The sequence below is a fragment of the Lacticaseibacillus boliensis genome (assembly GCF_054784775.1).
Map to the genome: position 1 here is coordinate 1 of NZ_BAAIHN010000003.1, position 57671 is coordinate 57671.

Here is a 57671-nt window from a genome sequence, read left to right on the forward strand (position 1 = left end):
AAGAGCAACCCGGACTCTTGATCAAATACAACCTGAGGGTGATATCCATAGGCCATATAGTGAGCGTTGAAGGCGGACCGTTCTTGATTACCGAAAGTATCACAATGCGTTGAGTCTATATCCAGCACGAAGCGGGATTGACCACTAAGACGGAAAGCCAAGGCGGCTACTTGCCAGATAAGCTTCCGAAAGTCATCTAGGTCGGCGTCTTCAAGGCGCTTGAAAAACCGTGAAAGTGAGGGCTGTGAGACTAGCCGAGAGCTACCCAAGGTGGCCGCCAGTACGGGATCACGTTGCCAGTCATTGGCACTACTGTCATGTAAATACCCGGCAACGTCGAGCAACAATTTTTCCAAGAAGATGTCGATCATCGAGGCCTTCCAGAATCGTCGTTGGTCTGGTAACTTGAGGCACTGATTGGCAAGTTGCCTAAAGTTGATACGATGAAGAAACTCTTGGAACAAAACGAGTCCGGCGTCATTTGAAAGTTGACCGCCGTCGGCGGTCACAGTCACATTGGTATTGCATTGCAGGGATAAGCTGGTTAAAGTTGAGATGGTGTGAAGCCTCGCTTTCGTGATGGTTTTCGTCGACTCAACCTTAGCATATAGGCGCACCCAATGGGTGAAACACCAAAGCAGCGCAGTCCCGTGTGAATCATGGGATTGCGCTGCTTTTTTGAAATTCTATGAATAATCCAGGGTGAAAAGGGGGAAGCAGACAATGAAATATCGGACTTTTGGTAAAACCGGTTTTCAGATCAGCGAGGTCAGCCTTGGCACTTGGCAATTAGGTGGCAAGTGGGGCGCGCCATTTTCGCTCGACGATGCCCAAGCAACGCTTGAGACGGCTTACGAACACGGGGTGAATTTCTTTGACACCGCGGATAGTTATAAAGGCGGCGAAAGTGAAAGGGCAGTCGGTGTCTTCGCCAAGCAGCATGCTGATGTGCATTACACCACCAAGATTGGTCGCAAAGAGAGTCCTTTAAGTCTGGAACATTTTGACCCGAAACACCTGCGTCGCTATGTTGACGAATCGCTGAAAAACATGGGTACAGAAGCGCTGGATTGCGTTTTGCTACATTGCCCGCCGATGAAAGGCTATTACGATCCAGAGATTTTTGCTACGCTTGATGCGCTGAAGCAAGAAGGCAAGATCTTGAACTACGGCGTTTCTGTCGAACGTGTTGAAGAAGCGTTGCGGGCGTTGGATTATGATATTTCTGCCGTTGAGATCATCTACAATATGTTCCGCCTGCGTCCGGCAGAACACTTTTTTGCTCAGGCCAAGGTCCACAACGTCGGGATCCTGGCACGGGTACCATTGGCCAGTGGGCTGTTGTCTGGTAAGTTGACGGCAACGACGACCTTCGCGCCGGAAGACCAGCGCAGCAACAATCGCAACGGCGAGTTATTCGATAAAGGCGAGACGTTCTCCGGTGTGGATTACCTCACTGGTGTGGCCGCGGCAGATGAACTTAAGCAACGGCTAGGCACGGAAAACCTCGCGGCGACTGCCTTGCGGTACATCTTGATGAGCCCAGAAGTGTCCGCAGTGATTCCTGGTGCCAGCAAGCCAAGCCAAATCGCACGCAATACAGTGGCTTCTGATTTGCCAGCGCTGAGTGATGCCCAGATGGCGATCGTTCAAGATGTTTACGACCGCAAGATCAAGAATCCTGTCCATTATCTCTGGTAATATCAAAAAGCACCTCTCATCGAGAAGTGCTTTTTTGGTGTGTTCATAAACTGAAGTTAGCTGTCTAGGTTTGCTTTAGGACATGTTGGAGATGGTGTTATAGGTCGCGAGGGCGCGACAACGGGCACCGGTTTGGAAAAGGTCTTCCTCTAGATGCTGACATGCAACTAAAGTAGGTCTTTGCGTTATTTGATTTCGTTCACAACGTAAATTGGACGATTCTTCACTTCTAATAAGATTTTGCCAATGTAACGGCCTAAGATACCGGTGGCAAATAGCTGCAGGCCGCCAATCATCAGGAAGATTGAGACCAAACTTGGCCAGCCTGGCGTCGGGTCACCGTAGATCATGGCGCGCACAACAATGAAGATCAAAGCAAGGGTGGAAATTACAAAGCTGAAGATTCCCAACCATGAAACGAAAGTCAACGGCGCATCGGAGAAATCGATGATGCCATCGAGCGAATATTTGAACAAGCTAGAGAAGCTCCAAGCAGTTTTACCATATTTGCGCTCGACGTTTTGATAAGGCAGGTACTTGGATTTGAAGCCGATCCAGCCGAAGATCCCTTTTGAAAACCGATTATGCTCGCTCAGCGACAACACAGCGTTCACGTACTTCGGCGTCATGACGCGGAAATCGCGCGCGCCGGGGACGATGTCGGCTTGGGAGATCCGCCTCATCAATTTATAGAAAAGTCTAGAAAACATGCTCCGCAAGGCCGGTTCACCGGAGCGATCGGTGCGCGCGGCGCCAACCATTTCGTAGCCTTCATCGATCCCGGCAATCATCTCCGGTAACATTTGAGGCGGATCCTGCAAATCAGCGTCCATGATGGTGTACAAGTCAGCGTGCGCGTGCTGGAGGCCAGCATACATACCAGCTTCTTTACCGAAGCCACGGGAAAAGTCGATGTAATGGACATCTGGGTCAGTCAGCTGCAGTTGCTTGATCTCGGCCAAGGTGCGATCAGTCGAGCCATCGTTAATGTACCAAAAAATCGGCCGGTAAGCCGGTAAGTCAGCGAAAGTGCGCGTCACTGCCTGATAGAAAACGGCAACGTTTTCTTCCTCGTTATGGCAAGGAATGATAATTGCGAGTGTTTGCATCAAATTGGAGCCTCCCAAGCTGAACTGATGCCTCAATTATAGCATAGTGGATCGTCTGCTTAGCCGGGTACCGGCAATAATCCGAACTTGTTAGCCACACCGAAATCAGTTATAGCGCAACCGGCACTTCGGTAAATCTTGGGTCGCCTACGGTTAACGTGACCTGGCCACTGAGCAGGTCGATCAAACCAGCTCGGAGCTTGTCGAGTTCATCATCTGCGACATTTGTCTCGATGCTGACATCAACCGCGTAATTAGTAGATTGGATGGTCTGATGATGCGCTTCAAGATAGTGTTGCACTGTCCCGAGTTGTGCGTAGCTGATCTCGATAGTGAGGGCTTTTTGCCAAACACGCTCGACGACGCCGATAGCTTCGACCGCGTCTTGCACGCCGTTGGCATAAGCACGGATCAAGCCGCCAGCACCGAGTTTGATGCCACCAAAATATCGGGTGGTGACAGCACAGACGTCGTGTAGCCCCATCTGTTGCAAAGTTTGAAGCATAGGGACGCCTGCGGTACCAGAGGGTTCACCGTCGTCGTTGGCACGTTGGATGTGGTCGTCGTCACCGAGCAAGTACACTGGGACGTTGTGGTTGGCTTTATAATGTTGCTTCTTGATTTTGGCGATGAAAGCTTGTGCATCTTCTTCGCTTTGGATGCGGGCGAGGTGGGTGATAAAACGCGATTTTTTGATGATCAATTCGTGTTCGCCGTCAGCGGCGATGGTGCGGTATGCCATAGGAGGGACTCCTTTTGCAGTATGCGGGGATGCAGTTGTTACGAAGCGAAATCATTGACTCCAGTTTAGCACAGGAGGTCGCAGGATTGCGGGCTGATGGCACGTGCAATCGTTGCGGACAAAAACAGCCAGTACGTCTGCCAAGCGGAACCCGCTATTGTGCGGCTTGCATTAATCTCGGTCGAGTCAGTGATCAAGAGACGTTGTGTCGCTTCCCAGCAACAACACTCACGCCGGGGCATTATCTGACCTGGCAAGGGGAGTTGACGCCAGCCCAGGCCGCCGCTTCTGCGGCCGTGCAAGCATCTGTGACGGCCGGCCGGGATCACTTGCTGTGGGCGGTGACCGGTGCCGGAAAAACGGAGATGTTGTTTGAAACCATTGCGGCGGTGTTAGACGCTGGCGGTCGGGTAGGGGTTGCGGCACCCAGAATCGATGTGGTACGAGAGCTCGCCCCGCGTTTGCAGGCGGCGTTTGCCCACACCTCGATGGCAATCCGCTATGGTGGCGCGCCTTGGCCGCAACATGACGTGGCGTTGACAGTGCTGACGACGCATCAGCTGTTGCGCTACTATCAAGCTTTCGATCTTTTGATCATCGATGAAGTCGATGCTTTTCCATTCGTCCATAACCAAGCCTTGGCATATGCAGCCGAACATGCGACGCGTGGCGCGAAGGTCTGGCTGAGTGCCACGCCGCCCGCAAAATTATTGCAAGCGGCCAAGCGCGGACGGCTGGGGCTAAGCGTGTTGCCAAGACGGTTTCACAATGCGCCGTTGCCGGTACCAAAAGTCGCCTGGCTTGGCCGTAGACGACTACCAGAGCAGATCGATGCGAAGTTGATCAGACAGCTTGCAACAATTGTATCTACGCACCGCTGTTTGCTTTTTGTCCCAGAGATTGCCTGGGTGCCAATTTTGCAGACGCAATTGCAGGCTAAGTTGGCTGTGCCGGTTGCTGGTGTGCATGCCAGCGATCCAGAACGTGCAGACAAGGTCGCAGCCTTTCGCCGCGGCGACATACAGTTATTGATAACGACCACGATTTTGGAGCGCGGGGTCACAATCCCGAAATGTGCCGTTATGGTGCTTGCGGCTGACGCGCGGCAATTCGATGCTGCTTCGCTGATCCAAATGGCCGGCCGTGCTGGCCGTTCTGCAGATTCCGTAGACGATCCGGTCTGGTTCTATGCCCGCCACTACACTCGCGCCATGCAACTCGCCCTGCGGACTATTCGTCATATCAACCATCAAGCTGGCTTCTAGCCGTCTCTAGATTATCACTGTCCGACAACGTAAGTCTTCTTTGGGATGTCTTTTGGATGGTGGTACAGGTCGGGTTTGGTGTGTTCCGGCCCTAGAGATGGCTGGAACGGTGCGAGGCGCTCGGAAGCTAACTCTCCGCTGCGCTACGAGTGGATCTTCCTCGACGCCTTTGTTGTAAGCGGCAAGCCGCTAACAACAATGCCGCGCCTGAGCCATCTCGGGCCTCCACACACCAAACCCTGACGTTAGCGTCATGTGTCACCAGAAGTGGCAAATTTCACGAGAATAGAAATAGACCAGTGGCTGACAATATGTCTAGTTAAGAATAGATTAGTTAGACCGTGTTGTCCGTTACACGATACTATCCTGATATGCAGAACCTAGGGTGTGGGTGAAAGTGACGGAAGCAGGTCAATCTGACGTGGTGAGATTGCTGTTAGCGACTTGTCGCTTACAGCAAGGCGCAGGTGGAGATCCACTTCGTCGCAGACGAAGTTAGCTCCGCCGAGCACCCTCTCCACGACAGATTGAAGCCTGCTGGAGTCACTTTCACCCGCACCCGACCGCGATTGGTCTACAGCCAACGACACACTTACGCTGCCGGACAACGACAGTTAGGGGGTATCATCATGGAATGTTTGTTGTGCCGTCAACCGTTGCGTTGGGAATTGCGGCTAGCGGAGTTGGTCACGTTGAAGGCGCTGGTGGCACCGCGGTTGTGTGCAAGCTGTCTGCGCACCTTTGAGCGGATCGACCAAGAGCTGGCCTGTCCAGGATGTGGGCGCGCAAATTCACCACAATTGTGCCTGGATTGTCAACGTTGGCAGGCGCAAGGAGAGGCGTTGTTGCACCACCGCGCGGTTTTTACGTATAACCAAGCGATGAAGGCCTTCATCCAGCAGTACAAAGGCTTGGGCGACTGGCGGCTCCACGTTGCTTTCCAGACGGAACTGCAGCCACCTCAGCACGGTGTGTTGGTACCAATCCCCAGCGAAGCCGGGCATTATGCGCGGCGGGGATTCGATCCGGTACTTGGGTTGTTCGGTCACCTACCGTTGCGTCAATGGCTGACCAAGGCCGATACCGCCCAGCCACAGGCCCAGAAGAATCGGGCGGGGCGGCTGGCGACGCCGCAAAGCTTTAGCTTGAAACCGGAAGCGGATTTTCGGCGCGTGTCGCGGGTGATTTTGGTTGATGATCTGTATACGACAGGACGCACGCTTTATCACGCCGCCCACGCGCTTAAAGCTGGCGGCTTTTGCGGAAAAATCACAAGTTTTTCGTTAATTAGGTAAATAATTCACAGGGAATCGTTTGTGTCTAGAGACGCAGTCGGCTATAATAAAGGCAGAGAGATGGAAGGGCTAACAACGCCCGCCACCTCATGCGTCACCGCATCTTGTGACGCTGATGAAAGGGGAGAAGTGTCATGCTAACATACAACGTTCGTGGCGAAAACATCGAGGTCACTGAAGCGATTCGGGCTTATGTCGAGAAGCGCATCAGCAAACTCAACAAGTTCTTTGATAACTCGGTTCAAGCGATCGCGCATGTGAATTTGAAAGTTTACCCCGACAAGACGGCTAAAGTGGAAGTGACCATCCCGTTGTCTTATCTCACATTGCGTGCTGAAGAAACCAGCCCTGATCTGTATGCCAGCGTTGATTTGGTTACCGACAAGTTGGAGCGGCAGGTTCGCAAATACAAGACCAAGATCAACCGCAAGTCCCGTGAGAAAGGCTTGAATCCAATTCAAGTGGCACCGGCAGACGAAGAAGAGGTCCCTGAAGACGACTTGGCAGTTGTTCGCACCAAGCGCGTGTCCTTGAAACCAATGGATTCTCAAGAAGCTATCTTGCAGATGGACATGCTGGGGCACAACTTCTTCATCTTTGAAGACGCAGAAACCAGCGGCACCAGTATCGTTTACAAGCGTCGTGATGGCCGTTATGGCTTGATCGAAACTGACGAATAAACTAAATAAACTAGTATAGGGGCCGTGCATGATGTGCGGCCCCTTTTGAATGGCAGAGAATCTCGACAGTATCGACTGAGATAATGCATCGTGTGGTTTTCAATCTGCGGAATCAATGCTAGAATAATGAAGATACTGTCAGTTAGTGTACACATTTTGACAGAAGGGAATTCAATTAATGGCTAATCCACTTAGAAAATGGGTCGAAAACGACAAGCGCGAAGTTAACCGTATCGGTAAGATCGCCGATAAGGTCATCGCGCATGAAGATGAATATGCCGCATTAAGCGACGAAGAATTACAAGCAAAGACGCCCGCTTTTAAAGAGCGCTTGCAAAACGGGGAAACCCTCGATGATATTTTGCCTGAGGCTTTCGCGGCTGTCCGTGAAGGTGCCAAGCGGGTGTTGGGGTTGTTCCCGTTCAGAGTGCAGATCATCGGTGGGATCACCTTGCATGAAGGTAATATCGCTGAAATGAAAACCGGTGAAGGGAAAACCTTGACCGCTACCATGCCAGTTTACCTGAATGCTTTGGCAGGCCACGGGGTACACGTTGTCACCGTCAACGAATACTTGAGTGCGCGTGATGCCACAGAAATGGGCGAACTTTATAACTGGATGGGTCTATCTGTAGGGTTGAACACCCATGAAAAGTCTAGCGATGAAAAGCGCGAAGCCTATAATGCAGACATCACCTATTCGACCAACGCGGAGCTTGGGTTTGATTACCTGCGTGACAATATGGTCGTCTATAAGCAACAGATGGTCCAGCGCGAACTGAACTATGCCATTGTCGATGAAGTTGACTCCATCTTGATCGATGAGGCGCGGACACCTTTGATTATTTCTGGCGGCGCTGAAAAGTCTAACGGGTTATATATCCGGGCCGACCGCTTCGTCAAGACGCTCAAAGAAGAAGACGACTATAAGATCGACTGGCCGACCAAGACCATCAGTCTGACAGAACAAGGGATCCGCAAGGCCGAGAAGGCTTTTGGTCTGAAGAACTTGTATGACACCGAAAACACCGCCTTGACCCACCATATGGATCAGGCGCTGCGTGCAAACTATATCATGCTCAAGGATATCGACTACATGGTCAAAGACGGAGAAGTCTTGATCGTTGATTCTTTCACCGGGCGGGCGATGGAAGGTCGGCGCTTCTCTGACGGGTTGCACCAAGCCATCGAAGCCAAGGAAGGCGTCGAGATCCAAGATGAAAACCAGACCATGGCGACCATCACGTATCAGAACTTCTTCCGGATGTACAACAAACTGTCCGGGATGACCGGGACCGCGAAGACCGAAGAAGAAGAGTTCCGTGAAATCTACAACATGAACGTGTTGTCGATCCCGACCAACCGGCCGATCGCCCGTGTCGATGCGCCAGACATTTTGTATCCGACCTTGGATGCGAAGTTTAACGCCGTTGTTAAAGATATCAAGGAACGTCACGCCAAGGGGCAACCGATCTTAGTCGGGACCGTAGCGATCGAATCTTCCGAGCGCTTGTCCAAGATGCTCGACGAAGAAGGTATTCCGCATTCTGTATTGAACGCGAAAAACCACGCACGTGAAGCTGAAATCGTTATGAATGCCGGCCAACGCGGTGCCGTTACCATCGCGACCAACATGGCTGGGCGGGGGACCGATATCAAGCTCGGCCCTGGCGTCACAGAAGTTGGTGGCCTGGCCGTTATCGGTACCGAGCGTCATGAATCTCGTCGTATCGACAACCAGTTGCGTGGCCGTTCCGGTCGGCAAGGGGATCCTGGTTCCACCCAGTTCTATCTGTCGCTGGAAGACGACTTGATGAAGCGTTTTGGTTCCGAGCGGATCAAGGCGATGCTCGATCGCTTCAAGCTGGAAGACGACGAGCAGGTCATCCGTAGCCGGATGATTTCGCGTTCCGTCGAATCCGCACAGAAGCGAGTCGAAGGGAACAACTATGATACCCGTAAAAACACGTTGCAATACGATGACGTCATGCGTGAACAGCGGGAAGTCATCTACAAGCAACGTCAACAGGTCATCAACGAAGAAGAATCGCTGAAGCCGGTACTGATGGCGATGATCAATCGTTGCATCACGCGGATCGTACAGTTGCACACCCAAGGCGAATCTTCCAAGTGGGAGCTCGACAAGATCTACGACTACGTGACTTCCAATATGGTCAACCCTGATGTGATCAAGGTCGACGACCTCGCCGGCCTTGGCCAAGAAGAGCTAATCAAGAAGATCGAGGACTTGGCAGAAGCTAACTACCAACAAAAATTGAAACAACTTGGCGATCAAGCCCAGATGCTTGAATTTGAAAAGGTGGTTATCCTCCGCGTGGTCGATAGTCTGTGGACTGATCACATCGACGTTTTGGATCAATTGCGTCAGTCCGTTGGCCTACGTGGTTACGGGCAGATGAACCCCTTGGTCGAATATCAAGAAGAAGCTTACCGCATGTTTGAAGAAATGATCGCGCACATGGATGAAGACGTGACCCGTCTGTTCATGAAGGCTGAGATCCGTCAAAACATCCGGCGCTAAAATCCAGAGCGGCGCAAGGCGGGTTCAGCGATGTAGGTAAGACAACTTGGACTCGTGCCGGCAGCGCCGGTGCGTGACCGAGACAACGTTGACACGCACCGTTGCGCCATGTAGCTCGACGAAGAGCAAAGCAGGACGGGCCTAGACCGCCTGGCGTTACCTCGCAAACTTGACGACAAGCAAAAGGCCGGACAATGCCCGGCTTTTTGCTTGTCTGCTAACAATAATCAAAGGAGAATGTGCCATGGAAATCGCAGAAGCGCGCAACACGCTTGCACAATTACGCACCAAAATAAATCAGTTCAGGGGGTCTCTTTGACCTCGATGCCTTGAACGAACGCATCTCAGAAAACGAAGGCCGCATGGCAGAACCAAATTTCTGGAACGACCAGCAAGCCGCCCAGAAGGTGATTGATGCCAACAACGCGTTGAAGACCAAACACGATAACTTTTACGCGTTGGCCAATCAGCTCGACGACCTCGATGTTTCTTTAGAACTATTACAAGAAGAGCCTGACGCTGGTATGCAACAGGAACTCGAGTCGGGCATCCACACGCTGGAAGCGCAGATGAACAACTACGAAATGGCGCTACTACTCAACGGCAAGTACGATGCTAACAATGCCATCTTGGAAATCCATCCTGGCGCCGGGGGGACTGAGTCGCAAGACTGGGGCAGTATGTTGTTGCGGATGTATCAGCGTTGGGCTGATCAAAACGGCTACAAGGTAGAAGTCGCTGACTATCTCGCCGGCGATGAAGCGGGCATTAAATCCGTCACATTGTTGATCCAAGGTGAAAACGCCTATGGCATGTTACGCAGTGAAAAAGGGGTCCACCGGCTGGTGCGGATCTCCCCGTTTGATTCTGCTGGTCGTCGGCACACGTCTTTTGCCAGTGTCGACGTCATGCCCGAGCTGGATAACTCGATCGATATCGATATCCGCCCAGAAGACATCAAGATGGAAGTGTTCCGCTCCAGTGGTGCCGGCGGACAGCACATCAACAAGACCAGTTCCGCGGTCCGCTTGATCCATATCCCGACTGGTATCGTAGTGTCCAGCCAAGCCCAGCGTTCGCAGTTTCAGAACAAAGCTACGGCCATGGGCATGCTGAAGGCGAAGTTATATACTCGCGAACAAGAGAAGAAAGCTCAAGAAGCCGCAGCCATCAAAGGCCAACAGCTTGATGTGGCGTTTGGTTCGCAGATCCGCTCTTACGTGTTCCATCCGTACACGATGGTCAAAGACCACCGTTCCAACTATGAAACCGGTAATGGTCAAGCTGTCATGGATGGTGATTTGAATCCGTTCATCTATGCTTATCTGCAATGGCAACTCGCTTCTGAGAATCCTGACTAAACCAAGCGGCGGTATGGCAGTCGACAAGAGAAGCGGATAATTTGATTTCAAATTGTGTCGCGAATGTTTTGTAATGTATCTGCAATGCTCCTGTTGTATCCGCCTGCTATACTAGTCCTGTTTGTAACAATGCCTATAAGGAGACGCACGCATGATTCAAATGAAGAACGTGATGATGAAGTATGATAACGGCGTCGTCGCGATGAAGGATCTCAACATCACCATTGATGACGGTGAGTTCGTTTACGTGATCGGGCCTAGTGGTGCCGGTAAGTCAACGTTTATTAAGATGCTTTACCATGAATTGACCCCGACCGAAGGGGATATCAAGATCAACGAGTTCGATTTTGCCACGTTGCGCCCCGCTGAGGTACCATATCTGCGGCGGAAAATCGGGATCGTGTTCCAGGATTTCAAGCTGTTACCGCGCTTGACGGTTTTTGAAAACGTCGCGTATGCGATGCAAGTTATCGAAACGCCTGACAAAGACATTCGTCCGCGGGTGCAAGAAGTCTTGAAACTTGTGGGGCTGGAACAAAAAATCCGGCGTTTCCCATCTGAATTGTCAGGTGGGGAACAGCAACGAGTATCGATCGCGCGAGCCATCGTCAATAAGCCACAAGTTGTAATTGCTGACGAACCAACCGGGAACTTGGATCCAGAAACCGCTGAAGGAATCATGGATATCTTGGAACGCGTCCACGCAACTGGGACAACGGTGATCATGGCGACGCATAACCAGCAAATGGTCGATGAGCACACCCACCGCGTGTTGGAAATCGCTGGCGGGCGCTTGATCCGCGATGACAAGGAAGGGAGTTACGCCAGTGAAGCCTAATGTTATGAAACGCCATCTCAAAGACTCCTGGAAATCCCTTCGCCGTAACGGTTGGATGTCCGTTGCCGCCGTGTCGGCGGTGACCGTGACCCTTTTGCTGGTCGGCATCTTCATGGCGTTGCTGTTGAACGTCAACCGGATTTCCACTCAAGTCGAAAATGATGTGCGCGTGCGCGTGTATGTTGACCGCGGCACCACCAAGAAGCAAGAAGCTAAGCTCGAAACGCAACTGAAGGCAATGAAGCAGGTCAAAACGGTGCATTATCGCTCCGCTAAGACTGAGCTGGACACCATCGTCGGCAGCTATGGTAGCCAGTGGAAGATGTTTTCTGGCGACAAGAACCCGTTGAACAATGTGTTCATGGTGGATACTAAGAGCCCAAAAGCGACGATCACGGTCGCCAAAAAGGCTGAAAAGCTCCGCCATGTTTCCGAAGCTTCCTATGGTGGGTCGACTGCTAAGAAATTGTTTAAGACTGTCGACACGATTCAACGTTGGGGGATCGGGTTCACCATCTTACTCCTATTCGTTGCCGTCTTCTTGATCTCCAACACTATCCGGATCACGATCTTGTCACGTGCTGATGAAATCGGGGTGATGCGCTTGGTCGGGGCAACCAATGGCTACATTCGCTGGCCGTTCCTTCTCGAAGGTGCATGGACAGGCTTACTTGGGTCGATCATTCCGATGATCGTCGTCGACGTCGGTTACCCGCTGGTTTATTCCAACGCCGGGCTAACCACCGCTACTAACGGCTACTCGTTGTTCCCGTCGATGCCGTTCCTGTTGTGGCTGGACATTGCACTCGCTGCAGTTGGGGTCATCATCGGGGCGTTGGGTTCTGTCGTTTCGATGCGGCGTTTCTTGAAGATTTAATTTAACAGCGAATACTCAGAGTACGATATTCAGTAATCGTAATCTTGAAGCTTAAAAATGTGAGACCTCAGGGGCTCACATTTTTTTTTGCTATCGTTGTCCGGTAGCGTAAGTCCTCTTTGGGATGTGTTTGGGATAGTGGTATAGGTCGGGTTTGGTGTGTTCCGGCCCTAGAGATGGCTGGAACGGTGCGAGGCGCTCGGAAGCTAACTCTCCGCTGCGCTACGAGTGGATCTTCCTCGACGCCTTTGTTGTAAGCGGCAAGCCGCTAACAACAATGCCGCGCCTGAGCCATCTCGGGCCTCCACACACCAAACCCTGACGTTAACGAAGCTCGTCACCAGAAGTGGCAATTTCCAAGAGAATGTAAATGGACTAGCGGCTGACAGTTCATTTAATTACGAACGGATCAGTTATAATCAACGAGTTGACCCGATTGGCCATGACATCAAACTATCCTGATACGCAGGATCTAGGGTGCGGGCGAAAGTGACGGAAGCAGGTCAATCTGACGTGGTGAGATTGCTGTTAGCGACTTGTCGCTTACAGCAAGGCGCAGGTGAAGATCCACTTGGCCGGAACGGCCAAGTTAGCTTCGCCGAGCACCCTCTCCACGACAGATTGAAACCTGCTGGAGTCGCTTTCGCCCGCACCCGACCGCGATTGGTCTACTACCAACGATACGCTTACGCTGCCGGACAGCTTCAGTCCAAAATGTGAATTTGGGAATGAAATCGGCATCACCAACTTTTTACCAAATTTTTACGGGCGAAACGGTAATGTATCCGCTGTCATTGCTGGCCGATACATTTGCTACGTTCGGTAAATGCGCTTGACATGATATACTAAAGGCGAATAGGAAGGTGAACCTTGTGCGCTTGTTATTGACACTGCTTGGCCCGGTCACTTGGGTAGGCATTTTGATCGCGATATTTTGGCACTGGCGCCGGTTGACTCACGAGCGCAAGGTGTTTTTGACGGCGATCGATCGCCACGCCACGAGCTTGTGGGCGGGGTTGATCGGTGGCGTCGCTGTAGCTTTGGTCGTATCGGCGCTGGCATTTGGCGGTGGAGTATTATTGCCATCGCAGGTGTTGGTGACGATTACGGTACTGAGTTTGGTCGCGTTGTTGTTGTCGGGACTCGGGTTTGCGCCTTGGTGGCTGAGCCTGGCTGGGGCTGTGACATTGTTTGTGCCTTGGCCGCAGCAGCTACCTCAGGCAACGAGTTGGGGCTGGCGGTTGGCATTGCTGATCGCCGGCTTGTGGCTGGCGGAGGCGTTATTGTTGGCGGTGATCGATCCACCTATCGACGTACCAACGCTGACGATGGGCAAGCGCGGGGCCAAGATCGCCGTATACGCACACCGGCAGTTCTACTGGGTGCCACTGATTTTGCCGCTTAGTGGCAGTCAGTTTACGGCGTTTGCTTGGTGGCCGACGCTGACGATTGCCAACACCCATTTTGCTTTGATCGGGTTGCCGCTAATTTTAGGGGCGGCATTGAAAACCAAAAAGCAACTCCCTAAGGCCGCCTTGCACCGGTGGGCGTGGCAGTATCTGATCGCCGGCGGTATCGCGCTCGTCATCGCGGTGGCGGCGTGGTTGCTACCAATGACTGTATGGCTGTGGGTATTGGCGGCATTGGGCATCGGGTTGGCCTTGGCCAACGCTTTGGCGACCCGTGGTGGCATCAATTACATTTCTCAAACTCAGACTGGGGTACGTTTGGTTGCGGTGCAACCAGAGACTCCGGCCGCAAAAATGGGATTAGAGGCTGGCGACGTGGTGCTGTTGTGCAATTCGTTGCCGGTCCATAACGACGCTGAACTCTACGCCGCGATTCAAGCCCATCCCACATATTGTCGCCTGCGGGTGGCAGGGCTTGACGGCGAGATTCGATTGTGTGAAACAGCGATATACGAAGGGGCCCCACATGAACTGGGGATGATTACTTTTGCGGAGGAAGCCGAATGAAGAAGATCCTTGTGGTCGATGACGAACCAGCGATCGTAACGTTGTTGCAGTATAACTTGGAGAAAGAACATTTTGCCGTGACCACTGCCGGTGACGGTGAATCGGCGCTGACTCTGGCGCTACAGGAAGCATTTGATTTTATCATCTTAGATTTGATGTTGCCTGGCCTAGACGGACTTGAGGTCACCAAAAAAATCCGCGGTGCCGGTATCGCGACGCCAATCATGATCTTGACGGCTAAGGATTCTGAAACCGATAAGATCGTTGGATTGGAACTCGGCGCCGATGATTATGTCACCAAACCTTTCTCGCCACGAGAAATCGTCGCGCGGATCAAGGCAATTGAGCGGCGGGTTAACGGTGACTCTGGTCAAAAGCATCCGGCCGCCAATGCCAACGATATGATTGCCGTTGGTAATCTGCGGATCGATCCAGATAACTACCAGGCGACCAAAAATGGCGATAAGCTGACTTTAACGCCTAAGGAATTTGAACTGCTCGCCTTTTTTGCCAAACGCGTCGATAAAATTTTGTCTCGAGATGCTTTGCTGAACGGTGTCTGGGGTTTCGAATACCCTGCTGAAACGCGGATGGTTGATATTCAGGTGTCTCACCTGCGAGATAAAATCGAAGACGATCCAAAGCATCCCGCCTACATCAAAACCGTGCGTGGTTTCGGGTATAAGATGGAGGTTCCTAATGACTAGATTCACGCGCCAGCTCGTCTGGTCAAGCCTGCTTGCAATAGCAGGCTTTTTCAGCATTATCAGCGCCTGTAACCACCTGCTGTATTCGCAGCAAACGACCCATCTCAAACAGGTCTATCAGATCTATCGGCATGGGGATAATCAACAGACGACGCTGGCCAAAGACACCGGTGTCGTCATTACCCCGTTGGTGGGCCAGCCGCATTCCGCGCGTCAACAAATGATGCAGGATCTGATCGACCAAAAGCGCACCATCGTCGGCACCGAGCCTCAGGTGGTGCGGATTGCTGGGGACACGGAGCAGTTGTATATCTTCGAGCCGCAACACAATCATTTTGTTGGCGTCTGGCAGACCAAAGCGACGTTGGCGACTCTATCGCCGCGAGGGCTGGCGGCTTTTGCTTGCGCCTATTGGTTGGTCATGCTCGGCCTGTTGGGCTGGGGATTGCGGCGGCATCATTACTGGGAGAGCCACATCGCCACGATGACGCACAACATTGCCCGGATCCGTAGCGAACATAACGTCACGCCAATCTTACTGACGCCAGGTTCTGCTTTTGCCAAAATGGGTACCGAAATCAACAACCTTGAGCAAACTGTTGCCCACTTGCGGCAAAAAGTTGCCTTACGCCAAGCGAGTTTCGATCGCTTGATCGATCATTTGCCACAAGGGGTCATGTTGATCGATATGGATCGCAATGTTGTGTTGAGCAACCAGGCGATGGCAGCGTTTGTCGGGCATCCGATTTCGCCTGATGTGCATAATTATCTCGACGATGTGAAGACTTATTCACTGGCGCGGATGATCGAGCATACCTTCCGCAATCGCAAGAGTCATCACAAAGAAATGACCATGCTGATCACCCACAAGTCCGTCGATGCGAACGTGATCGCCTTGAAGGCGCGCGCTGACCGCGAACAGGTGCTGGTGATCTTGTATGATGTCACTTATCTGCGCCAGGTTGAGCAGATGCAACTGGATTTTGTTGGCAACGTGTCGCATGAGTTGAAGACGCCGGTCACGGCGATTTCTGGTTTTGCAGAGACGCTTTTGGCAGGAGCCAAAGACGATCCGGCGACGCTCGATCAATTCTTGACGATCATTCACGACGAAAGTACGCGCCTGACCAGCCTGATCACCGATATCTTGACGCTGTCACGGCCTTCAGATGCGCCGGCTAAGCACACCACCGTTGATTTGCGCGGACTTCTCGATCAGGCAGTCACCAGCCTGGCCAAGCCAATCGCTGACAAGCAATTGAAGGTCGACATCGAATTGCCAGACAACTTGACGATTCAAAGTGATGACGTCAAGCTGTCGCAGGTCGTCCGCAATCTGCTGAACAACGCCGTGTATTACAACCGGCAACACGGTAGCGTTACCGTTTCTGCTGAGGAACAAGAACATGCCTTGAAGCTGGTGTTCAAAGACACTGGTATCGGGATCGCTGATTCCGATCAGCAGCGGATTTTCGAACGCTTCTACCGAGTCGACAAGGCCCGTAGCCGCCACAATGGCGGCACCGGGCTTGGGTTGGCGATTGTTGCCGAGATGTTGCAGCAGCTCGGAGGCGACATCGCGCTTGATTCGCAAGTTGGTGTTGGGACCACCTTTACCGTAACGCTCCCGTTATAGTGCAGTTCTTCCATTACCGGACGATTGGGGCATTTACTACATTTTTACACATGCAGAGGCGAACATTTACAGTGGCTTGATACACTAGTTTCTGACATCAAATACGGAGGAACGACGTGAAAAAACTGCTAGGCTTAATCGCCGCCTTGAGCTTAACGCTCCTTGCGGCTTGTGGCGCCCAAAAAAGCGGCGGCGAATCGATCACCGCAGTTGGCTCTAGTGCCTTGCAACCACTCGTTGAAGCGGCTGCAGAACAATACCAAAGCGACCATCTGGGCGTGTTTATCAACGTCCAAGGCGGCGGGAGTGGTACGGGCTTAAGCCAGATCCAACAAGGCGCGGTAGAAATTGGTAACTCTGACTTATTCGCCGAAGAAAAGTCGGGGATCGACGCCAAACACCTGGTCGACCATCGCGTAGCGGTAGTCGGCATCACGCCGATCGTAAATAAAAAAGTCGGGGTAAAGAACCTGACGATCGCTCAGTTAAGGCAGCTGTTCACCGGTGAGATCACCAACTGGAAACAAGTTGGGGGCAAGGACATGCCGGTCGTCATCGTCAACCGCGCCCAGGGTTCTGGAACGCGCGCAACGTTTGAAAAGTGGGTGATGAACGGGCGTCAGCCTAAAGCCGCTCAGGAACAAGATTCGACCGGGATGGTTCGCTCGATCGTCGCGTCGACGCCAGGGGCGGTATCTTATGTCGCCTTTTCGTATGTCGACAAAACCGTGCAGGCGCTGGCGCTTGACAAGGTGGCGCCAACAGACGCTAATGTTGCGACGAATGCATGGCCGATCTGGTCGTACGAGCATATGTACACCCGCGGCAAGCCGACTGGGTTGACCAAGAAGTTCTTGGCTTACGTTCAAGCGCCGGCGACGCAAAAACGCCTGGTGGGGAAGATGGGATATATCCCAATCACCAAGATGCAAGTGCAGCGCGATGCCAATGGCAACGTGATCAAGAAGTAGGAGGCGCTCATGGATCCGATCAAAGAAGCGATGTTACACCCTTCGCATTCAGCGAAGCTTGAACGACGGGGACGATTGATCAGTTTAGCGTGTATCACGTTGATCGTCGCTGTTGTCGTGGCGATTTTCCTGTTCGTGGCGACGCGGGGGTTGGCAACATTTTTTGACAACAAAGTGAGTTTGTGGAGTTTCTTAACCAAGAGCACCTGGGCACCTGGCGTCAACGATGCCCACGGGATGCCTCAAGTTGGTGCCTTGCCGATGATTGTCGGTAGTTTCGGGGTGACCTTCTTGTCCGCCGTGGTTGCGACGCCGTTTGCCGTCGGGGCAGCGATCTTCATGACCGAGATTTCATCGAATCTCGGTAAGAAAATCTTACAGCCGGTGATCGAATTACTTGTGGGAATCCCATCAGTAGTTTATGGGTTCATCGGGCTGTCGGTGGTCGTGCCATTTATCCGTAACGTATTTGGCGGGACTGGGTTTGGGATCTTGGCTGGGACGTTTGTCTTGTTCGTCATGATCTTACCGACTGTGACGTCGATGAGTGCTGATGCCTTGCGTGCCGTGCCGCGACACTATCGCGAAGCGAGCTTGGCGCTAGGCGGCACGCGCTGGCAGACGATCAGCCGCGTTGTTTTGCGCGCGGCGATGCCTGGGATCTTGACCGGGGTCGTTTTCGGGATGGCGCGAGCCTTCGGGGAAGCGCTGGCGGTACAGATGGTGATTGGGAATGCGGCACTATTACCGCAAGACTTGATCAGTCCAGCCTCGACGCTGACATCGGTGCTGACCTCTGGCATCGGGAACACTGTTATGGGCTCACTTGAGAACAATGCACTGTGGTCGCTGGCACTGTTGCTGTTGCTCATGTCATTGGCCTTCAACCTGCTGATCCGCTGGATCGGTAAAAAAGGAGAGATGAAATGATGTCTGCAAAATCGATCGACAAGATGATGACTGCGGCGCTGTACGCGATTGCCGGCATCATCGTTTTGCTCCTGGCGAGTCTGCTCGGGTATATCTTGGTTCAAGGCTTGCCACACATCTCCTGGAAGTTTCTGACCTCCCCTGCCAAGAGCTTTGAAGCTGGTGGGGGGATTGGGATCCAGTTGTTCAACTCGCTTTACCTTTTGCTATTATCGATGGTGATCTCCGTGCCGTTGTCTTTGGGTGCTGGGATCTATCTGGCTGAATACGCCAAGAGTAACTGGCTGACCGACGTGGTTCGTACCGCCATCGAAATCCTCAGCTCTCTGCCTTCAGTGGTCGTCGGGCTGTTTGGGTTCTTGATTTTCGTGTTGCAGTTTCACTTTGGCTTTTCGATCCTGTCGGGGGCACTTGCGCTGACTATGTTCAACCTGCCGCTGTTGACGCGTAACGTTGAAGATTCGTTGCGTCAGGTCAGCTTCGCGCAACGTGAAGCCGGCTTAGCTTTGGGCCTGTCACGCTGGGAAACCGTTGTGCACGTTGTGATTCCTGAAGCCCTTCCTGGAATCTTGACGGGGATGATCTTAGGCGCCGGGCGGGTGTTTGGTGAAGCCGCGGCCTTGATCTATACCGCCGGGCAAAGCGCACCAGCGTTGAACTTTGGCGATTGGAATCCGCTAGATATCGCCAGCCCTTTGAACCCGATGCGGCCGGCCGAGACACTGGCGGTCCACATCTGGAAGATCAATTCTGAAGGTATCCAGCCAGATGCCGCCGCAGTGTCTGCCGGCGCCAGTGCGGTGCTGATCATCGCCGTCTTGGCTTTCAACTTGTTGGCGCGTTGGGGTGGCAATCATCTGTATAAGCGGATGACGGCGAGCTAAAGGCATTATAAGGAGAACAGCATGCAAAACTACTCATTAGAAGACCGCTATATTAAAGATTTGGATCCGGCGACGCACGAGTTTGCGATCACGACCAACGACCTGCGCGTCTTCTATGGCGACCACGAAGCCATTCACGGGGTTTCGTTGCCGTTCGAGCGGTATAAGATCACAGCATTGATCGGTGCGTCTGGTTCCGGGAAATCGACCTTTTTGCGCTCGCTCAACCGGATGAACGATAACATTGAAGGTAGCCGTGTGACCGGCGAGATCATGTATCGCGGTGTCGATATCAATTCTTCTGCCATCGATGTCTACGAGATGCGCAAGCACATCGGGATGGTGTTCCAGCGCCCGAATCCGTTTGCCAAATCAATCTATGATAATATCACCTTTGCGCCGCGACGCTTCGGCGAAAAACGCAAGCCGGTGCTCGACGAGCTCGTCGAAACCAGCCTCAAGCAGGCGGCGCTATGGGATCAGGTCAAGGATAACTTGTATCAAAGCGGGTTGTCACTGTCTGGTGGGCAGCAGCAGCGGTTGTGTATTGCTCGTGCGATCGCGATGAAGCCAGATGTGTTGTTGATGGATGAACCCGCGTCCGCGCTGGATCCGATTTCGACGTCGACGGTTGAAGACACGCTGATGGCGTTGAAAGATCAATACACGATCATCATCGTTACCCACAACATGCAACAAGCTGCACGGATCAGCGATTACACCGCCTTTTTCTATTCCGGCCAAGCAATCGAATTCGATGAAACCCGCAAGATCTTCACGCGGCCAAAAATCCAAGCTACAGACGACTACGTCTCGGGACACTTCGGTTAACCAGAGCGAGATTTAGATGAGTAAACGAGGAGGACAACATGTCTAACGACAAAGTAATCACCAGCAAAGACGTTCACTTGTGGTATGGTGACTTCGAGGCGTTGCACGGGATCGACCTGGATTTTCAGCAGAATCGGATCACGGCTTTGATTGGCCCTTCCGGTTGTGGCAAATCGACTTATCTGCGCACCCTCAACCGCATGAACGACCTGATCCCTGGCGTGAAGGTCGAAGGTGATATCCGTTTACGCGGCAAGGATATCTATTCGCCGCAAGAAGACGTCGTGCAGTTGCGCAAGCAAGTGGGCATGGTGTTCCAGCAACCGAATCCTTTTCCTTTCAGCATCTACGATAACGTTGTTTATGGCTTGCGCCTGCAAGGCATCAAGGATCGCGAAGTGCTCGATCAAGCGGTGGAAACCAGCTTGAAGCAGGCCGCAATCTGGGATGAGGTCAAAGACAAGTTGCACACCTCAGCTTTATCGTTGTCTGGTGGGCAGCAACAGCGGGTCGTAATCGGCCGGGTGTTGGCGGTACAACCAGAAGTGATCTTGATGGATGAGCCTACCAGCGCGCTCGATCCGATTTCGAGTACCCAAATTGAAAATATGTTGTTGGAATTGCGCGAGCAATACACCATAATACTAGTAACGCATAATATGCATCAGGCTTCGCGTATCTCTGACAAAACGGCGTTCTTCTTGCAAGGACGGTTGGTCGAGTTTGCTGATACGAAGACGATTTTCTTGAACCCTAAGGAACAAGAAACTTCAGATTATATCAGTGGACGCTTTGGCTAGAGCGCACAGGCCGTAACCTAAATAAGAAGGGGGTAATCACATGCGGCGATTATTCGAAGACGAACTCAATGATCTACACGTCCGTTTTTCCGAGATGGGAATGATGGTCAATGAATCGATTTATAAATCAGTGTCTGCATTCGTTAATCACGACAAGGCGTTGGCACGTACCGTCATCGCAGAAGATCAGCATATCAACAAACGCGAGGTCGATCTGGAAAAACGCAGCTTCGAAATGATTGCCTTGCAGCAACCCGTGACGACGGATCTGCGGATGATCGTCACGGTGCTGAAGGCCTCTTCTGATCTCGAACGCATGGGCGATCACGCCGTGTCGATCGCCAAGTCGACGATTCGAGTTAAAGGCACAACGCGGGTCCCGGCGATTGAGCAACAGATCGCCGGCATGGCTGCCGCAGTGAAGAAGATGGTGGCTGAGGTCTTAGACGCCTATGTTAAAGAAGACGACGTGCGCGCGCGGGAGATTGCGACGGAAGATCACGGTATCAACGATTTTTCCAAGAACATCTATGAAGCCTGCATTGAAGAGATGCGTCGCGATTCTGAGACGATCGTAGGGGCGATGGATTACATGCTGGTGTCGAGTTATTTGGAACGAATCGGGGATTACGTCACCAACATCTGTGAATGGATCTTGTATCTGCGCACCGGTAAGTTGCTGGAACTTAATTCCAATGCTACCGAAGATGGTTTTTGACAGCTAAAATTTCAATGTCCTAAGAGCGTCGCCATCGTGACGCTCTTTTTTTTCGCGTGAATCGTATGTTAGCGGTAATAGATGGTTTTTATGTAATCGAATTCACAATTCATTTATACCAGCTTGGTGGCACCTACTATCGGGATCTCCTGGTGTGATTGGTGCGAACATCCCGAAGTGATAGGACTTGATTAACAAGCTGCGATCAAAGAACGGTAAAGCTGGGGTTAAATTGCAATTTGTGTAGATTAATTTTTCCATAAGGCTTGTGCTCGGCTGAATTTAATGATTAATTAATGAAGTAGCACTTGGAGGCGATACACAATTATGAGACATCAGCGCAAATCGCGGTATTGGATGGTCGCATTGATTCTCGTTATCTTAATCGGTGGCGGGCTTTTTTATCAAATGACCAAACATCAATCCGACGCGAGCACTAAACCGGCGATTTCATCGTCGAGTAAGTCGCACGCAGTGGCATCTACCACTAGCAAGTCGACAAGTAAAAAAGTTTCGACGACCTCGGTCAGTCGGAGCGGTCGTGCCCAGCAGGCAACGGCACCAGATAAAGTGTATGGTCATGCACTCGCCTTGGATCCTAGCAGCAATGAGGGTTTGAAGACGGTGATCGCGCAGACGATGGCAAGCGTGGCACCATCAACCCACGGCCCAGCGCGCTGGACTGTGGCGGTGAAGGCACTAGATGGCACTAACGCGCATGCGTATGTGTCAGATTGGACGCCGGCCAATCAGCAGTTTTCAGCATCAACCATCAAGCTTTTCATTCTGATCCGCTATTATCAGTGTCTAGCATCAGGCCAGCTGCACCGCAGCGATACCTACACATTGCGCAAGCAAGATGTCGTTGAAGGCTCAGGCGTCATGTTACGGGCACCGTTGGGAACGACTTACACCTTACAACAGCTGGTGACGCTCATGATCGAAAAAAGCGACAACATTGCTACTAACGTGTTGATGACCAAAGTTGGTGGCTTTGATGCCGTTAACCGCACGATTGCGGGGTTAGTCGGGCCCAACCATTATTCGAGTTTGGAACGCAAGATGATGGACACGACCAACATCAGCAACGGCAAGGCTAATCGCATCAACGCACAAGAGGTAGTTGACACGTTACAGAAGCTGTATGCCGGCAAGATCGTCAGCAAGAGTGCAGATCAAGAGATGCTGACGATGATGACCAAGACGTTCAACCGGACAAAGTTACCGGCCAACTTGCCAGCAGGAGCGGTTTGCTATAACAAGAGCGGCGAGTCGTCGTATCGGGGGATCGAAAACGATATGGCGATCATCGTGTATCAGGGACACGCGTTTGCCGTTTGTGCATTGACCGAGATGGATGGTGAAGGTGAAGCGCCAAAAGACGCGATTCCGGCGCAAACAAACACGCAAGTCGCTGCAATCGCATCGTTAGGCGCTAATCTCACCAATTGGTTTGTGACGAATGATTAATTAAGGGTAGGAGGACGAGTGGGATGCAACAGCAACAGCAAAATGAACCTAAGCGTACCAAGCAGTCTAAGTCGCATAAGGCACCAATCATCATCGGGGTAGTCATTGCGGTGATCGTTATCGCCGGTGGTGGCTGGTTCGGGTATTCGCACGTGCATGGACAAGCTAAATTACAAGCTGATATCCAAGAAGCACGCAATCTGGTGATGTTTAATCCACTGGCGACTGGCTCTGCTAGCAAGAAGTTGCTCAACGAGTTGCCTAAGGTTGGGGAAAAGACAACCGATAAGCTTTTGCGTTCGCGGTTGAAGGATTCACAGTTGGAAAAAGACACTGCTGCGGCGAAAAAAGAGATCGACGCCGCTCAGACCAAACAATTGGCAACACAAGAACAGGCGCTGAAGAAGACGCAAACCAAGCTCGTCAAGCTTTCGGCGGACAAGAACTTTCCGGCGGCAAGCAAGACTAAGATCAATTCGCTCAACGACATGGCATCGAGTTTTGATTCCAGCAAAGACGCTGTGGGCTTGAATGTCTCTGTTGCTGGTTTACAGTCATTGGCGGGGGAAACTACCTCGTTCATTGCCGCCAAGACTAAGGCCCAGCTGGCACGGGAACAAGCCAAGAAGGCTGAAGAGCAGAAATTGGCTGATGCGGTCAAGAACAAGACGTATCCATCGATGGGGATGTTGCGTGGCGATTTGCCTAATGGTGATGGCGTGATCCCGATGTTTTTGATTTCCGGTGGGCCTGCGGATAGTGCGGGCTTCCAAACCGACTCTGATTGGGAGGACAGCTCCGTAATCGTTTCGATCGATGGCAAACCGGTGACGGCATCGATTTTAGGTGACCACAGCATGCAAAAGGTCTTGCAGACGATTCCGTTGGGCAAGACCGTTAAAGTCGGCTTCCGCGATGGTTCCAGCAAAGATGTCACGCTGGATCTGAGTCAGTCCGATGCTGAATCGCAGAGTTATCCAGATTTGGATGACCCAGGCGATGACACCGATACTGATATCAATTTTGGGGTTGATGGGTACAATATCGGGCAAAAGCACAATAACAAAGAAATTGGTTTGGTCATCACAAACATTGACTCCGATGGTTCTGCCGCCGGTACGGGCTTGAAAGTCGGTGACACGATCTGCAAGATCGACAACTATTACGTTGGGGACACGACAGACATTCAGAAAATCATGTCCAATTATTTTGAAGATGACACGGTCACCGTTGATTACGTGACAGCCTCCGGTCATCTGGACACGACCGACGTTGAGCTGACGGATTAATTCAACGCGTGACGACTTTTTCACTGAAAAGTCACGACGTTGAGGAGGAGGAAAATCATGGATAATCAAACCATTCATTGCCCAAACTGTGGCACTGTCAATCCGATTACGGCGAAGTTTTGTGGTAACTGTGGTCAAGATCTAACCGAAGCAATTGCCCGAGTAACGGATCCCAACAAGGCCGCATACCAAGCGGCGATGGCGGATCTGGTCGGGGGTAACCTTGAGGCGGCGGTTCAAGGGTTCCGCGCTTTAGGGGGATATGCAGATGCCCCAGATCAACTTGAAAAAGCGATGGCGCGCCTGAATGCGCAACAAGAAGCGCATCGCGCATCGACTTACGAGGCCGCAACGGCCGCTTTTGGCCAAGGGGATCTGGGCCAAGCCGCCAGCCTTTTTCAACAGTTGGGTGACTATAAAGATGCGACCCAGAAGTTGGCGCTTGTGCATAAGGCGCAGGCGGCGGAGATGCAACGGGCGCAACAGCAAAGCGCCCAACAAGCCGCAGAAGAATACGAGCGGGCATATAACACCGCGATTCAAAACGCTGAAGCCGCGCAGACAACGGCTAATTTGCAACAATACATCGATTATCTGAGCAAGTTTGCCGGGTATCGTGATGTCGACCAGCAGCTTGCCAAGTTCAAGCAGAAGTATGCCACGCTGGCGGTAGCGGAACAGCAACAAAAGTCGGCTAACGCCAAAACTGGCAAGCTCGTCGCCATCATTGCCGCTATCGTAATCGTCCTCGGTGGTGGCGGTTGGTTCGCTTATTCCCAACATCAAAATGCGCAAGCCGACCTCGCCAAGCAGGTGACCGCCCAGCGGCAAACCAATGCGAAGAGTTTCAATCACCTTGATAGTCAAACGCGGAGCAACATCAAGACGATGTTTGCGACTTATCACGCCAATCCCAACGACTATACTTATAAGCTCAAGGCGTCGACTGACGACTATCAAGTCGTCACGTACACCTTCCGCGGGCCTGACAAGACCAAAGATATCTTGCCAGCCAGCGGCACCCGTATTTACGGGGAAGTTGCTTTATATCGGCAATAATATTTTGCGTTACTCTGGAGGAAATTATGAAAAAATGCCCACAATGCGGTGCTATGGTTGCTGCAGATGCCAAGTTTTGCACCAGCTGCGGTTATGCTTTTCCGGCTGTAGAAGCGCAACCTGAACCAGCGGCAGCCCAGCCGCAACAGCCAACACCACAGCCGCAACCCAACAGCTCACAGCAAGCCGGGGGTATTAACGTCCCACCAATGCCTAATCTCAACGCGGCGCAGGCCAAGGCGGCCGGGCGCAACTATTGGCAATACTTTGTCGATTCTCTGATCCATCCACTGCGCTTTGACAAGACGAACAATCCTTATTTTGGTTTGGTTTCGTTGGCCATTCTTGCCGTCATCAGCACCATCAGTATGTGGCGGACGTTGGCCACGTTTGGTTCATCGATGGTGCGCCTGGTAGTTAGTTTGAGCGACACGATGAGCGGCGGCTCTGCTGGCAGTGCTTCTAACATTGCAGCTGATGTTGCTGAAGGCTTAGCGGAGAAGGAAACCGTGCGTTTTAATGCCGCGATGGGGCAGATCAGCGGTGGCACCTGTCTCAAGTTCTTCTTTGCGTTTGTTGTGGTCGTGATGTTATACGTTGCATTGGCGTTTGCCATTCGGCGTTTTATTAGCCATGACACTCAGGGGTTCTTGAACATGACCACAGATTTTGGGCGCTTCTTCAGTCCGATGATTGTTGTGGCGCTAGTGATTTTAGTGCTTGGTTTCAACGGCTTTGCTTCCACCATGAAGGTCTTGATCGTTTTGTTGATCTTAAACAGCCTGATTTTCAATGTCGGTTTCATCGCCGTTGCGATCCACAATCGTCAAGAAGGGGCATTTGATGTCACTTTCGCAATTGTAATCGTTGAACTTGTGATGGCGCTGATCACTATGTGGTTGACCAAGACCATTGCCATCAGTTCGATCCAAGGGCTGATGAGCCAGCTAGGGGCTGATTATGAAGACGACATCTTGCCGCTGACACGGTGGATGCAGTATTTCAAGTTCTTCTAAAAGTCAGAAGCTGAGACATATCGCGTCTGAGCCAATAACGCAAGCAGATCTGCACTCCGATTCGTACGTTGGATCGGAGGGCAGATTTTTTGCATCCCTTAGTGTTGCTTTGTGAAGCGTGATGAGGCCTTAGTAGCGATCAACGAAGCGTTTCTGAAACATTCTCTGACTGGTAAAGCTCGCGCCAGCCCCACCTTTTTGATTGCGACAGATGTTGTAGCGTTAATTTACTTTGTCGCGACAGAAGATTTACGGAAAACAGCAGGTATCTTTACATGGTGTCTTTACAATGAGTAGTGTTTTAAGAACGCCATGACGAAAAGGAGAACACCATGAAGAAATCTGCTATCATTATCCTCGCTTTGACGATGACGACGTTTGCCGCTGCTTTAGCCGGCTGCGGGAATCACGCCAAGTCTACCAGTGCCACCGCCCAGTCGACGAAAACCACGAAGGTCGTGGCGGTCGGTTCCACTGCGTTGCAACCACTGGTTGAACAAGCCGCAGAGGCGTACCAAAGCGATCATCCAGACGCCAAGATCACCGTCCAAGGTGGCGGTTCTGGCACCGGGTTGAGCCAAGTGGTTCAAGGCGCGGTGACGATCGGGAACTCTGACATTTTCGCGGAACAGGGCAAAGGCGTGGATGCGTCTAAGCTGGTCGATCATCAAGTGGCCGTTGTCGGGATGACACCGGTTGTCAACAAAGACGCCGGCGTGAAAAACTTGACTATGGCGCAATTGCGCGACATCTTTACCGGTAAAATCAAGAACTGGCAGGATGTTGGCGGTGCCAACAAGGCAATCACCGTGGTCAACCGGGCCCAAGGTTCCGGAACCCGCGCGACCTTCGAGGCGGCTGTATTAGACGGCAAGCAGGCGGTAACGAGTCAAGAACAAGATTCTAACGGTGCGGTGCAAAAAATCGTTGCTTCCACCCCAGGTGCGGTTTCTTATCTGGCGTTTTCTTACGTCAAGTCAGACGTGCAGCCACTATCCATCGATGGCGTGAAGCCAACCACCAAGAACGTCACTACCGACGCTTGGAAGATCTGGTCTTACGAGCACATGTACACCAAGGGTAAGCCTGATGCATCGACTGCCGCCTTCTTGAAGTACATCGACTCCAGCGCGGTACAAAAAGCACTGGTTGCTAAGCTTGGTTATATCTCCATTCACGACATGCAAGTGCAAAAGGACGCTCAAAACAAGGTTACCCCGAAGTAGTTCGGACTTAGGAGGGTAAGCATGCAATGGCTTGTGTTGGTGCCATTAGTCGCAAGTATCACTTATTGGGCGATGGCGGGCAAGGCCGAGTCGACCATTCACCGTCATCAACAAACGCATAAAAAAGCTTAGTGTGCTTAAACAACAGGACTGTGAAAAAAGGTGGGTTTGAGTCTGATCGATAGCTGATACCAGACGTTAAGGCTAACCTATAGCCCAACGTCTGGTATCGCTGGTGGTTTGGAATTAGCCTTTAGGCACGTAACATGACTGGTATAAAATAGGGAGCGTGACAAAAGTCACGCTCCCTATTTGTATGGGCGCGGCCCGATATGCCTAGCGCAAAATCAACCTTAGGACCTATGCATTCGCCCGCAGAAGCAGGCATACTAGACTTACACAAGCAAGCTAATTGATAAGCGCAGACGCGCCTTTAACAATGCGGAGGGATAGATCTCATGAATGAACGTGAACGGATTCTTGATTTAGTTAAACAAGGCGTGATCACCAGTGAAGAGGCCTTGATCTTACTGGAGAATCTCGCCAAGGCACCGACGCCTAAGCGCCCTGAAACCGCATCGGTGCAACCAACGGCACCGACTTCGAACGAACCAGATGACAACCAACCGGTTAACGACCAAACAGATGACCAAGCTGAATCCGAATTGGCGGCATTGAACACACAGATTGCAGAAGTTTCCGGCAGTCTCGATGCGGCAGTCGCGCAAGATAAGGCAGTTGCAGCCAAAATCGCGGCGAATAACGAGCAGATCATCGTTTTAGACACGATGGAAGATTTGGACACGTTGACTGAAGCCAAGTATCAAGAACGTGGGGCGTTGAAGCAGGAAAATCTTGAGTTGCACAACCAGCGCGAGGCACTTAACACACAGATCAACGATTTGAAGACCCAACTAGCAGATCTTAACCGGCAAAAGCGCGCGTTGACTAAACAGCGTTTCGCCGACAAAGTTTTGCCAGATGATTGGCAAGATCAGGCCAAAGGGGCACTGAACGACATCGGAAAGACGATGGAATCAGCAACTAGCCAAATTGGTACTCTGATGAAGAAAACGATGAACAACGTGTTAGACAATGTTGACTGGAAAGACGTCACAGTCAAGGTGCCAGGACTCGCTACTGAGAAGTTCAACCACACCTTCACCTATCCAGCCGCCAAAGCGACGGTGTTAGATCTTAAGGTTGCCAATGGCGACGTGACCATGCGTAGCTGGGAACAAGACGACATTCAAGTCGATGCGACGATCAAGCTGTTTGGAAAGATGGACGGCGACACGCCGTTGCAGGCGTTTATCGATCGCAGTCACATTGATGTGAACGACGACCACTTCGTTTTCCAAGTGCCAAACCGGCGCGTCCAAGCCGATCTGGTGGTTTCCTTGCCAAAGCAGATTTACGATCACGTTTCTGTCCGCTTGCTCAACGGTGGGGTTCAGATTCAAGACTTGCAAGGTAAAGACTTCTACGTGAAAAATGCCAACGGTGACATGAATTTTGCCGGGGTCAGTGCGACGATGCTGGAGACGCAAGGCGTCAACGGATCGCTAAAGGTGAACGGCGGTGATATTCATGAGCTCATGTTTGAAACTGTTAACGGGGATATCAAGGTCCACACCACCCCGCAAACTGCGAACCTGCAAACGGTCAACGGTACTGTGCGCATCACATTGGGCAGCGACTTTAAGAAGTTGACGGCAAGCTCTGTCAATGGTAATGTCAAGCTCGCTGTGCCACAAAGTATCGCGTTAAATGGTGAGGTCAAGACCCGCTTTGGCGGTGTCAAAAGCCGGCTGTCCGGCCTGGCTGAACAGCCAAAAGGTAAGCACGTCGTTTTGGATCGTGCAGGGACAGGCGACGGAGTTATCAGCGTCACCACGACTAGCGGGAATATTCAATTGAAAGACACCGACAACGATTAGGTCGTTGGCGGATTAAATGAAAGGAGAACACTATGCCTTTATTATTGATTCCAATCTTTCTCATTATCATCGGCATCGTCATGATTGCCATCTTAGGGCTGGTGTTCGGGTTGATTCATCTGCTGTTTTGGCCAGTCGTGATCGGTTTGTTCGTTTGGTGGCTGGTCCGTCGCTCAGATAATCACCCGCGGTACCGTCAGCACCATCAACCCAACCAGCGCCACGCTGATTGGCAGGATGCGGTGCACCAGCGCAAACAAGCAACGAACGTGCACGAAGAAGCCCAACCGAAGCATCATGACGACGATTGGAGCGATTTCTAGTGAGTTTTATACGCAAAGTAATTGTGACGGCCGTCGTGTTCGTCGTCTACGCCCGGCTTTTCCCAGGCCAACTCATGGTTGCCAGCTGGGGTGCGGCGCTGATTGGAGCGTTGGTTCTAGGCATTTTGAATGGTTTAGTTAAGCCGGTGATTAAGCTACTGTCGTTGCCACTGACGATTTTGACGCTCGGGTTGTTTTTGCTCGTGATCAACGGATTTATGCTCGAGTTGATGACATGGTTCGTTTCCGGAATTTACTTCTCCGGTTTTGGCAGCATGATCATTTTGGCTCTTGTCATCAGTTTCATCAACACGGCGTTTGATAGCGACCGTGCATAACCTTTCAACGGATCAGCGTTTGCTGGTCCGTTTTTTTTGGATGGCAAGGTTTGATGCTGTCCGGTAGCGTAAGTCCTCTTTGGGATGTGTTTGGGATAGTGGTGTAGGTCGGGTTTGGTGTGTTCCGGCCCTAGAGATGGCTGGAACGGTGCGAGGCGCTCGGAAGCTAACTCTCCGCTGCGCTACGAGTGGATCTTCCTCGACGCCTTTGTTGTAAGCGGCAAGCCGCTAACAACAATGCCGCGCCTGAGCCATCTCGGGCCTCCACCCACCAAGCCCTGACGTTAGCGTCTGTCATCACCGGAAGTGGCAATTTCCAAGAGAGTAGAAATGGATTAGTTGTAATTAGCCCGATTGCCCATGACATCAAACTATCCAGATACGTAGAATCTGGGGTGCGGGCGAAAATGACGGAAGCAGGTCAATCTGACGTGGTGAGATTGCTGTTAGCGACTTGTCGCTTACAGCAAGGCACAGGTGGAGATCCACTTCGTCGCAGACGAAGTTAGCTCCGCCGAGCACCCTCTCCACGACAGATTGAAACCTACTGGAGTCGCTTTTGCCCGCACCCGACAGCTTACTGGTCTACCACACCCCAAATGCTTACGCTGCCGGACAGTGAAAGCGGGGATGCGATGTGTAAATAACGGAAATTGGCTTTCGCATATCTGAAGAAAAATGTAAATGGAACCGGTTACCTCTGTTCAGGACGGGCATCTGATGATAGAATTAGGTTACTTATGGAAGGACAGGTGGAGCCGATGGCAGATAGTGTAACCGTCGCACAGTTAGTCACGGATACGAAACTCGACGTCGTTAGTGGCGTTGATTATCTCAATGAGCGCAAGGTGGTTGTCAGCGATATTTCGCGCCCAGGGTTGGAGCTGACAGGTTATTTCAACTATTATCCGCATGAACGGATTCAGCTTTTTGGACGAACAGAGAACGCTTTTGCAGCGAACATGACCTCTGAAGAGCGGCTGACGATTTTGAAGCGGATGTGTGCTGAAGACACGCCGGCCTTCGTGGTTTCGCGAGGAATGGCACCGCTTAAAGAAATGGTGACCGCCGCGGCTGAAGCCCACATTCCTGTATTGACATCGAAGTTGCCGACGACTCGGCTTTCCAGTCTGATCACGGACTATCTTGAGGGTCGCTTGGCGGAACGTCGGAGCATGCACGGGGTCTTGACTGATATTTATGGCCTTGGGGTGTTGATCACCGGGGATTCCGGGGTCGGTAAGTCTGAAACCGCGTTGGAACTGATCCAGCGTGGGCATCGGCTGATTGCTGATGACCGCGTCGATGTCTATCAGCAAGATGAACAAACGATTGTCGGGGAAGCACCGAAAATCTTGTCACACTTGCTGGAGATTCGAGGGTTAGGGATCGTCGACGTCATGAATCTGTTCGGGGTCGGGGCCGTGCGGGAAAGTACCAGCATCGATTTGATCGTTCACCTCGAAGCCTGGACGCCTGACAAGCAGTTTGATCGTCTGGGTTCTGGCGAACAGAGCCAGCAGATCTTCGATGTGGCGGTGCCAAAGATCTCGATTCCGGTCAAGGTCGGGCGGAACCTCGCATCGATCATCGAAGTGGCGGCGATGAACTTCCGTGCTAAGTCGATGGGCTATGATGCGACGAAGACTTTCGAAGCTAATTTAAACAGTTTGATTCAGTCGAATTCTGAAGAATAAGCCGCTAAGTCGTGGCGATATTCTCCTAGCGGTCAGGTGCGCAGACTGAGCGTTGTGTGATAGACTGGAACATGCGCAGAGGCGAGCTGGGCTCGCTTTTTTTGTGAGGAAGAAAATCAAAATCGCTCTCTACAGACTTGTTCGAGGAGGAATTGCATGTTAGCAGCATTGAACCCGATTGCGTTGCAGCTTGGTGGGCTTGAGATCCACTGGTATGGCGTGATCATCGCGTGCGGCGTTTTGTTGGCTGTGTGGCTGGCAATGAGAGAAGCCGTGCGGCGCGGGATTTCTGACGACCATATCTTGAACCTCGTGTTGTGGGCACTACCTTTTGCCTTGATTGGCGCGCGGACTTATTACGTCGCCTTCGAGTGGGGTTATTATTCGCAACACCCTAGCGAGATCATTGCGATCTGGCACGGCGGCATTGCGATCTATGGGGCGCTGATCGCCAGTGTCATTGTGTTTTTGGTCTATTGCCGTGTGAAGTGGCTACCGGCATGGCTGGTGCTGGACATCGCTGCGCCGACGGTCATGATTGCCCAGAGCATCGGGCGGTGGGGCAACTTCATGAACCAAGAGGCTTTCGGGGCTAAAACGACGCTGGCATACTTGCGCGGGTTGCACTTGCCAGAGTTTATCGTCCAGCAGATGAATATCTCCGGTGCGTATCGTCAACCGACGTTCTTGTATGAGTCGATGTGGAATCTGGTCGGTTTCGTCTTAATCATGAGCGTTCGGCATCACACGCATTGGTTCAAGCAAGGTGAGATCTTCTTAAGTTATGTCATGTGGTATTCGTTCGGCCGCTTCTTTGTTGAAGGCATGCGCACAGACAGTCTGTATCTCATTCCCGGCTTGCGGATCTCGCAGGCCTTGTCGATCATCTTGTTTGTTGTCGCGTTAGGGCTTGTGATCTACCGGCGCCGGCGGCAGGTCGACTGGTATATGGATGGCGACCCTTTGGCAAAAGTGAATCAGTAAGGAGAATTATTTTGACGAAAAAAATCGCAGTGTTTGGTGCCGGTTCTTGGGGCTCGGTGCTCGCAAACTTACTAGTTGAAAATGGGCACGACGTCGCGTTGTGGACACACGATCCCAAACAGATCCCTGAAATTAACACGCAACACACCAACGCCCATTATCTGCCGAACTTCAAGTTCCACGACAGCCTGCAAGCGACAACGGATCTCGCTGCGGCCGTCGCCGGCGCAGACGTTTTGCTGTTCGTGGTGCCGACCAACGCGGTGCGTGACGTCGCGACGCAAGTACGGCCGTTGCTTGAAGCCAGCGGCGCACGGCCAATCATCGCCCATGCCGCCAAGGGTCTGGAACGCGGTAGCAAGTTGCGGGTATCTCAGGTGCTCGAAGACGTGTTGCCAGAGACATGCCACAGCGGCATCGTGGTGATTTCCGGACCTAGCCACGCTGAAGACGTCGCCACCAAGGACATCACGACCTTGGCAGCTGCTTCCAAGAGTCTCGCCGCCGCGACAGCGATCCAGAAGCTGTTCATGAACGATTACTTCCGGTTGTATACCAACCAAGACGTGACTGGCGTCGAACTGGGCGCAGCGTTGAAAAACGTTATCGCCATCGGCGCCGGCGCGCTGCACGGTTTGGGTTACGGCGATAACACCAAAGCGGCATTGATGACGCGCGGGTTGGCCGAAATCACACGCTTAGGCGTGCGTCTGGGGGCTGATCCGATGACCTTCATCGGCTTGTCTGGTGTCGGGGATTTGATCGTGACCTGTACCAGTGTGCATTCACGTAACTGGCGGGCCGGCAACGGCTTGGGTCAAGGCCAAAGTGTTCAAGAGGTGTTAGACAACATGGGGATGGTCGTCGAAGGGTATTCGACGGCCAAGGTCGTTCATGAACTGGCGCAAGAACTTGATGTCGAGATGCCGATTTCTAGTGCCATCTATCAGGTGCTGTATGAAGATGCCCCGATCAAAGCGGTCATTGGTGAGCTGATGAAGCGTGCTGGTAAGCCGGAGTTTGATTTTCACCTCCAACAAGGCTAGGCGGGGTTGCTAAATTCAATTGTGTGCACTATAATAAGACTTACGAAAGATAAGTGGAGGGATATGTGAGATGACGAAAACTTACGATGTCATTGTGATCGGTGCCGGACCTGGCGGCATGACGGCGGCGTTATACGCGTCGCGCTCGAACCTCAGCGTGTTGATGCTGGATCGAGGAATTTACGGCGGCCAGATGAATAATACCGCTGCGATCGAGAACTATCCTGGTTTCAAATCCATCATGGGTCCTGATTTAGGCCAACAGATGTATGATGGAGCCACCCAGTTTGGGGCTGAATACGCTTATGGCAACGTCACAGCGTTGAAGGTGGAAGGTAATAAGCGGATCGTCGAAACCGACGAAGGCACTTATGAAGCCAAGGCGGTCATCATTGCCACCGGGGCAGAACATCGTAAGCTTGGCGTTCCCGGCGAGGAAAACTATGGTGGCCGCGGGGTGTCTTACTGTGCCGTCTGCGATGGCGCGTTTTTCAAGAACAAGGAAGTCGTCGTGATCGGCGGCGGTGATTCTGCGATCGAAGAAGGCGCCTATCTCGCCCAGCTCGCCAGCAAGGTAACGATTGTGCACCGGCGCGACACGTTGCGCGCCCAACAGATCTTGCAAAAGCGCGCATTTGCCAACGAAAAGATTAACTTTGTCTGGAATGCCAACACCGAAGAAATCTTGGGGGATGACATGAAGGTCACTGGTGTGCGTTACACCGACAAGGTCACTGGCGAAAGCCATGTGATCCCGGCTTCAGGGGTCTTCATCTATGTTGGCATCATGCCGCTGACCGACGGCTTCCAAGACGTCGGGATCCTCGATGACGCCGGCTGGATCCCAACCGACGAAAACATGGCGACCAAGGTGCCTGGCATCTTCGCCATCGGAGATGTCCGTGCCAAGACGTTGCGTCAGATCACAACTGCTGTCGGTGACGGCGGCCAGGCTGGCCAGTCTGTGTTCGATTATATCCAAAGTTTGCAAGATGAAGATCTCACCGTGCAAGCATAATGAGTCTAAATGGGTCACGACAATCAGTCGTGGCCTTTTTCTTTTGCTCATAGTCGACTGAGTTGTAGCGGCAGGAGATTGAATGCGGTTGTTGAAAATCGTTGAAGGATCTTTAAGCCTTTTAGAATCCTTTTTGCGTTAGATATAGTATAATGAAACCGGTTATGAAAATGACAATGATGAAATGGAGTTGAATGTAATGGGTTATCACGAGAATTACCAACGGTGGGCAGACGCTACCGACTTGGATGCCTCTCTGAAGAAAGAAGTCGACGCAATGGCTTCTGATGAAGAGACACAAGAAGAGGCGTTTGCAGTGCCGATGGCATTCGGTACCGCGGGCATGCGTGGGGTGATCGGCGCCGGCATCAACCGCATGAACATCTACACAGTGCGCCAAGCGACTGAAGGTTTGGCACGGTTTATGGACACCTTAGACGCGGCGCAAAAAACGGCCGGGGTCGCAATTTCGTTTGACTCTCGCTATCAAAGCGAGACGTTTGCACATGAAGCGGCGGCTGTTTTAGGGGCACATGGCATCCGTAGTTTTGTTTTTGATTCCTTGCGGCCGACCCCAGAGCTATCATTCGCTGTGCGGTATCTGCACACCTATGCCGGCATTATGATCACCGCCAGCCATAACCCGAAGCAATACAACGGGTATAAGATTTATGGTCCTGATGGTGGCCAAATGCCACCTGAAGAATCGGATCGCATTACCGAATACGTGCGTAGTGTCGATGATCTGTTCACTATCAAGACGCTGACGACGCGCGAGTTGCGCGATCAGAAGTTGATGACTTTGATCGGTGAAGATGTCGATGAAGCGTATTATGCAGCTGTGGCCACGGTTTCGATCAATAAAGATTTGATCGCGTCTACCGGTCGCGACATGTCTTTGATCTACACGCCGCTACACGGTACTGGTCGGATCCCGGCACAGATGGCATTGCGTAATGCTGGCTTCGAGCACTTCCAGCTGGTGGCTAAGCAGGCTGTGGCTGATCCAGAGTTCCCAACGGTGCCGTTCCCGAACCCTGAATTCCCGCAGGCATTTGACATGGCGATCGAGCTGGGCAAAAAGTCTCACGCAGACGTGCTGATTGCGACTGATCCTGATGCTGACCGGCTGGGCACCGCGGTGTGGACAGGGTCTGAGTATCAACTGCTGACCGGCAATCAGATTGCCAGCCTGTTGTTGCATTACATCTTGGAAGCTCGTAAGCAAGCCGGCACGCTGCCAGCCAACGGGGCGGTCGTGAAGTCGATCGTTTCCACCGAATTGGCGACGGCGATCGCCAAGGATTACGGCGTGGACATGATCAACGTCGAAACGGGTTTCAAGTTCATTGGCGATCAGATCAAGCACTATGAAGAAACCGGCGAGCACGAATTCTTGTTTGGCTTCGAAGAAAGCTACGGTTATCTGATCAAGCCGTTCGTCCGCGACAAGGATGCAATCCAATCCACCGTCTTGTTGGCGGAAGTTGCGGCATACTACAAGTCCAAGGGCATGACGCTTTATGACGGCATCCAAGCTTTGTATGCGCGCTATGGCTATTTTGCTGAGAAGACTGTCGGTGTCGATTTTGAAGGGGTCCAAGGCCCTGCAGAAATGGCCGCGTTGATGAGCAAGTTCCGTGAACATCAGCCGAGTGACTTTGCCGGTGTGGCGATCACCGAAGTCGAAGACTACAAAGCGCAAAGTGCTAAGCGGGCTGACGGTACTGTCGAAAAAATCGATATGCCAGTATCAGACGTGTTGAAGTACATCTTGGCCGATGGAACTTGGATCGCGATTCGGCCTTCTGGTACGGAGCCGAAGGTAAAGTTCTACGTTGGCACCAGCGCTGATTCTGCAGCGGAAGCGGACAAGAAGCTCGAAGCTTTTGAAGCCGCTTTGACGGCGTTCCGTACTGAATAAGCAATTGACACACAGCTTGCCTAGGCAGGCTGTGTGTTTTTCTTTATAATAGAGAAGACGGCAATAACTTCAGACGTGGAGGTAGCGAGATGTTAATGATCGTGGCGCTGTTGACGGTAGGGATGCTTTTGTATCGCGGCAAAAAAGGAATCTGGGCCAAACCGACGACGCGCATCTGGGGCTTCGTCGGGTGTGCCATGTTGTGGGCTGACATGTTATGGCAGAATCTGCAGGCCCACCAACTGCTTCAGGTCGGCTTGGATGCGCTATTGATCGTGATCCTGGCGTGGGATATTTACAAGCAGACTCGCGCGCTGAAGGCCACTCAAGACGACAAGCGCTAGGCGTCTTGTGAGTCGCATGGTGATATGCTACCATGAGTGGGATTTTAATGTGGAGGTGAGCGTGATGGGCATGCATGAATTTATTCAGGGACTCAACAGTTTGGAATCGTTGCGTCGCGCACCGGGGTTTTTCAAGTATGCAGAACATAGTGTGGCGGCGCATAGTTTCAAGGTGGCGGAGATCGCCCAGATGCTTGGTGATATCGAAGAACACGCCGGCAACACGGTCAACTGGCAGTCGTTATACGAGAAGGCCTTGAATCACGATTACACCGAACGCTTCATTGGTGACATCAAGACGCCGGTGAAATACGCGACCCCAGCGCTGCGTGAGATGTTGGCCGATGTCGAAGAGTCGATGACGGAAAACTTCATCCAAAACGAGATCCCGCCAGAATATCAAGACGTCTATCGCCGCCGGCTGTCGCAAGGCAAAGATGATACCTTGGAAGGACAGATCCTGAGTATCGCTGACAAGGTTGATCTGTTGTATGAGTCTTTTGGTGAAATCGAAAAAGGCAACCCCGAGCGGGTCTACGTCAACATCTACACGGAAAGCCTGTCGGTGATCATGTCGTTTGCCAAGCGCCCGAGCGTGGATTATTTCATCCGTGAGATTTTGCCCGATATGCTCAACGAAGAGTTCGCCGATCGTGACATGCTGACGAAGCTAACGCGGGCGATTATGCACAAATAAAATTGCTAATCGAAGGTTAGCGAATGTTTGTTCGCTGTGTTAGAATATAAACGTGTTGAAGTTGGAATTAGCGTTCCGACTTTTTTGTTGCTGTTCATATAGGGGGAATTGTTGAATGATCGAACGTATGCCAGAGAAGAAGTTTGAGCTGGTTTCGCCTTATCAGCCGGCCGGCGATCAGCCGCAAGCCATCGAGAAGTTGACCCAAGGCTTCTTGAACGGGGAAAAAGAACAGATCTTGCTGGGCGCGACCGGGACCGGGAAAACCTTCACGATGTCCAACGTGATCGCCAATCTCAACAAGCCGACGCTGATCCTTTCTCACAACAAGACGCTGGCGGGCCAGCTATACGGTGAGTTCAAGGAGTTCTTCCCGCACAACGCGGTGGAATACTTCGTCTCCTATTATGATTACTACCAACCTGAAGCTTATGTGCCAAGCTCTGACACCTATATCGAAAAAGATTCTGCAATCAACGACGAGATCGATAAGCTCCGGCACTCGGCCACCAGCGCACTCTTGGAACGCAACGATGTGATCGTGGTGGCGTCGGTATCTTCGATCTTCGGGTTAGGGTCACCGACAGAATACCGCGACCATGTCTTAAGCCTGCGCGTGGGGATGGAGATCGACCGCAATACCTTGTTGCGGCAACTGGTCGATATCCAGTTTGATCGCAACGACATTGACTTCCAGCGCGGACGCTTCCGCGTGCGCGGCGATGTGGTTGAGATTTTCCCGGCCAGCCGTGACGATCACGCGATCCGAGTGGAATTTTTTGGTGACGAGATCGATCGGATTACCGAAGTCGACGCCTTGACCGGTGAAGTCGTCGGTAGCCGCCAACACGTGTCGATCTTCCCGGCGACGCATTTCATGACTTCAGACGATCAGCTCGAAGAAGGGATCCGGCGTATCGCCGCTGAACTCGACGAGCGGCTGGCGGAGTTGCGCGATGAAGGCAAGTTGCTGGAAGCTCAGCGCTTGGAGCAACGCACCAACTACGATATCGAAATGCTCAAAGAGATGGGTTATACCAACGGGATTGAAAACTATTCGCGTCACATGGAAGGCCGTAAGCAAGGCGAGCCACCATTCACGCTGTTAGACTTTTTCCCGAAGGATTTCACAATCATGGTGGATGAAAGCCATGTGACAATGCCACAGGTGCGGGGGATGTATAACGGCGACCGGGCGCGGAAACAGACCTTGATCGACTATGGCTTCCGCCTGCCCAGTGCGCTGGATAACCGACCGCTGACGCTGCAAGAATTTGAGAAACACGTCAATCGTATCTTGTACGTCTCGGCGACGCCGGGACCTTACGAACTGGATCGTGTGCCCAAAAAAGATGTCGCCGAGCAGATCATTCGGCCGACCGGCCTGCTCGATCCGGTGATCGAAGTGCGGCCAATCATGGGACAAATCGATGACCTGGTGTCTGAGATTAACAAGCGCATCGACAAACACGAGCGGGTCTTTGTCACGACCTTGACCAAGAAGATGGCCGAGGACTTGACCGACTATCTCAAAGAAATGGGGATCCATGTGCGTTATTTGCATTCCGACATCAAGACGCTGGAGCGGACGCAGATCATCCGCGACCTGCGTTTGGGCAAGTTCGACGTGCTAGTCGGGATCAACCTGTTGCGTGAAGGGATCGACGTCCCCGAGGTTTCGTTGATCGCGATCTTGGATGCAGATAAAGAAGGCTTCTTGCGCGCGGAACGGTCGCTGATCCAAACCATCGGTCGCGCGTCGCGTAACAGCCATGGGAAGGTCATCATGTATGCGGATAAGATGACCGACTCGATGCAAGGGGCGATCAGCGAAACCCAGCGGCGGCGCACGATCCAAGAGCAGTTCAACAAAGACCACGGCATCACGCCCAAGACCATCATCAAGCCGATCCGCGACGCGATTTCCAGCGTCGATACCAGCGACGTGAAGGCCAGCGACAAAGATAAGAGTTTCGCCGAGGTTGACTTGGCGGACATGACGAAAAAAGAGCGCCAGCAGCTGGTGGCTAACCTTGAAGGCCAGATGCAAGCGGCGGCCAAGAAGCTTGATTTCGAGCAGGCCGCGACCTTGCGCGATACGATTCTAGAACTCAAAGCGGAGATGTGATTTTTTTGGCAAATGATAAGATTGTAATTCATGGTGCGCGTGCGCATAACCTCAAGGATATCGATGTGACGATCCCGCGCAACAAGCTGGTCGTCATGACCGGCCTGAGTGGTTCTGGCAAGTCCAGCCTGGCGTTTGATACGTTGTATGCGGAAGGCCAACGGCGCTATGTTGAAAGCCTGTCCGCGTATGCCCGCCAGTTTCTCGGACAGATGGACAAGCCTGATGTCGATTCCATCGACGGGCTGAGTCCGGCGATTTCCATCGATCAAAAAACCACCAGCAAAAACCCGCGCTCGACCGTCGGCACGGTGACCGAGATCAACGATTACCTGCGGCTGTTGTGGGCGCGGATCGGTCATCCGATCTGTCCCAACGACGGGACCCCGATCACCAGCCAAAGCGTTGAGCAGATGGTCAACCGCGTGCAAAAGCTTGAACCGCGTACCCGCATCCAGATCCTCAGCCCGATCGTCCGCCACAAAAAAGGCGCACACAAGAAGGTCTTAGAGAAGATCGTGCGCGAAGGCTATGTCCGCATGCGTGTCGACGGTGAGGTAATGGATGCCTCCGCTGATTTTGAGATGGACAAGAACAAAAACCACGACATCGATATCGTGATCGACCGGATCGTGGTCAAGCCAGATGACGCGGACAACCGCAGCCGGTTGTTTGATTCGTTTGAAGCCGCATTGCGGCTGAGCGAAGGCTATGCCACCGTGGATGTCATCGGCGGCGACCCGCTGGTGTTCTCGGAACATTTTGCCTGCCCAATCTGTGGCTTCACGATCGGGGTGCTGGAGCCGCGACTATTTTCGTTCAACGCGCCTTTTGGGGCCTGCGAAGAATGTGACGGGCTGGGGATGAAGCTCGATGTCGATGTTGATCTGGTGATTCCCGATCCGACGCTAACCATCGATCAAGGCGCGGTGGCGCCGTGGAGTTCCGCGACGGCCAACTACTACCCATCGATGTTGCGTCAGGCCTGTGACGCGTTCAAGATTCCGCGGGACAAGCCGTGGCAAGACCTGAGCAAGGCGCAACAAGACCTCGTTCTGTACGGTAGCGGCGGCAAGGAGTTCCATTTTCATGCAGACAGTGATTTTGGCGTGCGCGATGTCGACGCGCCGTTTGAAGGTGTGATGAACAACGTCGAGCGCCGGTATCATTCCAACAACTACGCTTTCGGTTCCGATCAAATGCGCCAGTACATGACCGCATTGACCTGCCCGGTTTGCCACGGCAAGCGGCTCAATCGCCAGGCGCTGGCGGTCAAGGTACAAGGCAAAGACATCGCAGAAGCTAGCAACCTAGCAATCAAAGATGCCCTGCCATTCTTTCAAAGTATTCAGTTGAGTGAAGGCGAAAAGATCATTGCCCAGCCGATCGTTAAGGAAGTCAACGACCGCTTGACGTTCTTGGAAAACGTCGGGCTGGATTACCTGACGCTTAGTCGTAGCGCCGGCACGCTGTCAGGCGGTGAAGCTCAGCGGATCCGGCTGGCGACGCAGATCGGCTCGAATCTCAGTGGCGTGTTGTACATCCTAGACGAACCATCAATCGGGTTGCATCAGCGCGACAACGATCGCTTGATCCGCAGCTTGAAGAAGATGCGCGATCTCGGCAACACCTTGATCGTCGTTGAACATGACGAAGACACGATGCTGGCAGCGGATTATTTGATCGACGTTGGCCCCGGGGCCGGGGACAACGGCGGGTACATCATGGCCGCAGGTACACCCAAGCAGGTCATGCGCTCGCGCAAGTCGCTAACCGGCCAGTACCTCGCCGGCAAGAAGTTCATTCCGGTCCCGACCACACGCCGGGAAGGCAACGGCAAGGCGATCCGGATCACCGGCGCCGCAGACCACAACCTCAAGCAGATCGATGTTGATTTTCCTCTTGGCAAGTTCATTGCCGTCACCGGCGTGTCCGGTTCTGGCAAGTCGACGCTGGTCAACTCGATCCTCAAGCGGGCGCTGGCGCAAAAGCTTTACCGTAACTCCAACAAGCCGGGTAAGTTCAAGCAGCTGTTAGGCTGGGAAAACATCGAGAAGCTGGTCGATATCGACCAAAGCCCGATTGGTCGCACACCGCGGTCTAACCCGGCGACTTACACCGGGGTGTTCAACGATATTCGCGCGCTGTTTGCCCAAACCAACGAGGCCAAGCTCCGCGGCTACACCCAAGGACGCTTTTCTTTCAACGTCAAAGGCGGCCGCTGTGAAAACTGTAAAGGTGACGGCATCATCAAGATCGAGATGAACTTCTTACCTGATGTCTACGTGCCATGTGAAGTCTGCCACGGCAAACGGTACAATTCTGAAACCCTGGAAGTCACCTACAAAGGTAAGAGCATCTCTGACGTCTTAGACATGACGATTGACGAAGCTGTGAAGTTCTTTGCCCCGATCCCGAAGATCGCCCGCAAGTTGCAGACAATCATCGACGTCGGCCTAGGCTATGTCACCATGGGCCAAAGCGCCACCACGCTTTCCGGCGGGGAAGCGCAGCGCATGAAGCTGGCCTCTGAGCTGCAGAAGCTATCGACTGGGAAGAATTTCTACATTCTTGATGAACCTACCACCGGTTTGCATGTCGACGACATCGGCCGCTTACTGGAAGTTTTGCAACGGTTGGTTGACGAAGGTAACACCGTTTTGGTGATCGAACACAACCTCGACGTCATCAAAACCGCTGATTGGCTGATCGATCTGGGCCCTGAAGGTGGCGACGGTGGCGGTACTGTCATCGCCACCGGGACGCCGGAAGAGATCGCAGAAGTGCCTAACAGCTACACCGGTCAGTATCTCAAGCCAATTTTGGAACGCGATAAGGCGCGGATGGCGGCCAAAGCTAACAAGTGAATGTAAGTATTGCCAACGGCAAGTGTCTGTAAACCCGGTCTAAGGGGGTGCGGACGCCTGCTTTTTTTAGTTGACGGATTTGGACAGGTTCGTTTTGGAGAGGGTTTCGTGTACAATGAAAGGGAACTCAATGAAAGTAGGGATATTATGTTTAGTCAACGAACGAGAATGGGTTTTGATTGGGGCGAATTTATCACCGGCGTCGCGCTTTTGATCGGGGCGATCGTGATGTGGCGCAATCCAGGCGCGACGATGATGACGCTGAGCTTTATCTTTGCAATCATCGCGATCATCCGCGGGGTCGCGACTCTGGCGGCATTTTCCAAGTTGCGCGAACTGACCGGCGGGTTGGCTTGGGTATCTGGATTGGCCGGGATCTTGGACATCGTGGTCGGGGTCTTGTTCGTGTTCAATCTGGAAACCGCGGTGTTGGCGATCGCATATTTCTTCGCTGCTTGGTTCTTGATCGATAGTATTGCCAACTTACTTAACGCCGGTCATCTTCGTCGAGCCGGGACGGTGTGGTTCGTTATCAACATCGTGTTAGATGTGTTGTCTATCTTCGTTGGCTTGCTGTTTATTATGCAACCAGTGATTTCCGCCGTCGGGATCGTGACACTGTTGGCCATGTTCTTCTTCATCTGGGGGGTCAATGCGATTATCACGGCGTTTGCCCGGCGCAATATTTAAGCTTTTGCTTTGGCCTGCGGAACCAATGGTTGGTGCGCGGGTCTTTTATTTGCTGGTGTGATAACGAAAGCCGGGTGTGTCATTGACACGCCCGGCATGTTATAATTGCCAGCGTACCTATCACAGCGTCTTAGACGCGTATGGAGGGGATAGTATGGCTGATCAACCCTTGAAACTGGTAATTATCACCGGGATGTCTGGCGCCGGTAAAACCGTAGCAATCCAGTCTTTTGAAGATCTTGGGTATTTTTGTGTCGATAACATGCCACCGGCCTTGTTGCCGAAGTTCGGTGAGCTTTTAAAAGAATCCGGCAAAATCACCAAAGTGGCGATGGTCGTCGATCTGCGCGCGCAGTCCTTCTACGACCAGGTCATCGACATGTTGGCAAACCTCGATTCAACGGCGTTTGTCACCTCGCAGATCCTGTTTTTAGACGCGACCGATGAAGAATTAGTCTCGCGTTACAAAGAAACCCGCCGTAGCCACCCATTGGCAATGGAAGGCCGGTTGATGGATGGCATCCAAAAAGAGCGCGGTTTGCTGACCGAGTTACGCAACCGTGCGCAGGTGGTGATCGATACTACCAACCTCAGCCCGCGTCAGCTACGGGAGAAGTTGTTTGTGACCTTTAAATCGGCCGAGCACCCGACGTTCCACCTGGAAGTCATGTCGTTTGGGTTTAAGTACGGCTTACCAATCGATGCTGACATTGTCATGGATGTGCGGTTTTTACCAAACCCGTATTACGTGCCGGAATACCGGCAAAAGACCGGTTTGGAAAAGCCCGTGTATGACTATGTCATGGATAATCCGCAGGCGGAATCGTTCTACCAGAAGTTCTACGCGATGCTCGCAGAGATCATGCCGCAGTACCAGCAAGAAGGTAAAACGGCGGTGACGATCGCCATCGGTTGCACCGGCGGTCAGCATCGCAGCGTCGCCTTCGCTGAGCGGATCGGCCATGCTTTTGAAGCAGCCTATCCGGTCGATATCACCCATCGTGACATCAATAAGCGTAAAGCGACGGTGAATCGCTCATGAGTGTTAATGGAAACAAAATTATTCGCGTCATTCGCGGGCGACGCCCTAAAGTCGTCGTGATCGGTGGCGGCACCGGCTTGCCGGTGATCGTCAAGGCGTTGCACGAACAAGATGCTGACGTGACGGCGGTCGTCACCGTTGCCGACGACGGCGGCTCTAGCGGCGTCATCCGCAACTACATCAACGTCGTGCCGCCTGGCGATATCCGTAACGTCTTGGTGGCCTTATCGGACATGCCTGGTGTCCAACAAGATGTCTTCCAATACCGGTTCAACTCCAGCGACAGTTTCTTTTCTGGCCATGCGATTGGCAACTTGATCATCGCGGCGTTGTCGGAGATGAAGGGAGGAATCTTCCCGGCGATTCAGGTGCTGTCGAAGATGCTCAATGTTGACGGACATGTTTACCCGGCGTCCAACAAGCCTTTGACGCTACACGCGACCTTCACCGATGGCACCACGCAGGCCGGTGAAGCCGAGATTTCAGCGGCTGGCAAGACGATTAGTCGCGTTCATGTTGAAGAGTCTGATCCTAACGATCATCAGGAACCTGTCGCTGAACAAGAAGTGATTTCTGCAATCATGGACGCTGATGTGGTCGTGTTGGGGCCTGGGAGTTTGTTCACCAGCATTTTACCCAACTTGATGATCAAGAACCTTGGGGAAGCGGTGAAGCAAACCAAGGCTGAGGTCATCTACATCGTCAATATTATGACGCAAAAAGGTGAAACGGAAAACTTCACCGATGCCCAGCACGTTCAGGTGTTGCATGACCATCTTGGCGAGGCCTTTGTCGATACGGTGTTGGTCAACATCAAACCCGTTCCGGCACATTACCTCGACCGCCAGAAGTACAACGAAATCTCCAGTCCGGTGACCTCCGATTATGCCGCCTTGCGCAAGATGGGGTGTCGTGTGATCTCGGCCGACTTCTTGAAGCTGCGCGATCACGGGGTGTTCCACGATGGCGACAAGGTGGCCGCAGAGATCTTGAACTTGGCCTTTCAGGTCGGCACGATGAAAAAGAGGTGAGCACATGGCGAGTTTTGCCAGTACAGTCAAAAAAGAGCTAACGCAACTGGAGGTACACCCGGAACATGCCAAGGCGGAGTTGTCTGCCTTGATCCGGATGAACGGGACCTTAGGAATCTTGAACCATCAGTTTGTGTTGAACGTGCAAACTGAAAACCCGGCGATCGCCCGGCGGTTGTACGCGTTAATGAAGCAAGTTTACCATGTTGAAGCCAATCTGATCGTGCGGCGGAAAATGAAGCTGAAGAAGAATAATCAATACGTGGTGCGGCTGAGCAACCGCGTCAACGAGATTCTGGCGGATCTGGATATCCTCGATCAAAGTGGGCTGTCGATTCAAACCGCCATCGGTGCCAAGATCATGGGCGAAGAGCAACGGCGCCGGTCGTACTTACGCGGCGCGTTTTTGGCTGGTGGTTCCGTGAACAATCCCGAAACTTCGCGCTATCATCTCGAGGTTTACTCTTTGTATCAAGATCACAACGAAGACATCTTGACGATCATGAACGATTTTGGGTTAAACGCGCGTACCGTCGAGCGACGCAGTGGCTACATTGTGTACCTCAAAGAAGCCGAGAAGATTGCTGACTTTTTGCAGGTGATCGGGGCGACCAACGCGATGCTCAAGTTCGAAGACGTACGTATCGTTCGCGACATGCGCAACTCCGTCAACCGGCTGGTGAATTGTGAAACCGCCAACCTCAACAAAACCGTGGACGCGGCGCACAAGCAGATCGAAAACATTAACTACCTGAAGAGTCATGTCGGCTTGGATACGTTGCCCGAAAAGCTACGAGAAGTGGCGGCCTTGCGCCTGGCCCATCCTGATGTTTCACTCAAAGAGTTGGGTGAAATGGTGCCCAGCGGGGCGATTTCCAAGTCGGGGATCAATCACCGTTTACGCAAGTTAAACCAAATTGCCGAAGGATATCAACAACCCAAAGATGCATGATTGTGTATAATAGTCGAAATAATTGTCGCCTACTGTTGTAGACGGCAATTATTTTGTATACAAACGGATTGCAACGTCCAGATAATCGTGTACAATAAGTTGTGAGTGAATTTATCGCTTTCATATATTTGGGACAGACTTGGGAGGTAACACCATGGCAAAACCGATTTTGTTAGATGAGCAACTGTGTTTTTCGATCTACAAGGCGCAAAAGCAGTTCAACCACTTCTATTCACAGGCGCTCGCACAGTACAAACTGACCTACCCGCAATACATCACGTTGTTGTCGCTGTATGAACACGGCACGATGTCGGTGAAGGAAGTCGGCCAGACGCTTTCATTAGATAGCGGGACGCTGACGCCCTTGATGAAGCGGCTGGAAAAAGATGGCTGGATCACGCGTTCGCGTTCGACCGTCGATGAACGCCGCGTCGATGTCAGCCTCACCGACAAGGCTGAAGCATTGCGCGAAGACATCTACCAACACGTCGGCTCGTGTATCAACAAAGTCGACATGTCCGTTGATGAATACCGCAAGATCAAGGATGGGGTCGATAATGTCGACGCCAAGCTGAGCGAAGTGGCGGATGCAGAATTACGTGGCTAAATCACTTGCAAAGTGCAACTGAATCGCGTAAGATAATTAAGTACTTGCGCGGTTAGTGTAATGGATCGCACGTGAGATTCCGGTTCTCGAAATCCGGGTTCGACTCCCGGGCTGCGCAGAAACCGCATAGCGGAAAGATTAAACGTCTAGTGATAGGCGTTTTTCTTTTGCAAAAAAACGCTGATTTCTTTTTGGATGATTGGCGGCTGTGCTATGCTTATGACAGTAAAAAAATTTCCACGTAGGGTTTGACCTTTTTTGACTTTTGACGTATGCTTAGCACTGTATTCAAATGAGTGCTAATCCCACGTGGTAATCAAGGAGGAATATTATGTTAGTACCAACAGTCGTTGAACAAACTAGCCGTGGCGAACGCGCCTACGACATTTACTCGCGCTTACTCAAAGACCGGATCATCATGTTATCCGGCGAAATCAATGATCAGGTGTCTAACTCCATCATCGCCCAATTGCTCTTCTTGGACGCGCAAGACTCCGAAAAAGATATTTACATGTATATCAACTCACCAGGTGGTGTCATCACCTCAGGGCTTGCGATCTTAGACACGATGAACCTGATCAAGTCTGACGTGCAGACCATCGCGATCGGGATGGCAGCTTCCATGGCGTCTGTCCTGTTAGCAGCTGGGACTAAAGGCAAGCGTTTTGCTTTGCCACATTCAGAAGTCTTGATCCACCAGCCATTAGGCGGTGCCCAAGGTCAACAAACCGAAATCGAGATCGCTGCTGAACAGATCTTGAAGGCACGGTTGAGCTTGAACAAGATTTTATCTGATGCCACTGGGAAAGACATGGATACGATCAAAGCCGATACTGAACGTGATCACTACTTGACTGCGCAAGAAGCCAAGGATTATGGTCTGATCGATGATATCTTGGTCGACAAGGCTGATCAAAAGTAATTTTAGTGAATCAAAAGGCGTGCCGCGATGCACGCTTTTTGTGTGCGATGGATGCTTGAAAATGAAAACCCCGTGAGAATACCCCCGAACGTTTTCATCTAAAAAGGCGGAATTGCAAATCGAGAAAGCCTTTGCATCGCGAATGCCGGGTCCGTTGCTGAACAAAACATTCCATCTGAAAGAAGATGTGCGACTTCTTGAGGGTTTTGGCTTGCACGGCTTTTGGCGGGTTGTTATAATAAGACACGTTGGTAGGGAGTGCAGAGTTGTTCTGAGATTCCTAATTTTTTTGCCCAGCATGGGTCGCTGTTTGACTACGTTGGACAAATAACGACCCGCGGAAGTTGGTGCAAGATGCAATCTGAATTCGGCTGGATCGAAGCCATCGCTCCAGATCTGGTTGGCGTCGTGACTAAGCGCTATCAGATCCTGCAGTATATCAACTGGTTAGCACCAGTTGGGCGCCGCACGTTGGCAGACCAGATGAAGATTTCTGAGCGCGTGTTGCGGACAGAATGTGATTATCTGCGTCAACTTGGGTTGATCGAATCGTCGAAGTCAGGCATGGTTTTGACCGGTAAAGGTTTGGACGTGTTCCAAGGCCTTGAGACGTTGATGAACCAATTACTCGGCTTCAAGGATGATGAGAAGCGTCTGGCCGCAAAGCTTGGCATCGATCATTGCCTGATCGTCAACGGCGACGCTGATCAAAGCGTGCGTGTGCTTGATGAGATGGGTAAGTTGCTCGATTCGACGATGCAGGTCGTGTTGCCTGCCGGACGATTGACTATCGCCGTGATGGGCGGTAGCACAATGGCCAGAGTCGCCGGACAGTTGACCTACAAACTGTCGACTGGGCGGGAATTGACGTTTGTTCCTGCACGCGGAGGCGTCGGTGAAGCCGTCGCCATCCAGGCCAATTCCGTTGCTGCAAGCATGGCGGAAGCGACCGACAGCCGCTTCAAGGTGTTGTACATTCCAGAAAATGTGAGTGAGCAAACCTACCAACCACTTCTTAAGGAACCTGCGGTGCAAGAAGTGTTACAAATGATTGACAATGCGCAGGTAGTGATCCATAGTATAGGTGATGCATTGATCATGGCGAAACGCCGGTCTATGCCACCTTCAGCCTTACAGAAACTGCGTGAGCAACATGCAGTTTCAGAAACCTTCGGCACGTTTTTTAATCGCGAAGGCGAGGTTATTTACAAGATCCCAAGAATTGGCTTGACCATTCCGGATCTTGATCATATCCCGTATGTGTTTGCGATTGCTGGTGGACGTTCTAAAGCCCAGGCGATCGCCGCATACATGCACAACGCACCGAGCCGTACGTGGTTAATCACGGACGTCGGTGCTGCAAACTCGATTTTAACTGGGGAGACCCGTTAGAATAAAACTCTTATTTCCTAAAGGAGGAAATTTTAGCATGACTGTTAAAATTGGTATCAATGGTTTCGGCCGCATCGGTCGTTTGGCTTTCCGCCGCATCTTCGAATTAGGCGCACAATCTGGCGACATCGAAGTTGTTGCAATTAACGACTTGACCAGCCCAGCTATGTTGGCTCACCTGCTGAAGTACGATTCCACTCATGGCACTTTCCCAGGCGAAGTTAGCGCGACCGACAACGGTATCGTTGTTAACGGTAAGGAATACCGCGTTTATGCTGAACCTCAGGCTCAAAACATTCCGTGGGTTAAGAACGACGGCGTTGAATACGTCCTCGAATGTACCGGTTTCTACACCTCTGCTGAAAAGGCCCAAGCTCACTTGGACGCTGGCGCACAACGTGTTCTGATCTCTGCTCCTGCAGGCAAGATCAAGACCATCGTTTACAACGTTAACGATGACACCTTGACTTCCGACGACAAGATCGTTTCTGCTGGTTCTTGCACGACCAACTGCCTTGCACCGATGGCATACTTCCTGAACAAGGAATTCGGTATCGAAGTTGGTACCATGACCACGGTTCACGCTTACACCTCCACACAGATGCTGCTTGACGGCCCTGTTCGCGGTGGTAACCTCCGTGCTGCACGTTCCGCTGCTGTGAACACCATTCCTCATAGCACCGGTGCTGCTAAGGCTATCGGTATCGTTATCCCAGAACTGAACGGCAAGTTGCAGGGTCACGCACAACGTGTATCTGTTGTTGACGGCTCCCTGACCGAATTGGTTTCCATCTTGAAGACCAAAAACGTTACTGCTGATCAGATCAACGAAGCAATCAAGAAGCACACTGAAGGTAACGAATCCTTCGGTTACAACGCTGATCAAGTTGTTTCCTCTGACATCATCGGCACCACTTACGGTTCCGTCTTCGATCCTACCCAAACCGAAGTTACCACCGCAGGTGACTTCCAATTAGTTAAGACGGTTGCTTGGTACGATAACGAATATGGCTTCACTTGCCAAATGATCCGTACCTTGCTGAAGTTTGCTACCCTGTAATCTGATTACTGGCTAACAGCTTTACAACCGTAATGAAGAGGGCGGAGGGAGTTTCTCCCTCCGCCTTTTTTCTTTGATAGCTTTGCTATCAGGCACCGCGACGCAATCGAGTCGCGGTGTTTAGATGACGACAAAAGTTCATTGAATCGTCATCTAAGCATCGTGGATCGATCAAGCGGCGGTGTTTCAATAGATACATCAACTCATTAGGAGGGTTTTATTCAATGGCGAAATTAATCGTTTCTGACTTGGACGTCAAGGACAAAAAGGTCCTCGTTCGTGTCGACTTTAACGTGCCGATCAAAAACGGCGTGATTGGTGACGACAACCGTATCGTTGCGGCTTTGCCGACTATCCAATACATCATCGACAATGGTGGTAAGGCGATCCTCTTCTCTCACCTTGGCCGCGTTAAGACCGAAGAAGACAAGAAGGAATTGTCCTTGCGTCCAGTTGCCGACCGCTTGAGCGAATTGCTGAAGAAGCCGGTTACCTTCGTACCTGCTACTCGCGGTAAGGAACTCGAAGATGCGATTGCTAAGATGAACGACGGTGACGTTTTGGTTGTCGAAAACACACGTTTCGAAGACCTTGACGGCAAGAAGGAATCCAAGAACGATCCTGAACTTGGCAAGTACTGGGCAAGCCTTGGCGACCTGTTCGTCAACGATGCCTTTGGTACCGCTCATCGTTCCCATGCTTCTAACGTTGGTATCTCTTCCAACATGCCACAAGCAGCTGCTGGCTTCTTGATGGAAAAGGAAATCAAGTTCTTGGGCGATGCGGTTGAAAACCCGAAGCACCCATTCGTTGCCATCTTAGGTGGCGCGAAGGTCTCCGACAAGATCGGCGTGATCTCCAACTTGATTGAAAAAGCTGACAAGATCCTTGTCGGCGGCGGCATGACCTATACCTTCTACGCAGCTAAGGGTCTCTCCATTGGTAAGTCCTTGGTTGAAACCGACAAGATCGACCTTGCCAAGAAGATCATCGACGAAGCCGGCGACAAGCTGGTTCTGCCTGTTGACAACGTGGTCGCAACCGAATTCTCCAACGACGCCCCTCATAAGGTTGTTGAAGGTGACATTCCTGACGGCTACATGGCTTTGGATATCGGCCCTAAGTCCGTTGAAGACTTCAAGAAGGTTCTTGCCGACGCGAAGACGGTTGTTTGGAACGGCCCTATGGGTGTGTTCGAAATGTCCAACTACGCCAAGGGTACCTTGGAAGTTGGCCAAGCACTCGGTGCTTTGACCGACGCAACCACGATCATCGGCGGTGGCGATTCTACTGCGGCTGCTAAGCAGCTTGGCATCGCACCTAAGATCACTCACATCTCCACTGGTGGTGGTGCATCCCTTGAATACCTTGAGGGTAAGGAATTACCTGGTATCGCTGCGATCACCAACAAGTAATCATCACGAGCAACGCAAGGCCGAGGCCTTGTGACGCTTGACGATTCCAGAGAACAACTTGGCGACGGCTAGGTTGATCAAAATGGCATCTGCGTGACTTCAGGCGACGGCTTGCGGCACGCGACGATGATCACCAAGTATTTTTCTCAAATAAAGGAGATAAAACATGCGTACACCTATCATGGCTGGTAACTGGAAGATGAACAAGAACCCTAAGGAAACTCAGGCGTTCTTGGATGGCGTTAAGGGCAAGCTCCCTGAAGCTTCTAAGGTTGAAACCGTTATTGCCGCACCGGCAATCGACTTGACTACCTTGGTTGCAGGCGCTGAAGGGACTCCGTTGAAGACTGCGGCTGAAAACAGCTACTTCGAAAACGAAGGGGCCTTCACCGGCGAAACCAGTCCTAAGGCGTTAAAGGAAATGGGTCTTGACTATGTTGTCATCGGCCACTCCGAACGCCGTGGCTATTTCCACGAAACCGACGAAGACATCAACAAGAAGGCTAAGGCCATCCTTGCCAACGGTTTGCTCCCAATCATCTGCTGTGGCGAAAGCCTCGAGCAGCGTGAAGCTGGCCAAACCAACGACTGGATTGCTTACCAAGTTGAGGGTGCATTAGTTGGCTTGTCTGCTGATGACGTAAAGAAGAGCGTTATCGCTTACGAACCAATCTGGGCGATCGGTACCGGCAAGACTGCTTCTGCTGACCAAGCACAAGAAGTCGTTGCTCACGTTCGCGCAACGGTTAAGAAGCTTTATGATGCAGAAACCGCAGATGCTGTTCGTATTCTTTACGGCGGTTCTGTGAAGCCTGCTAACGTGAAGGAATTAATGGCCAAAGAAGACATCGACGGCGGCTTAGTCGGCGGCGCTTCCATGGACCCAGAATCCTTCATCGCCTTGGCTAACTACCAAGACTAATCTTTACCAGAGCGGCGCTCGACGTTTATAGGCATGTGGGTAGGATAGCTTGGATGCGTTGTGGCAACGCCGTGACGTGACCGAGATGTCTTAGACACAATGCCGTTGTCTTGCGGCACTCGACGAAAAACCACAGCATGACAACTGGAGTCGCGAATCTGGTTCCTGTTGCTGGTTCCTTATATACATTAATTTTCAACCTAATTTAAAGGAGAGAAATCCATGTCTATTATTACTGACGTTTTAGCACGCGAAGTCCTCGACTCCCGTGGCAACCCTACTGTTGAAGTTGAACTTTATACCGAAGATGGCGGCTTTGGCCGTGCACTTGTACCATCAGGTGCTTCTACCGGTGAACACGAAGCCGTTGAATTACGTGACGGTGACAAAGATCGCTTCGGCGGCAAGGGTGTTTTGAAGGCTGTTGGCCATGTCAACGACGAACTTGCTAAGGCAGTTGTCGGCTTAGACGTTACCGACCAACGCCTGATCGACAAGACCATGATCGAAGCCGACGGTACCCCTAACAAGGGCAAGTTCGGTGCTAACGCCATTCTTGGTGTTTCCTTGGCTGCTGCTCGTGCAGCTGCTGCTGAAGTTGGTCTGCCATTGTACGAATACCTTGGCGGCCCTAACGGCCATGTGCTTCCTACCCCGATGATGAACGTCATCAATGGTGGTGCACATTCTACCAACACCATCGACTTCCAAGAATTCATGATCATGCCTGTTGGCGCGAAGTCTGTTCGCGAAGCCATCCGCATGGGTTCCGAAACTTTCCACGCTTTGCAAGCCCTCTTGAAGTCTAAGGGTGACATCACTTCCGTCGGTGACGAAGGTGGTTTCGCGCCTAACTTGAAGGACAACGAAGAAGCTTTCGAATTCCTTGTTGAAGCGATCACCAACGCCGGCTACAAGCCAGGTGTCGATGTTGCCATCGCCTTTGACGTTGCTTCTTCTGAATTCTACGATCCAGAAACCAAGCGTTACACCCTGAAGTGGTCCGATCCTGACACTTCTTACAGCACTTCCGAATTCATCGACTTGATCGCTGGCTTCGTTGCGAAGTACCCAATTGTTTCTATCGAAGATCCTATCGATGAAAACGACTGGGAAGGCTGGCAAGAAATCACCACTAAGTTGGGCGACAAAGTTCAACTTGTCGGTGATGACCTGTTCGTTACCAACACCGACTACCTGAAGAAGGGTATCGACATGGGCGTTGCGAACTCCATCTTGATCAAGCTTAACCAAATCGGTACCTTGACCGAAACCTTCGAAGCTATCGAAATGGCTAAGGAAGCCGGCTACTCCGCCGTTGTTTCCCACCGTTCCGGTGAAACCGAAGACACCACGATTGCTGACCTGGTTGTTGCAACCAACGCCGGCCAAATCAAGACTGGTTCCATGAGCCGTACCGACCGTATCGCGAAGTACAACCAACTCATGCGGATCGAAGACGAACTTGGCTCCTCTGCTCAATACAAGGGTCGCCAGTCCTTCTACAACGTTAAGGAAGTTAAGAACTACAAGGGTTAATTCCCAATCTTCCGCAAAAGCACTTCTCTGGACGCAGAGAAGTGCTTTTTTGTGCTGTCGTTGTCTGGCAGCGTAAGCATTTGGGGTGTGGTAGACCAGTAAGCTGTCGGGTGCGGGCGAAAGCGACACCAGCAGGCTTCAATCTGTCGTGGAGAGGGTGCTCGGCGGAGATCCACTCAGCTTCGCTGAGTGGATCTCCACCTGCGCTTTGCTGTAAGCGACAAGTCGCTAACAGCAATCTCACCACGTCAGATTGACCTGCTTCCGTCACTTTCACCCACACCCTAGATTCTGCGTATCAGGATAATTTGATGTCATGGACAACTGATTTACTTCGTTGATCACAACTAATCTATTCGGAATCAAACGTGTTGTCAGCCACTAGTCCATCTCTACTCTCTTGGAAATTGCCACTTCCGGTGACACAGGACGTTAACGTCAGGGTTTGGTGTGTGGAGGCCCGAGATGGCTCAGGCGCGGCATTGTTGTTAGCGGCTTGCCGCTTACAACAAAGGCGTCGAAGGAGATCCACTCGTAGCGAAGCGGAGAGTTAGCTCCTGAGCGCCTCGCACCGCTCCAGCCATCTCTAGGGCCGGAACACACCAAACCCGACCTATACCACTATCTCAAACACATCCTAAAGAAGACTGACGCTGCCGGACAACGTCGGAAAGAATGCTGTTTTTCATCCGCAGGCACCGGTATAATGAAAATAGCTTTTGTCTGGTATTGGGGGGGACGTCTGTTGAAAATTAAAGCCAAAATCGATGGCACGCGCTTGAAGTTTGTCTTGCAAGGATTGGTTGTGGGACTGCTGACAGGCGCGGTGATCAGCATGTTTCGTTTCTCCATCGAACGCATCCTGATTTTTGTCCAACACATCTATCGCGACCCGACGCCCGGCAAACTTGCCTGGTTGGCGGGCGGGATGGTGGCCTTGAGCATCATCGTGGCGGCACTGCTCAAAAGCGAGCCGAGCATCTCTGGTTCTGGGATTCCCCAGGTCGAAGGTCAGCTGGCCGGAGAGATGGAATTCCATTGGTGGTCCGTGCTATGGAAAAAGTTCGTCGCCGGAATCTTGAGCATCGGGCCGGGACTTTTCCTCGGGCGTGAAGGCCCGTCGATCCAGCTTGGTGCGGCGGTCGGTCAAGGCGTTGCAGAAGGGTTGCATCGGCAAGGGTCGGATCGGCGCATCTTGATCGCCTCAGGGTCTGCCGCCGGGCTTGCGGCGGCGTTCAACGCCCCGATTGCCGGGACCTTGTTCGTCTTAGAAGAGGTCTATCACAACTTCAGTCCCTTGGTCTGGATCACTGCGCTAGCAAGCGCGCTCGGGTCAGACTTCATCTCGCTGAACGTTTTTGGCGAGGTGCCGGTGTTGCACCTGGTGTACTCGCGTAGCCTGCCGGTGACGCTTTACTGGCACCTATTAGTGTTAGGGGTCGTGCTCGGGTTGCTGGGTTATTTGTATCAGCGGGTGTTGTTGGCGATGCCAAAATGGTATGTCAAAACGCACATCCCGCGCTATTTTCAAGGCATCATCCCGTTTTTGTTGGTGATCCCGATGGGGCTGTGGGCGCCGAGCATCCTCGGTGGCGGTAACGGCATGATCGTCGGCTTCGGGCGTGTGGTGCCATCGTTGGGGATCTTGCTGGCGATTTTTGCCGCGCGGTTTATCTATTCCATGATCTCTTACGGGTCGGGCTTACCTGGGGGGATCTTCCTGCCGATCCTCAGCTTAGGGGCGGTGATCGGGGCGGTCTATGGCGTGTTCATGGTGCAGGTGGGGTTGTTACCGCGGGTCTATGTCATGAACCTGATCATTTTCTCGATGGCCGGCTACTTCGCTTGCATCGGGAAGGCACCGTTCACCGCGATCTTATTGATTACGGAGATGGTGGGTAATCTTACCCACCTGATGCCTATGGCGGTGATGTCTCTGGTCGCTTATATCGTTGTGGATATCTTGGGCGGGGCGCCGATCTACGAGTCCTTGTTACGCCGGATGACCGTCAGCAAGAAAATCGAATCGATCCACCGCATGGATCGTCTGGAGCTGCCGGTGTTTGCCGGCGACGCGTTGGAAGGCAAGCAGGTGCGTGATTTTGCCTGGCCGAGCCAGACGCTGTTGATCGGGGTCAACCGCGGTGAAAATCAAGTGATCCCTCACGGCGACACCGTTATCCGCGCGGGGGACACCTTGGTGCTGCTGGTCGATGCCAACAAGCGCGCCCAAGTACGCGAACAGATCCAAAAACTGGCCGAGCGCCTGCAAAAGGAGACTTGATCATGGATATTCATCGTTTAAATCGGATCGAAGCCGCGGCGTATGTCGCCTGGCAGTTTACCGGCGACGCCGCAGACTTGACGCTGGCGCCAGACCGCCAACCGGTCGAATTCGGCGAAATCTTTGCTGATAACGGCGCCGATTATTTTGCGGTCGTTGCCGACGATCAGCTGGTGGCGGTGCTCGAATGCGAGTTTCCCGACGCCGATCTGCATCTGTTGTTACTGCCAGCACCTGAGCAGATCAGTGATGCCCCTTTTGCCACGAAGTTGGTGGCAGAAGCGTTGGCGTTTGTGCAGGGGCAGTATCATTATCACGACGACGTCGTGGTGACTGTTGCGGCGGCTTCTGCGCTGCGAGAAGCACTCGCTACCAGCGGGTATCAAGTCGTTGTGCAGACAGGGAGTTTTGTGCAGATGCGTCTGGGAGACTAGTCACTGGCTTCACGTTGTGATAACCTATAAGATAGTAGTGTTTAACTTGCGACGGCAAGCGTAGGAGGCTAAGCTTTGCAGAATCTATTCATGACGTTGCTCATCGTCGACTCGGTTTTGATCGTGATCGCAACTTTGATGCAACCCAGCAA

51 protein-coding genes and 1 tRNA gene (1 of these 52 running past the window's edge) are annotated in these 57671 nt (G+C 52.2%); 49 read left to right on the forward strand and 3 right to left on the reverse strand.

Annotated features, from left to right (window positions below):
• Positions 1-617, reverse strand: a 617-nt coding sequence (locus ACYVRB_RS02025; RefSeq protein WP_461213240.1) for a transposase, incomplete at its 3' end; no start/stop codon positions are given.
• Between the two features lie 106 nt (positions 618-723).
• Here ACYVRB_RS02025 and ACYVRB_RS02030 point away from each other — a divergent pair.
• Positions 724-1701 carry an aldo/keto reductase gene (locus ACYVRB_RS02030; protein WP_461213241.1) on the forward strand — a complete coding sequence of 326 codons (978 nt, stop codon included), beginning with the start codon at positions 724-726 and terminating at the stop codon, positions 1699-1701.
• A 185-nt stretch (positions 1702-1886) separates the two neighbouring features.
• On the opposite strand, the gene ACYVRB_RS02035 is transcribed toward ACYVRB_RS02030, so the two are convergent.
• Entirely contained in the window at positions 1887-2813 is a 927-nt protein-coding gene (locus tag ACYVRB_RS02035) for a glycosyltransferase family 2 protein (protein ID WP_461213242.1), read from the reverse strand.
• 106 nt (positions 2814-2919) lie between these two features.
• Entirely contained in the window at positions 2920-3552 is a 633-nt protein-coding gene (locus tag ACYVRB_RS02040; RefSeq protein WP_461213243.1) for a YigZ family protein, read from the reverse strand.
• Between the two features lie 14 nt (positions 3553-3566).
• Between ACYVRB_RS02040 and ACYVRB_RS02045 the strand changes: the two genes are divergently transcribed.
• From ACYVRB_RS02045 to secG, 48 genes are all read left to right on the forward strand, one after another.
• Positions 3567-4817 (forward strand): helicase-related protein, encoded by a 1251-nt coding sequence (locus tag ACYVRB_RS02045; protein WP_461213244.1) that lies wholly within the window; start codon positions 3567-3569, stop codon positions 4815-4817.
• Positions 4818-5446: 629 nt separating this feature from the next.
• Complete coding sequence (locus tag ACYVRB_RS02050; protein WP_461213245.1) at positions 5447-6112, forward strand: ComF family protein; 666 nt, start codon at positions 5447-5449, stop codon at positions 6110-6112.
• 134 nt (positions 6113-6246) lie between these two features.
• The gene (gene hpf / locus ACYVRB_RS02055) at positions 6247-6792 is read left to right on the forward strand and encodes a ribosome hibernation-promoting factor, HPF/YfiA family (RefSeq protein ID WP_461213246.1); all 546 of its coding nucleotides are present in this window, start codon (positions 6247-6249) and stop codon (positions 6790-6792) included.
• 178 nt (positions 6793-6970) lie between these two features.
• Positions 6971-9334, forward strand: coding sequence for a preprotein translocase subunit SecA (secA, locus tag ACYVRB_RS02060; protein ID WP_461213247.1), 2364 nt, complete (start codon positions 6971-6973; stop codon positions 9332-9334).
• A gap of 244 nt (positions 9335-9578) precedes the next feature.
• Positions 9579-10695 (forward strand): peptide chain release factor 2 gene (gene prfB, locus ACYVRB_RS02065; protein WP_461213248.1). Its coding sequence is split into 2 segments (ribosomal slippage): positions 9579-9650 and positions 9652-10695, totalling 1116 coding nucleotides; the frame shifts between segments, so codons are not numbered across the junction.
• Positions 10696-10846: 151 nt separating this feature from the next.
• Positions 10847-11533, forward strand: a complete 687-nt coding sequence (gene ftsE / locus ACYVRB_RS02070) for a cell division ATP-binding protein FtsE (protein ID WP_461213249.1) — start codon at positions 10847-10849, stop codon at positions 11531-11533.
• Between the two features lie 4 nt (positions 11534-11537).
• Positions 11538-12410, forward strand: a complete 873-nt coding sequence (gene ftsX, locus ACYVRB_RS02075; protein WP_461213391.1) for a permease-like cell division protein FtsX — start codon at positions 11538-11540, stop codon at positions 12408-12410.
• 872 nt (positions 12411-13282) lie between these two features.
• Complete coding sequence (locus ACYVRB_RS02080) at positions 13283-14386, forward strand: PDZ domain-containing protein (protein WP_461213250.1); 1104 nt, start codon at positions 13283-13285, stop codon at positions 14384-14386.
• A complete protein-coding gene (locus ACYVRB_RS02085) occupies positions 14383-15093 on the forward strand; it encodes a response regulator transcription factor (protein WP_461213251.1) in 711 nt (236 codons plus the stop codon). The genes ACYVRB_RS02080 and ACYVRB_RS02085 overlap by 4 nt, the downstream gene beginning before the upstream one ends.
• Positions 15086-16729, forward strand: a complete 1644-nt coding sequence (gene pnpS, locus ACYVRB_RS02090; protein WP_461213252.1) for a two-component system histidine kinase PnpS — start codon at positions 15086-15088, stop codon at positions 16727-16729. Before ACYVRB_RS02085 ends, pnpS begins: the two co-directional genes overlap by 8 nt.
• 116 nt (positions 16730-16845) lie before the next feature.
• Positions 16846-17700, forward strand: a complete 855-nt coding sequence (locus tag ACYVRB_RS02095) for a phosphate ABC transporter substrate-binding protein PstS family protein (protein ID WP_461213253.1) — start codon at positions 16846-16848, stop codon at positions 17698-17700.
• 9 nt (positions 17701-17709) lie between these two features.
• Entirely contained in the window at positions 17710-18630 is a 921-nt protein-coding gene (gene pstC, locus ACYVRB_RS02100) for a phosphate ABC transporter permease subunit PstC (protein ID WP_461213254.1), read from the forward strand.
• On the forward strand, positions 18630-19514 hold the full coding sequence (gene pstA / locus ACYVRB_RS02105) for a phosphate ABC transporter permease PstA (RefSeq protein WP_461213392.1): 885 nt from the start codon (positions 18630-18632) through the stop codon (positions 19512-19514). The genes pstC and pstA overlap by 1 nt, the downstream gene beginning before the upstream one ends.
• A 21-nt stretch (positions 19515-19535) precedes the next feature.
• Entirely contained in the window at positions 19536-20345 is an 810-nt protein-coding gene (gene pstB, locus ACYVRB_RS02110) for a phosphate ABC transporter ATP-binding protein PstB (RefSeq protein WP_461213255.1), read from the forward strand.
• Positions 20346-20383: 38 nt separating this feature from the next.
• Positions 20384-21145: a phosphate ABC transporter ATP-binding protein PstB gene (gene pstB / locus ACYVRB_RS02115; protein WP_461213256.1), complete on the forward strand. Its 762-nt coding sequence runs from the start codon at positions 20384-20386 to the stop codon at positions 21143-21145.
• 40 nt (positions 21146-21185) lie between these two features.
• Positions 21186-21863, forward strand: a complete 678-nt coding sequence (gene phoU / locus ACYVRB_RS02120; RefSeq protein ID WP_461213257.1) for a phosphate signaling complex protein PhoU — start codon at positions 21186-21188, stop codon at positions 21861-21863.
• A gap of 327 nt (positions 21864-22190) precedes the next feature.
• The gene (locus tag ACYVRB_RS02125) at positions 22191-23333 is read left to right on the forward strand and encodes a serine hydrolase (RefSeq protein ID WP_461213258.1); all 1143 of its coding nucleotides are present in this window, start codon (positions 22191-22193) and stop codon (positions 23331-23333) included.
• A gap of 23 nt (positions 23334-23356) precedes the next feature.
• Positions 23357-24622 (forward strand): PDZ domain-containing protein, encoded by a 1266-nt coding sequence (locus tag ACYVRB_RS02130; RefSeq protein WP_461213259.1) that lies wholly within the window; start codon positions 23357-23359, stop codon positions 24620-24622.
• 57 nt (positions 24623-24679) lie between these two features.
• Positions 24680-25681 carry a zinc ribbon domain-containing protein gene (locus ACYVRB_RS02135; RefSeq protein ID WP_461213260.1) on the forward strand — a complete coding sequence of 334 codons (1002 nt, stop codon included), beginning with the start codon at positions 24680-24682 and terminating at the stop codon, positions 25679-25681.
• A gap of 26 nt (positions 25682-25707) precedes the next feature.
• The gene (locus tag ACYVRB_RS02140; protein ID WP_461213261.1) at positions 25708-26697 is read left to right on the forward strand and encodes a zinc ribbon domain-containing protein; all 990 of its coding nucleotides are present in this window, start codon (positions 25708-25710) and stop codon (positions 26695-26697) included.
• A 332-nt stretch (positions 26698-27029) separates the two neighbouring features.
• Positions 27030-27923: a phosphate ABC transporter substrate-binding protein PstS family protein gene (locus tag ACYVRB_RS02145; RefSeq protein WP_461213262.1), complete on the forward strand. Its 894-nt coding sequence runs from the start codon at positions 27030-27032 to the stop codon at positions 27921-27923.
• A gap of 458 nt (positions 27924-28381) precedes the next feature.
• Positions 28382-29863, forward strand: a complete 1482-nt coding sequence (gene liaX / locus ACYVRB_RS02150) for a daptomycin-sensing surface protein LiaX (protein WP_461213263.1) — start codon at positions 28382-28384, stop codon at positions 29861-29863.
• Between the two features lie 32 nt (positions 29864-29895).
• Positions 29896-30186, forward strand: coding sequence for a hypothetical protein (locus ACYVRB_RS02155; protein WP_461213264.1), 291 nt, complete (start codon positions 29896-29898; stop codon positions 30184-30186).
• The gene (locus ACYVRB_RS02160) at positions 30186-30524 is read left to right on the forward strand and encodes a phage holin family protein (protein ID WP_461213265.1); all 339 of its coding nucleotides are present in this window, start codon (positions 30186-30188) and stop codon (positions 30522-30524) included. The genes ACYVRB_RS02155 and ACYVRB_RS02160 overlap by 1 nt, the downstream gene beginning before the upstream one ends.
• 761 nt (positions 30525-31285) lie before the next feature.
• Positions 31286-32221, forward strand: coding sequence for an HPr(Ser) kinase/phosphatase (gene hprK, locus ACYVRB_RS02165; RefSeq protein ID WP_461213266.1), 936 nt, complete (start codon positions 31286-31288; stop codon positions 32219-32221).
• A gap of 156 nt (positions 32222-32377) precedes the next feature.
• Positions 32378-33205: a prolipoprotein diacylglyceryl transferase gene (lgt, locus tag ACYVRB_RS02170; RefSeq protein ID WP_461213267.1), complete on the forward strand. Its 828-nt coding sequence runs from the start codon at positions 32378-32380 to the stop codon at positions 33203-33205.
• An 11-nt stretch (positions 33206-33216) separates the two neighbouring features.
• Positions 33217-34251: an NAD(P)H-dependent glycerol-3-phosphate dehydrogenase gene (locus ACYVRB_RS02175; protein ID WP_461213268.1), complete on the forward strand. Its 1035-nt coding sequence runs from the start codon at positions 33217-33219 to the stop codon at positions 34249-34251.
• Positions 34252-34321: 70 nt separating this feature from the next.
• Positions 34322-35269: a thioredoxin-disulfide reductase gene (gene trxB / locus ACYVRB_RS02180; protein ID WP_461213269.1), complete on the forward strand. Its 948-nt coding sequence runs from the start codon at positions 34322-34324 to the stop codon at positions 35267-35269.
• A 199-nt stretch (positions 35270-35468) separates the two neighbouring features.
• A complete protein-coding gene (locus ACYVRB_RS02185; protein ID WP_461213270.1) occupies positions 35469-37193 on the forward strand; it encodes a phospho-sugar mutase in 1725 nt (574 codons plus the stop codon).
• Between the two features lie 89 nt (positions 37194-37282).
• Complete coding sequence (locus ACYVRB_RS02190) at positions 37283-37537, forward strand: hypothetical protein (protein WP_461213271.1); 255 nt, start codon at positions 37283-37285, stop codon at positions 37535-37537.
• 64 nt (positions 37538-37601) lie between these two features.
• A complete protein-coding gene (locus ACYVRB_RS02195) occupies positions 37602-38234 on the forward strand; it encodes a YfbR-like 5'-deoxynucleotidase (RefSeq protein ID WP_461213272.1) in 633 nt (210 codons plus the stop codon).
• A gap of 115 nt (positions 38235-38349) precedes the next feature.
• A complete protein-coding gene (uvrB, locus tag ACYVRB_RS02200; RefSeq protein WP_461213273.1) occupies positions 38350-40362 on the forward strand; it encodes an excinuclease ABC subunit UvrB in 2013 nt (670 codons plus the stop codon).
• 5 nt (positions 40363-40367) lie between these two features.
• Positions 40368-43229, forward strand: a complete 2862-nt coding sequence (gene uvrA / locus ACYVRB_RS02205) for an excinuclease ABC subunit UvrA (RefSeq protein ID WP_461213274.1) — start codon at positions 40368-40370, stop codon at positions 43227-43229.
• Between the two features lie 147 nt (positions 43230-43376).
• Positions 43377-43919 (forward strand): HdeD family acid-resistance protein, encoded by a 543-nt coding sequence (locus tag ACYVRB_RS02210; protein WP_461213275.1) that lies wholly within the window; start codon positions 43377-43379, stop codon positions 43917-43919.
• 154 nt (positions 43920-44073) lie between these two features.
• Entirely contained in the window at positions 44074-44961 is an 888-nt protein-coding gene (gene rapZ / locus ACYVRB_RS02215; RefSeq protein WP_461213276.1) for an RNase adapter RapZ, read from the forward strand.
• The gene (locus ACYVRB_RS02220) at positions 44958-45992 is read left to right on the forward strand and encodes a gluconeogenesis factor YvcK family protein (RefSeq protein ID WP_461213277.1); all 1035 of its coding nucleotides are present in this window, start codon (positions 44958-44960) and stop codon (positions 45990-45992) included. The genes rapZ and ACYVRB_RS02220 overlap by 4 nt, the downstream gene beginning before the upstream one ends.
• Before the next feature lie 4 nt (positions 45993-45996).
• Positions 45997-46944 (forward strand): DNA-binding protein WhiA, encoded by a 948-nt coding sequence (whiA, locus tag ACYVRB_RS02225; protein WP_461213278.1) that lies wholly within the window; start codon positions 45997-45999, stop codon positions 46942-46944.
• 154 nt (positions 46945-47098) lie between these two features.
• Positions 47099-47551, forward strand: a complete 453-nt coding sequence (locus tag ACYVRB_RS02230) for a MarR family winged helix-turn-helix transcriptional regulator (protein ID WP_461213279.1) — start codon at positions 47099-47101, stop codon at positions 47549-47551.
• A 46-nt stretch (positions 47552-47597) separates the two neighbouring features.
• Positions 47598-47669 (forward strand) — tRNA-Arg (locus ACYVRB_RS02235).
• Positions 47670-47882: 213 nt separating this feature from the next.
• Entirely contained in the window at positions 47883-48473 is a 591-nt protein-coding gene (locus ACYVRB_RS02240) for an ATP-dependent Clp protease proteolytic subunit (RefSeq protein WP_461213280.1), read from the forward strand.
• A 354-nt stretch (positions 48474-48827) separates the two neighbouring features.
• Positions 48828-49865: a sugar-binding transcriptional regulator gene (locus ACYVRB_RS02245; RefSeq protein ID WP_461213281.1), complete on the forward strand. Its 1038-nt coding sequence runs from the start codon at positions 48828-48830 to the stop codon at positions 49863-49865.
• 37 nt (positions 49866-49902) lie between these two features.
• Positions 49903-50925, forward strand: coding sequence for a type I glyceraldehyde-3-phosphate dehydrogenase (gap, locus tag ACYVRB_RS02250; protein ID WP_461213282.1), 1023 nt, complete (start codon positions 49903-49905; stop codon positions 50923-50925).
• A gap of 224 nt (positions 50926-51149) precedes the next feature.
• A complete protein-coding gene (locus tag ACYVRB_RS02255; protein WP_461213283.1) occupies positions 51150-52340 on the forward strand; it encodes a phosphoglycerate kinase in 1191 nt (396 codons plus the stop codon).
• Positions 52341-52506: 166 nt separating this feature from the next.
• Entirely contained in the window at positions 52507-53262 is a 756-nt protein-coding gene (tpiA, locus tag ACYVRB_RS02260) for a triose-phosphate isomerase (protein WP_461213284.1), read from the forward strand.
• 222 nt (positions 53263-53484) lie between these two features.
• Positions 53485-54801: a phosphopyruvate hydratase gene (gene eno / locus ACYVRB_RS02265; protein WP_461213285.1), complete on the forward strand. Its 1317-nt coding sequence runs from the start codon at positions 53485-53487 to the stop codon at positions 54799-54801.
• 745 nt (positions 54802-55546) lie between these two features.
• A complete protein-coding gene (locus ACYVRB_RS02270; protein ID WP_461213286.1) occupies positions 55547-57085 on the forward strand; it encodes a ClC family H(+)/Cl(-) exchange transporter in 1539 nt (512 codons plus the stop codon).
• Between the two features lie 2 nt (positions 57086-57087).
• A complete protein-coding gene (locus ACYVRB_RS02275; RefSeq protein ID WP_461213287.1) occupies positions 57088-57519 on the forward strand; it encodes a hypothetical protein in 432 nt (143 codons plus the stop codon).
• Positions 57520-57594: 75 nt separating this feature from the next.
• A protein-coding gene (gene secG, locus ACYVRB_RS02280; protein ID WP_461213288.1) for a preprotein translocase subunit SecG crosses the window boundary here: on the forward strand, positions 57595-57671 show its 5' end (the start). 160 nt of this gene lie beyond the right edge of the window; the window shows 77 of its 237 coding nt (coding positions 1-77); it begins with the start codon at positions 57595-57597; the stop codon falls past the right edge of the window.

What these genes read in the sequence shown, in the direction of transcription:
- ACYVRB_RS02030 (WP_461213241.1), top strand. Translation starts at nt 724, where the DNA reads ATGAAATATCGGACTTTTGGTAAAACCGGTTTTCAGATCAGCGAGGTC.
- ACYVRB_RS02040 (WP_461213243.1), bottom strand. Translation starts at nt 3,552, where the DNA reads ATGGCATACCGCACCATCGCCGCTGACGGCGAACACGAATTGATCATC.
- ACYVRB_RS02050 (WP_461213245.1), top strand. Translation starts at nt 5,447, where the DNA reads ATGGAATGTTTGTTGTGCCGTCAACCGTTGCGTTGGGAATTGCGGCTA.
- hpf (WP_461213246.1), top strand. Translation starts at nt 6,247, where the DNA reads ATGCTAACATACAACGTTCGTGGCGAAAACATCGAGGTCACTGAAGCG.
- secA (WP_461213247.1), top strand. Translation starts at nt 6,971, where the DNA reads ATGGCTAATCCACTTAGAAAATGGGTCGAAAACGACAAGCGCGAAGTT.
- ftsE (WP_461213249.1), top strand. Translation starts at nt 10,847, where the DNA reads ATGATTCAAATGAAGAACGTGATGATGAAGTATGATAACGGCGTCGTC.
- ftsX (WP_461213391.1), top strand. Translation starts at nt 11,538, where the DNA reads ATGAAACGCCATCTCAAAGACTCCTGGAAATCCCTTCGCCGTAACGGT.
- ACYVRB_RS02085 (WP_461213251.1), top strand. Translation starts at nt 14,383, where the DNA reads ATGAAGAAGATCCTTGTGGTCGATGACGAACCAGCGATCGTAACGTTG.
- pnpS (WP_461213252.1), top strand. Translation starts at nt 15,086, where the DNA reads ATGACTAGATTCACGCGCCAGCTCGTCTGGTCAAGCCTGCTTGCAATA.
- pstC (WP_461213254.1), top strand. Translation starts at nt 17,710, where the DNA reads ATGGATCCGATCAAAGAAGCGATGTTACACCCTTCGCATTCAGCGAAG.
- pstA (WP_461213392.1), top strand. Translation starts at nt 18,630, where the DNA reads ATGTCTGCAAAATCGATCGACAAGATGATGACTGCGGCGCTGTACGCG.
- pstB (WP_461213255.1), top strand. Translation starts at nt 19,536, where the DNA reads ATGCAAAACTACTCATTAGAAGACCGCTATATTAAAGATTTGGATCCG.
- pstB (WP_461213256.1), top strand. Translation starts at nt 20,384, where the DNA reads ATGTCTAACGACAAAGTAATCACCAGCAAAGACGTTCACTTGTGGTAT.
- phoU (WP_461213257.1), top strand. Translation starts at nt 21,186, where the DNA reads ATGCGGCGATTATTCGAAGACGAACTCAATGATCTACACGTCCGTTTT.
- ACYVRB_RS02125 (WP_461213258.1), top strand. Translation starts at nt 22,191, where the DNA reads ATGAGACATCAGCGCAAATCGCGGTATTGGATGGTCGCATTGATTCTC.
- ACYVRB_RS02130 (WP_461213259.1), top strand. Translation starts at nt 23,357, where the DNA reads ATGCAACAGCAACAGCAAAATGAACCTAAGCGTACCAAGCAGTCTAAG.
- ACYVRB_RS02135 (WP_461213260.1), top strand. Translation starts at nt 24,680, where the DNA reads ATGGATAATCAAACCATTCATTGCCCAAACTGTGGCACTGTCAATCCG.
- ACYVRB_RS02140 (WP_461213261.1), top strand. Translation starts at nt 25,708, where the DNA reads ATGAAAAAATGCCCACAATGCGGTGCTATGGTTGCTGCAGATGCCAAG.
- ACYVRB_RS02145 (WP_461213262.1), top strand. Translation starts at nt 27,030, where the DNA reads ATGAAGAAATCTGCTATCATTATCCTCGCTTTGACGATGACGACGTTT.
- liaX (WP_461213263.1), top strand. Translation starts at nt 28,382, where the DNA reads ATGAATGAACGTGAACGGATTCTTGATTTAGTTAAACAAGGCGTGATC.
- ACYVRB_RS02155 (WP_461213264.1), top strand. Translation starts at nt 29,896, where the DNA reads ATGCCTTTATTATTGATTCCAATCTTTCTCATTATCATCGGCATCGTC.
- hprK (WP_461213266.1), top strand. Translation starts at nt 31,286, where the DNA reads ATGGCAGATAGTGTAACCGTCGCACAGTTAGTCACGGATACGAAACTC.
- lgt (WP_461213267.1), top strand. Translation starts at nt 32,378, where the DNA reads ATGTTAGCAGCATTGAACCCGATTGCGTTGCAGCTTGGTGGGCTTGAG.
- trxB (WP_461213269.1), top strand. Translation starts at nt 34,322, where the DNA reads ATGACGAAAACTTACGATGTCATTGTGATCGGTGCCGGACCTGGCGGC.
- ACYVRB_RS02185 (WP_461213270.1), top strand. Translation starts at nt 35,469, where the DNA reads ATGGGTTATCACGAGAATTACCAACGGTGGGCAGACGCTACCGACTTG.
- ACYVRB_RS02190 (WP_461213271.1), top strand. Translation starts at nt 37,283, where the DNA reads ATGTTAATGATCGTGGCGCTGTTGACGGTAGGGATGCTTTTGTATCGC.
- ACYVRB_RS02195 (WP_461213272.1), top strand. Translation starts at nt 37,602, where the DNA reads ATGGGCATGCATGAATTTATTCAGGGACTCAACAGTTTGGAATCGTTG.
- uvrB (WP_461213273.1), top strand. Translation starts at nt 38,350, where the DNA reads ATGATCGAACGTATGCCAGAGAAGAAGTTTGAGCTGGTTTCGCCTTAT.
- ACYVRB_RS02210 (WP_461213275.1), top strand. Translation starts at nt 43,377, where the DNA reads ATGTTTAGTCAACGAACGAGAATGGGTTTTGATTGGGGCGAATTTATC.
- rapZ (WP_461213276.1), top strand. Translation starts at nt 44,074, where the DNA reads ATGGCTGATCAACCCTTGAAACTGGTAATTATCACCGGGATGTCTGGC.
- ACYVRB_RS02220 (WP_461213277.1), top strand. Translation starts at nt 44,958, where the DNA reads ATGAGTGTTAATGGAAACAAAATTATTCGCGTCATTCGCGGGCGACGC.
- whiA (WP_461213278.1), top strand. Translation starts at nt 45,997, where the DNA reads ATGGCGAGTTTTGCCAGTACAGTCAAAAAAGAGCTAACGCAACTGGAG.
- ACYVRB_RS02230 (WP_461213279.1), top strand. Translation starts at nt 47,099, where the DNA reads ATGGCAAAACCGATTTTGTTAGATGAGCAACTGTGTTTTTCGATCTAC.
- ACYVRB_RS02240 (WP_461213280.1), top strand. Translation starts at nt 47,883, where the DNA reads ATGTTAGTACCAACAGTCGTTGAACAAACTAGCCGTGGCGAACGCGCC.
- ACYVRB_RS02245 (WP_461213281.1), top strand. Translation starts at nt 48,828, where the DNA reads ATGCAATCTGAATTCGGCTGGATCGAAGCCATCGCTCCAGATCTGGTT.
- gap (WP_461213282.1), top strand. Translation starts at nt 49,903, where the DNA reads ATGACTGTTAAAATTGGTATCAATGGTTTCGGCCGCATCGGTCGTTTG.
- ACYVRB_RS02255 (WP_461213283.1), top strand. Translation starts at nt 51,150, where the DNA reads ATGGCGAAATTAATCGTTTCTGACTTGGACGTCAAGGACAAAAAGGTC.
- tpiA (WP_461213284.1), top strand. Translation starts at nt 52,507, where the DNA reads ATGCGTACACCTATCATGGCTGGTAACTGGAAGATGAACAAGAACCCT.
- eno (WP_461213285.1), top strand. Translation starts at nt 53,485, where the DNA reads ATGTCTATTATTACTGACGTTTTAGCACGCGAAGTCCTCGACTCCCGT.
- ACYVRB_RS02275 (WP_461213287.1), top strand. Translation starts at nt 57,088, where the DNA reads ATGGATATTCATCGTTTAAATCGGATCGAAGCCGCGGCGTATGTCGCC.